This window comes from Parabacteroides sp. AM08-6 (assembly GCF_003473295.1).
Classification (GTDB): domain Bacteria; phylum Bacteroidota; class Bacteroidia; order Bacteroidales; family Tannerellaceae; genus Parabacteroides.
This window is the reverse complement of record NZ_QRMP01000024.1, coordinates 1-57,671: the sequence shown is the minus strand read 5'-3', so window position 1 is coordinate 57,671 and position 57,671 is coordinate 1. Positions and strand designations below refer to the sequence as shown.

Below are 57,671 nucleotides of genomic sequence, written 5' to 3'. Positions count from 1 at the left end.
AAGTACTGGAGATAAGGACGTTTCCGCATATTCAATTTAAAAAAACAAGGGAGATGATGATGCTAATCTTTTTTAAGGTATATTTGTAGGTGATTAATCCGCACGGATAAAGAATTGTTATAATCTGATTGATAAGTTGTGTTTATGAAAAAGTACATTCTTTCTATTTTAATCTTGTCGCTCTGCATTTCTACATGTTGGGCAGGTAAGCGACTGACCGAGTATGTAAATCCGCTTTTAGGTACTGCCACGCTATGGGAACCGGAAGATTTGGGGTATGTTCGTAAAATGAAAGCGCGTACCTGGGGAGCCGAAGTGTTTCCGGGTTCCTCTGTTCCGAATGCAATGGTTCAGCTAAGCCCGGTGACCCAATACCGGAGTGGGGCCGGCTATCAGTATGAAGATACTGTTATCTATGGGTTTTCTCATACCAACAAAGGACATTGGAACTTGCTTCATATCCCTTTGCTTCCTGTGACAGGACGGGTGAATCCCGGCGATTTCTGTTCCGGATACAGTCATGCAAACGAATCCGCCCATCCGGGATATTACCAAGTATTCCTCGAACGCTACGGTATCAATGCAGAATTGACCTCTACGCTCCATTGTGCGTATCATAAATATACATTCCGTGCCGGCGACGAGAAGAGGTTGCTGGCTGATATGGCCCGCTCCAATAACCGGGTAGACGAATGGGCGATACAAAAGGTGGGAGAACATGCTTTTGCCGGCTATCAGAATGGAGAAGGCAAAATGTTCTTTTATGCCGTTTCCAATTATGGGGTGAAAGAGGTCGGACAGGTGCAGGATGGCAGGAATGTAGTCTCCATAGTGGACTTTGCCGATAGCAAAGGGGCGAAACCGCTGGAGCTTAAAATCGGCTTCTCTTTTGTCAGTGTAGAGAATGCCAAAATGAATCTGGAACAGGAAATGCTTGCAAAGAACTTCGACGAGGTAAGGAATGAAGCAGACCAGACGTGGGAAAATCTGCTTTCTAAGATAACCGTGAAGGGAGGAACTGAACGCCAGAAGGGGATTTTCTATTCCTGCCTGTATCGTTCTTTTCTTTGGCCTGCTTTACGCAGTGATGTGAATGGGGAATATACGGATGCGAGAGGTGAAGTGGTAAATGGCGGTTTCCGTTATTATACCGACCCTTCTTTTTGGGATGATTATCGCAACAAACTGATATTATTGGGGATGATTTCGCCCGATGTTACTGTGGATGTCATCAAATCCATTACCGACAAAGGGGAAAAACGCGGCGGTTATATGCCTACCTTCTTTCATGGCGACCATGCTTCCGCTTTCGTGGCCGGAAGCTATCTGCGCGGTATTAAGGGTTTCGATTTGGAACGTGCTTATAAGTTATTGCTGAAGAATGCGACTGTTCCCGGACGTGGCGGGCGTCCTTATCTGGATGAATATATGGAAAGAGGCTGGATTGCCGAGAAAGATACGACGAATGTCCCGACTTGGGACGAATATAAGGCTGCCGTGACCAAAACGGTGGAGTATGCTTACGACGATTATGCAACGGCTTTGTTGGCAAAAGAACTGGGCGACAAGGAGCATTATAAGTTGCTGATGAAACGTACCGGCAATTATAAGAACTTGTTCGACCCCGGGACCGGTTTCTGGCGCGGACGTATTGAGGACGGTACATGGATTCAGGATTTCGACCCGTATTATCCTTACTATGCTTATATGTACCGCGAAGCCAATGCCTGGCAATCTCTATTCTTTGCTCCGCACGACCCGAAAGGTTTAATCGCCTTGTATCCGGGCAAAAAGGCTGTCGAGCAGAAGCTGGATTCTTTGTTTACAGTTCCATGGAAAGGATATGAAGCACATAATATGACCGGTTTTATTGGAAACTATTGCCATGGCAACCAACCTGACCATAGTGTTCCGTATATGTACTACTTTATCGATAAGCAGGAAAAAGCCCAGTGTGTGTTGGATAGTATCATGGACAGGTTTTATGATATGGGTGCGGATAAATTGGCTTATAGCGGCATGGATGATGCCGGTGAAATGTCTTCCTGGTATGTATTTAATGCCATTGGATTGTATACTTATTCCCCGGCAGATCCGGAATATATCATCACGGTTCCTTTATTCGATGAAGTAAAGTTTACGTTGGGTGACGGCACGAAGTTTACTATCAAAAAGAACGGAAACGGACAGAAGATAACCGGTATCACTTACGGAGGTAAGAAAGTGAAAGGATGGTTTATCTCTCACGATTGGCTTAAACAGGGGAAAGAGTTGGTTATCAATACAAAATAATATCGGTTTAAAGCCGGCATAAACTTTCCTTTACCGGACGACAACGATGACAAATTGGTTTTCTTTGACCGTTTTGTCATCCAGCAGCTCGATTAGTTTTTGCTGACGGGGTGAACCGTTCCGTTCCAGTGTGGTTCGCATTTCCGTAATGCTTCGTATCATGTAAAGATAATCGTCGGTTTGTCCGTCCGGCCAGAAAGGAAAGCCATCATCCAAGTCATTTTCAAGTCCTCCGCTGTTTCCGGGTATGAGATATGCTTCGTTTTCCTCCTTTAAATACAAGACTTGTTGTGTGAGAGGCGGTCTGAATTCTTCTATATTCCCAAGCCAGTTTACCAAAGGAGGATGTTTTTTCTGGTAAAGTCCGAGGAAGAGTCCTTTCGGGTTTTCGAAGAGCGTGTGAAGCCAGATTGTACCTGCGGGTACAGGTTGTCCGGCAGGGAGATTCGGTCCGATGCCCTGTTTCCCGAAATGGATGTGGAAAAGCGGGGCGACTATATGGGCGTCTGTCAGTTGATAGACCGTGTCGCAATAGGGTATCATAAAAGTCATCCGGTCTTGTGCCTCGTTCCAATAGGAGGTCTGGAAAGAGGGAATTTCGTTTGTGTTGAACGAGCTTGAAGGCTTATACAAGGGTATTTTGCATAAAGTATCCCCCTGTAGGTTGAAAGTGGTGATACTGCCTTGAACATTTCCTTCCCGCCAATAATCGCATAATGTGTAACCTGTGGAAGAGAAACCTAACAATTTGCTCCATTCTGATTTGATGGGATATTTCTTTTCCAGGTTTTCCGGATGTATGAAATTGGTGACGGTGAGCATGGTTTCCAATGGCGGCAATTCCCCGATGCAAGGAATACCAGGCTGGTCACTTTCCTTGTTTTCTATGTCTTTTCCGCTCAAGGCGACATACATCTGGGTTGTTTTCTTATCGTAAAACAGAGACCGCCCGTTCATTTCATTATTCCATTTGTATGCTAAAGCCTTGAAACCGTAACGTTTGCTCGGCTTTCCCTGCCTCCGGTAATAGATACGCGGATTGTTGAACGTGATGAAGGCATTACTATCCGGCAAGGCGATAGCTTGTGCAACGTGATAATTGGCATCTCCTACGATATAGTATTCAATCTCGGACGCAATCTGGCTGAGTTTCAGTTGTTTCTGATTTTGTAACGCTTTCTCGACATCCACTTCCACTGGTGTGACAGAGCGGTCGTACCGTGCTTCTAACTGAGGTGATTTAGTCTGGTGTTCCCTGCATCCGGCAGACAGAAGTAGACCGATTAACCCGCAAAGCAGGAAGAGGTTTCTTTTCATATTCGTATTCGTTTATTGTTTATTTTGCTAAAATAGACAATTCTTTTAGAATGGCAAGTGTTTGGCTACCTGTTTCGGGAGAGAGGTGTTATCTGTTTTCAGTTTACATCCTGCTGCTACAACCAGAATGGTGAGTAACAGCAGGATGGAGATTGTTTTTTTGTTTATAGGAACTTATTTCTTTAGTCGGGCAATGAATACGTAATTGTTGTCATTTTCATCGATAGTAGCCTGAAGGTCGGTTAGTTTTTTCCGCATGGATTCTGTGAGGTCTTTTTCCTGAAGCAATGTCTCGATATTACTTAACAGGTTACCCGGTTCTATGTTGTTTATATAGTATCCATTCGAGAAAGCCCCGCTGGGCCACCCGATTTCCTGATTGCCGAAGAAATCGTTGAATAGCTTGAAATAAGCTCCTTTACAGGTTTGCTTATCCACAATATAATGAATCGTTTCACCGCCAACCAACATTCCTGGTTCTATTTCTACAGGAGGTGCGGATGTATTCCCCGTAAAGAAATCCGGCCATTCGCTATAGTTGTGCCAGGGGATATTGTCGGCATCGGGGAATTTTAAAGTAAAAGTCGGCTGCAGACGTCCCTTTTCCGTATCATAGCGGTAGAGCGAGTCGACCCGGGTAGGAGCGATACATAGAATATTTACATCGAATACTCCTGGTATGTTTTTGCCGGAAGTTACTTCATTACTGAAATCCATGGGTGCTTCCAGATAGCCTGGTTCGATGTAGTTCAACCGGTTCCCTTTCAAATCCTGTGTCCAGGCCACGGCAGGAATGCCTTTGAAGGGGAGTAGTACAACCGCTACTGTCCCGGCTTGGGTATCTACCCGGAATTTGGCTTTCGGGCATCTGAGGCAGAGTGGAATGGGGTCTAAGGATTTTCCTTTCAGGTCGTAGACCAGTAGTTTCTGGCTTTGCCAAGGCATTAGATAAATACGATCGTTCGCTTCATCTAACTGGGCATCATACACGCTCTGGTATTCGCTCGGTCCTTGTCCGATGGAGCCGATTTCAGTCAGGAATTTACCTGTTTTATCGAATAGTTTGAATGGCTTTGGCGGATAACCTGAATGTGCCAGAAGATAGTTCTCGGAGGCAGTTATAGCTGTTTGCCCGACAAGTGCTTCATCCCGGTTGTCTAATTTGATAATCTGCATTTCCTCGGTGAAGAAACTGAGCGGTAAGCGTATTGTATCGGCGAAAAGCTTTTGGTCGCAGACCATCACTTTATCATCGCCAACCTGAACATATTGGGCTACTACCGGACAATTATTTAAAATATCGCCGCTTTGTGTATTCTTTTTATTCCCTGTCATACAGGAAAAAGAAACTATTGCTACTGTGATTAGCAATCCGCCTAAAATTCTTTTATTTGCCTCCATACATATTTGTATTAAATTGTTTAGATGCAAATAACGGGATTTAGTTTGTTAAAAGCAAACTTATTATTTGTTTTTCGTAAGGAAATGTGCGTTTCGTATGTTTTTGTATAATAGTTTGTTTAGGGAGAGGTAAGTGTTATTTGTTTTCATCCTGTAGTAGTCCTCTTTTTGAGGAAGTCAACTACTACAGGATGAAAAAGTCTTATGTGTAAATGTGTAAGATAGAAATCTATTTCTTCAGTTGGGCGATGAAGACATAATTATCGGATTGTTACCGTATGCAATATTACATTTTTTTTGTCAAATGGAAAAAGTATATTTGCAATCTGGTAGAATTAAGATAAAGAAGATGAGAGATAAAAACCTCGACATTTACAGGGGAGCTATTATGATATACATCACCTGTTTTATTCATTTGATGTATTGGGAAGGGCTAAGTGTTGGGATTTATACAAGTACTTGTATATCAGGCATTTTAATAGAAATGCCTGATATACAAGTACTTGTATATCAGGCATTTTAATAGAAATGCCTGTTGTTTTCTATATCGCGGGTGCTTCTTTTTCTTTGTCGTCAACCAAGAGGTATGCGGAATATGTATGGTCGAGAATAAAAAGGGTAGCTGTCCCTTACTGGGAATATGCCTTGTTTTGTTTTCCTATCGTGTTGGCCTTCTTTTTCAAAAAAGGATATTTGATACCGTGGGATGATTTTTTGTTGTATCTGTTTTTTACTCCGCCTCCCGTTCCCCGGATATTTTCTCATATTTGGTTTATATTGCCTTATTTACTTATCTGCTTTTGTTTTCCGTTTTTATTTAAATGCATCAAAAAGTATCATTTTCCTTTTATTCTTTTTTACGGGCTTTTTGTCTTATTGATGTTTTGTGCAACAGACGCTCCCGAATTAATAAAAATGGTGATTGTCTATATGTTGTTTGCCGTATGGGGCATGTATTATAAACAGGATATAAAACGGCAGAATCTGGTTTGTATGCTTGCGTCTGCCCTGTATATGGGATATGCCCTGTTTCTCGGAGGCTATTCGTTTAATATGCAGTTAAACAAATTTCCGCCGAATTTATTATTTGTTTCTTATTGCATGCTGGTATTGGGAATAGGGGGACATTTGATGCAGAAAGTGGTTGTCATATTGTATAAACGGTTCGCAGGAGTGCGCAAATATATAGATGCCTACGGGAAAGACGGCTATGCGATTTATCTGGTTCATCCCTTCTCGACGGCAATCATATATGGCATCAAATATTGTTTCAATCTAAACGGTTATATAGCGGATAGCTTGTTTCTCAAGATTATTTATGTCCCGATAGGCTTTTTCTTTCTGTTGTTTGTTAATTTGTATGTTCTGAAGGTCTATAATTTCCTCCTTTCGTTCTTTTATAAAATAGTCGGAAAGATACTGTTGCGGAAAGCTACAGGTTTATAAATCTTTGACCAGCCGGAAACCGTTGTTGAAATGTTTGCTGTTCGGGTAAATGAAATAACGGCAGGTCGGACGACAAATAGCCCGTTCATTGAACCAAGTTCCGCCGCGTACAACGGCATAATGTCTTCCTTCATTATCGAAATTGTCGGAACACCATTCCCAAACGTTGCCGCTCATGTCATAAAGACCCAGTTCATTCGGCTTTTTGGTCCCGATAGGATGAGGTTTTCCTCCGGAGTTTCCGGCATACCATCCCAAACTGTCCAGTTCCATCCCTCCGCTATACAAATTGCCCGGACGACCGTGTATACCGCCTCTGGCCGCAAATTCCCATTCTTCTTCGGTAGGCAATCGGCCACCGGCCCATTTGCAATATTCCTGAGCGCCATACCAGGTGATATAGATTGCCGGATATACTTCGTATCCGTCTACCGGTTTCCCTTTTTCTATTCCCCAGTTGCAGGCATAATAAAGCGGTTCTCCCGCATATTCTCCTTCTTGTACAGTCTGACTTCCGTAGGCTTCCAGAAAATGGGCAAATTGGTAATTCGTAATTTCATAACGACTGATGGCAAAGCTGCCGACAGTCACTTCATGAAGCGGATTGTTATCCTCTTTATAGGTGGACCCCATCGTGAACGTTCCTCCTTTTATGTTTACCATTTCGGGAATGGTGTGAGCAATCAGCCATTTCTTGAATTTGATTTTATCCATCAGTTTATTGGCTTCCGTCCGTTCTGCCTCCTGTATGTTACTGTCGATAAACAGTTGTAGATACTTCATCGATATATCGTATGCTTCCTCTCCCCTAATCGGAAAAAGGCGTTCGTACAAAGTTGCTAATGCCATATATCCGTCGGTTCTATCCGGGTCGAGACGGACTCCTTCTTCATACAGTTTTAGTGCTTCTTCGGTATATTTGAGTATTTCGGCCGGTTTTCCTTCCAGCCGGAGCAATTCGTCTGCTTGCCGGATGGAATTATCGGCATAAGGGTTAATCTGATTGCTGATTTGGCGGGTAAACTTAGTTTTCTTCATTTCGACCGGAATGAGACGATAGTATTGCTGTAGCGTGTCTATCGGTAATTTCTTCATGATACGGGTCAATAAAAACTGTCCGGCATATTTATCCATATTGTTTTTGATGAACAGGATACGAAGCGAATCGCGGATTGCCGTTAACTTATTTAATTCGATTTCTTCGTCCAGTTCATAGTTGCCGGATGAGATGTGTTTGTTGTATTCCTTGTTTCCTGTTGAAATGGTATGTAAATGTGCCAACACTTTATTCAGACTGTCTATTTTTTGAGAAATGCCATGTGTTTGTTCCAGATATCCGGCATATCCCATATGTGTGGCAGCTCCTTCGAAATGTAATCCGTTGGGAAAGTCATGGATACTTCCGTCTATCCGGAGGGTGTCTATGTCAATCAGCAGGTCGCAGTAGTAAAATTCATCGTTAATGGTTGTACATAGCCAGAGATGTTGAGGGGTGTCGGATAGGGTTCCGTGCATTAAGATTCGCCCGTTCTCTATCCGCTCGGCATTGATGACCCGTTGCGTGTCAAATTGTTTCAGGAAAAATAGAGTTCCGTTTTTGACATCCCGTATGTGCGCTTCTATCACATACTGGTTGTCTGCGGCCAGTAAAAAGCTGATTCCTGTGAACAATATGATAAGCAGCGGTTTAAGCATAAACTATCATTATTTATTCAGTTCACTTTTTCTTCTGCATATAACATTACGCCGCAAAAGAACATTGCCAGAAATAAGATTAGTTGCTTCATGGTGTTTCTTTTTGTGGCGGAAGGTATATATTATTTGTTAGACAGCTTCGATAGGGTTTTAACTATCTGAAGTTGTCTAACAATTTTTATATTTTATACCGGTTGTTTTATACGATTGTTTCGGTCACCACCTGTCCATCGAACAGATTAATGATGCGGGAAGCATAACCGGCATCATGCTGGCTGTGGGTTACCATTACGATTGTAGTTCCTTCTTTGTTCAGTTCGCTAAGCAAATTCATCACTTCCTGACCGTTTTTACTGTCCAGATTACCGGTCGGCTCATCGGCAAGGATTAGTTTCGGGTTGGCTACCACCGCGCGGGCAATCGCTACACGTTGCTGCTGACCTCCGGATAGTTGTTGCGGGAAGTGTTTTTCACGATGTACGATGGCCATTCGTTCCATTGCTTCCTGAACCTTTTTCTTGCGTTCGGATGCCGATACACCCATATAAAGTAATGGCAACTCGATATTTTCGTAAACATTCAGTTCGTCAATCAGGTTGAAACTCTGGAATACGAAACCGATGATACCTTTCCGTAGTTTGGTACGTTGTGCTTCCGTGTATTTGGATACTTCGGTTCCATTCAGGTAATATTCGCCCGATGTCGGATTATCCAGCAATCCCAATATATTCAACAGGGTAGATTTTCCGCAACCGGACGGCCCCATGATGGCAACAAACTCGCCTTCTTTTACTTCTATACTGACCTTGTTCAGGGCCAGCGTCTCGACTTCCTCCGTACGAAAGATTTTTTCTAATTCAACAGTTTTAATCATAAGTGTGAGATGTTTTTTTGAATAATGTAAATAAATAAACAAAAGCCGTGCCAATTATGTAAATAATTGATATACTTATATTTATTGTTTTTATACGTATCTTTCTTCGTGCAAATGCGCACATTGATGGTTCGGAAACGCACATACTTTCTTTTCTCCGGATTTAATAGTATGAAATATCAAAACGTACGGTAGTATTTTAGAAAAAGTACCGTACGGTTTGATAAAAATAGAGGTGCGGAAAAGATTTGTCGAAAGAGATATTTGTTTAAATTTGCGGTTGCTAAAGAATAATACGTATGAATACACTTAATAAAGTCTCTTGTTATTGGTTCGTTTTCCATAATGACCAGTTGCTGCTTCATTTTTTACGAAAGACAATTTGCCTGAGTTACCTCGTAAGCTCAGTTTAGCCCGTAAAATGATAGATTGGTGGATAGAGCAATAAGAAATAAAAAAACAATGTATTTTAATAGCTTTTTATTATGAAAATAGCAACCGTACTTATCCGTACTTTTTGCCTGTTGACTTTGTGGACGGCAGTAGTTGAACTTTCGGCACAAGTGACACGTGCCGATTATTTGCGTATCGATACGTTCCTGAACTGTTCCGAACGTGTTTATTCACAGGCTATCCGCCCTGAATGGGTGGACAGTTCCCACTATTTCTGGTATAGAAATCATGAAAAAGAGGGCGATTTCTTTTATCTCGTGAATGCTGAAAACGGGAAACAGCAACGTGCTGCGGATAAAAAGAAACTGGCTGCATTCTTTACAGGCAAAAACAAACATTTGGCGGAGTTTTTCCTGAAAGAAGATGAAAAGAAAAATGACCGTTGGTGGGGAGGCAGAACGCCGGAACCTGTTGTTTCGCCGGATAATCAATGGAAAGCTTATATAAAAGATAATAATCTTTATGTGGCATCGAATTCAGAAAAAAAAGAGGAAATAGCCCTGACGATGGACGGTACGACCAACTTGCGGTATGATGCCTATTCGATAATCTGGTCGCCCGATTCGAAAAAGTTGGCAACGGTAAAGGTCCGTGAGGTGACCGAACGTCGTATCCCCCTGATTGAGTCGAGTCCGGAAAGCCAGAAACAACCGATTCTCCAATGGAGGAATTATGCAAAACCGGGCGATGTTTTACCTGTCTCCCTGCCTGTTCTTTTTGATATGGAAACGCGTAAACAGATTACGCTTGATACGGATGCTTTCGAAAACCAATATGCTCTTTACTTGACGGGATGGCGAAAAGATAGCCGCGCTTTTACTTTTGAGTTTAATCAGCGTGGACATCAGCGTTATGTGGTGGCTGAAGTAAGTGCGCTGGATGGTGTTATCCGCCTTCTTGTCGATGAAAGAGCAAAAACTTTCATCCATTATAATCAGAATTTCCGTTATGATTTGAATGATGGAAAAGAACTACTCTGGGTATCTGAACGGGATGGTTGGCGCCACTTATATCTGATTGATGGTGGTTCCGGAAAGGTAAAGCAACAAGTGACCCGCGGAGAATGGGTGGTTCGTCAGGTTGATTTCGTGGATGAGGCGAACCGGACGGTTTACTTTACCGCTTCCGGGTTTAATGAAGGGGAAGACCCTTACAATCTGCACTATTGCCGCATCAACCTGGATGGTACGGGATTTCTGGATATGACACCGGAGAATGGTAATCACCATGTTTCTTTTTCGGTTGACCGCAAATATTTTACAGATGTTTATTCCCGTCCGGATTTTCCTGCAGTCAGTCAACTGAAACGAACTGCGGATGCTTCGTTGATTGCCGTTTTACAGAAGTGCGACATTTCCACTCTTGAAAAGGAAAGTTGGCAAATGCCTGAAGTTTTCTGTGCCAAAGGCCGTGACGGAAAGACTGATATTTGGGGGAACATTCACCGGCCGAGCCATTTCGATAGCTCCAAATCATACCCGGTGGTAGAGATGATTTATGCCGGTCCGCACGATTCGCATGTTGATAAAGATTTCAGGCCGGCTAACCATTTGATTTCAAAACTGGCAGAATTGGGCTTTATTGTTGTGTCGATTGATGGGATGGGAACATCCAACCGTTCGAAAGCTTTCCATGATGTTTGCTGGAAAAATCTGAAAGACGCCGGGTTTCCGGACCGTATTGCTTGGATAAAAGCTGCTGCTGCCAAATATCCGTATATGGATACGACACGTGTCGGCATTTACGGATGGTCGGCGGGCGGACAAAATGCAATGGCAGCATTGCTTTTTCATCCTGATTTTTATAAGGCGGCAGTGGCTCTTTGCGGTTGCCATGATAACCGGATGGATAAAGTCTGGTGGAACGAACAATGGATGGGGTATCCGGTAGATGAATCGTATAGTGCTTCCTCGAATGTGGACAATGCTTGGCGGTTGAAAGGAAAATTATTGCTTATCAACGGAGAACTGGATGACAATGTCGACCCCGCTTCAACTCTACAAGTGGTGAGTGCGCTGATGAAAGCAAACAAAAATTTTGAACAACTTTATCTGCCGGGTAAGACGCATAATCTGGGTGGTCCTTTCGAGATGCATCGTATGTATGATTTCTTCGTGAAGAATCTGTTAAACCAAGAGCCGCCCGAATGGGAATAATCAAGGTTTTTCGATTGTATCCAACCAGGTTTCAAGGCAAACCTGCGGATAAAACTCCATGCTCTCCTGTACGGTAGTCACAGTTGTAGATGATTTCATCCGTTCTGCAATCTTCTCAATCGTCTCAGGATAGGCTGTTTCAATTAAATCATTCAGGATGAAAGAGAAGAAGTGTGGCTCCCGTTTCAGGTATCTGTCCATTAGCAGATAGCAGGAAGCGGGAGATGAAGTTAGTATCTGCTCTTTCAGTTCCTTATATTCTTCTGTCTCCATGTATTGGTATGGCGTGTATTCCGGCCCCATTTCGTCGCATTTGTTGAGGAATGCGGTGAATTTCTCATTGAATGCGTTCTTTTCTGAACGCGAAACCATTCTCGTGCCGGTATTGATACGGGTACGTACGTCGGGAGTAACTTTAAATATATCGGGTTCTGTATAATCATCGCTACTGCAGGAGCCGAGTAAAGCCAAGACTACCAGTGCTAATAACGTTGCTAACAGTTGTAATTTTGTCATGATGTGTTTTTATTTAATCATTCTTGTATAAATATAAGACGTTGTTTAGTACCGAATTGTTGCAACAGAACACGACTTTTTTGCAAGAAAAATTAAAATATCTTTTTTGAGAGTCTGTTATTTATTCTGCTTTTATTGTTTTTGCGGGATTAGTCCGGGCTATCCGATAAAGTTTAGAACTGATGGTTATGGCAATCAAACCGGCTGTTACAGCTAACAGACAGAACCAGAAAAGCGGATTGTTGAAGTCGTATCTTTTCTGTACTTCTTCTTGAAAAGTAGTGGCAAGCAGCCATAAAATAGGCAAGCAGAATATTGCTCCCAAACAAAATATACGGATATAAAGTTTTCCGAATAACAGGATAATATTTTTAAATGTAGCACCATTTACTTTCCTGATAGCTACCTCTTTTTGTCGTTTTTCCGTGTCCAGCGTTATGGCTGCATAAATGCCGGAGGTGGTAATGAATATGCAAATGACGGCAAGTATCAGGAAAATGTTTTGTAATAAGATTAACTGATATAAAGCTTCATTCAAATTTTCATAAAATGTTTTGACAGGGACAGACAATGTGTCGGGTATCCATTTGTACATAACCTGATTGATATGCTTCATCAATTTTTCTTCGTCTCCTTTTTGGCAACGGAGGTAGCAGTATTTGGGATGTTGAACCGGCATGATAACGAACAGGCCATCTTCGGCAGCCATAAGCAGAGAGATGTCCTCGACAACGCCGCTGACTGTGTAATTTTGCTCTGTCAGTAGCAGGTTATTGCCCATTTCTTCTTTTTCCATGTAGCCGGATAATCGTTTGTTAACGAGTACCTGGTTGGGATTTTCCGGCATTTGGCCTCGTAATATGGGAAGATGTACGAAATCCGGATAATTGCCGGATACCTTCAGGATATAGACAAGATACTTTACTTTGTTGAATATGAAATCACCGGTAATTTCCGAATTTCCCAAATTGCTATTTTCAGTGAGTAGATATTCCGTAACTATCGGGCTTTCTGTCAGTGCTCGAATCACCTCTTGTTCGATTCCTTTTAATTGTCCGGCAGTCAGTGGTACGATGAAAGTACGCTCTTGTTCCTCCTTCGGGCAGGAAGAATAGATAGCGGTATTCATTTCTCGGTTTTGCAGAAACGACATGCTTGCCAGGCCGAAAAAGAATAAACTGATAAAAAATCCGACACCCAGCATGACATTGCGGACGCGGTGTTTGCTTCCCGTTTGATTGCCTCCGCGCATACCACGTATCCCTGGAATTTTATGAATTCGCCAGATTGTAATACCGACAATGAAGGCACTTATTGCCAGCAACTCTACCAGAATGATTGCTATCTCCCTAAAAAACAGACCCATGTCAAGATATAAGCCTGTCTCCGTAATTGAATCTAATAAGTGGATAACCCAGGGGAGTACTGTTTCACTGAGGCAGAGTGCAAAAAAAGTGGCTAACAGAATAGTTAGTATTTGTTCTGTAAATAGTTGTCCGAATAATTGCCGGTTGTTGGCCCCGATACTTTTTCGCATACTTAGTTCTCGTGTCCGGTTATAGAACGAACCGATACTCAAACTGAAAAAGTTGATTAATCCACTCAACAAAACCAGAAAGCCGAAACTTTGCAAAAGCATTTTCTCACTGAAATTATGTAATCCGACTTTTTCCGCATTTATTCCTTCCACTTTGAAATGATAGTCCTCATCACCCAGTTCGGATGGCAGGTCTGTATATTTGTAATTAAAAGTAATACCTAAACCTGCTATTTTTCGGTTCAAATCTTCAATATCCGTATGGGGAGCCAGAAGGAGCGATATGGTGGTTTCCATCTCCAATAGTTCTTCTTCCTGACAACAGAAGAATAATTCGGACTTCTTTATACCTGTTAGTTGATTGGGCAGAGGAAGGTCTTTTACAACTCCCTGAATCGTATAGTATTTTTCTTCGACTTCAACGATTTTGCCTAAGGCTTCTTCTGCTTTACCATATACTTTCCGAGCCATGGTTTCACTTATCAGTACTGATTGCGGTTGCAAAAATGCTTCTTTGATTGTTCCGGTTATGGGTTGCATGGAATAATATTCCGGTATGCCTTCATTTATGCGGAAGCAATTTGTTTCGAATACGGCTTCTTTTTCCAGTCCGGACTGGAAAGTACAGATTTGTTTTCCTATGGAAGTTCCATATACTATGTTGCGGATTTCCGGTAGCTGGGCTTCTTTCAATTTCAAAACTTCCCTATAAGGATAAGCATACCATTTTTCGCCTTTGTTATTGACGGGGACGAGTTTTGCCATCTGTTCATATTCGGGAAATTGATGGTTCACCTTTGTTGCTAACGTAGTCAGATAAGTACAGACGGAAAAGGCGAGAATCCCCATGGAAAGTCCGATTGCACAAATGAAGGTTTGCGTTTTACGTATTTTCAGGTTGCGGAATCCTATTTTGAAGTAATGTGTGAGCATGGTAATAAAAAACTTTTGTTTTTCTAATTTGATTCTTATTAAAAGTACAAAAGTTGTGCCATTGTTGTAAGTGGTTGTTAGTTAGTGTGATATGTGTTCTATGGGCATGGAGTTATTGTGTGAATACGCACAATGAGCGTTCGCTATTGCACTTCTTTATGGTTCCTTTAAAGGCATAATCACTTTCAAACTATCCGCTTTCCGGATAGTATCGGCCAGCATCAGCGAATCCTTCATTATTTTCTGTAAAGTATCTTTAAGGGCAAAAGCGACTTCTGGATTATTTTTCTCGAATTCTTTCTTTTTCTTGATAATATCCGGTGTCGGCAGGTTATTATAGTTTTTCCATGTCCCGTCGCGTTTGGCGTTTCGCTTATGTACATATTCTTTCCGGCTGGTCATTTTGGCGATATCGAAAGTAACGAGCCCTTTCGGAACAAATAAGGGGGCACGTTTTACTTCGTCCAGCATACTTTGATAAACAGAAGGTATTTGAGATGACGTCAGATTATAACGCCAGAATACTGAAGGAGGCAAATCCTTTAAGGCCACTTTTCTGCGTGAGGAATCAGGTTGTATATATTCGGAAAAATCTTTTATAATGGGTAATGGCGTTACCGGAATCATTTGCATCTCCAAATCCGGCTTCTCCAGATTAATCAGAGAGCCGGACTTGATAGCTTCCATTGCCTCAGGATTTAATTGCAGCTTTTCTTTGCCCGACAGGACATTTTGAAGCCACACAGAATCCTTTTTTGTCCATTGAGCGTGTGCGTATTCCACTCCGTTCAGACAAATCAGCACCCATATAAATATTCGTTTGCGCATATATTCTTTATTGCCCGCGAATATAGACAAGTTCTCATGACTTCTTAATATAATTAGTTTAATTTGTCTTAGAAATTTAAAATGTTAATTGTTTTTGGGACGTATTGACTTTATTCGCTTTTTATCACTTCCGCAGGATTGAGCCGCGATATTAAGAAAATACGGGAGGCAATAGTTCCTGTTACAACCAGAATGATAGTAAGGGCAATACTTATCCAGAACAGTGGTCCGTCATTAAAAAATACTGTGTAAAACCGTTTCCATACCCTGAAGGCAAGCGCAACAAGCGGTAAAGCCAATAGGGCTGAAAAAAACAGCAAACGGATATATAACCAAGCAAATAACAGGGTAATAGCCCGTATACCGGCTCCGTTGATTTTGCGGATGGCTACTTCTTTTTTGCGATACTCCGTGTCCAATGTAATGGCCGAATAAATACCGAGAAGAGTAATACAAATACAAACGATAGAGAAGAAAAGAACGATGCCTTTTAAAGTGCTTTCTAAGGCTTGTTCTTCTATTATATCATCTTGAAAGGTTTTTACGCGAGGAGTGACACTTGCTGGAAGTGTTTCTATTAAGATTTTATGTATCCATTGTTTGACTGCTTTTTCTTGTCCGGGGTAGCATTTTATATAACAATGTCCCACATATTCTGAAAAATCGGCGGGAAGAAAGACGAATCCTTCACTTTGGTTGTATACATCGCTGTTGAATGTAGAGGCAATCCCGCAAATGGTATATCCGGTTGTGCGATTGTACAACGTCGTCCCGGTTTGGCTATTCTCCGGATGGCGTTCGGCAAAAAGCTGGTCTACCAATATTTCTGTATTCGATTCGATAGAATGTCCGCTTAAGAGTGGGATATTCATGAATGTAAAGAAATTGGAAGGGATACACATTATATTGGCTCCGATAGAACTGTTTTTGTCATCTTTTTCGGTTTGTATTCCTATTCCGGATGCTTCACTGGCATAGGATACGTCTGAAAGCAGTATATCTTTTACGCCGGCATGCTGGCGAAACCTTTCGATAATGTTTAACTTTTCGTTGTTTTGCATAAAAGAGTAGTCCAAAGAAATACTGAATATGGATTCTTTTTCGGGTATACTGAGTGTGTCGAATAAAGTGGTACTGGTTTTATTGAATTGCAGGTATAGGGCTGCTGCAAACGAAACGAACAGCCAGCAGATAAATAGCTGTAATCCCAACATGAAATTTCGGAGATGGTGCTTGTTTAGCCGTCTTACTCCCCCTCGTATACCGGTTTGGACTGAAATATTCCGAATACGTAAAGTGATGATTGTGCAAATGAAGATACCAAAGAGGAGTGACAGAATAAAATATTCTAAAGTTTGCCATATCATCCTCTTTGTCTCGAAATCCAGATTGATTCGGAACATGGATATTTTTAATTCTGAGCCAAATTGTTCCAAAAAACAGAACACAAGTAGAAAACTGATAATGAGTAGCAGGCTCGATTGAGTAGATAATAACCCGAATAATTGCCAACTGTTTCCACCTGTCACTTTTCGTATGCTGTATTCATGTATGCGGTTCAAAAATGTACCTATCAGAAAGTGAAAGAAATTAAGCATACCGGTCAATAGAATGAGAATGCTGGAAACTCCGGTTATCCATGAAAAAATTCGGAGTACCTGTTGTTTATTGTTGGATGCACCGATTGGACTGGCGGAAATTTTCATATCTTCATTGTAAAAATTTATTTTGAGGTCTGTATTCCGGAACTGCTTTTCAAGGTCGACAGGTTTTTTCCCTTTTTGTAAAAGTGCATATGTATCGCACCCCGTCATGCCATTTTTGAAACTTGAATTCAACAAGCCTTCGCTGTCATTTAAAGCTAATATATCGACTGTTTGCATCAGATTCATACTTGCGTTGGTCGGGAAATCCCGGACAACAACTCCTATCGTATAGGAAATGCCTCCTGTTTTGGGGGTTGATTCCGGCGAACTGATAAGCCTTCTACTCAGAATCATCTGTTTCCCGATAGCATTGTTGGGCTGTCCGAATATTTTGCGGGCTGTAGATTCTGCCATAATGATTGAATTGGGCGTTTGTGCCGCTTGTTTCCAATTCCCGGCGATTACTTCCGGGGTGAATACCTGATGATAAGTGGTATCGACTTCCATAGCGGAAAGCGTATAAGGGAGTATTTTGTCCTCCTTTACAACTACATTATATGAACGCTCCCTTATATAAACAATACGTGTAAGCGCTTCGATATCAGAATAGTTTGTTTGCAATTTTTCGACAAGTGTTGCCGGTGTTCCTGAAAAAAGTTCTCCTTCCGAATACATCTGCAATTCCGCGATTCGCTTATGAAGAGGAAAACAAGTATCCACACTTTGCATGTATCGGCAGCAATACATGCAAAGACAGAAACATAACAGACTTACGGCCAACCCGATAATAGAAATAATGTTTTGCGTTTTGTACTTGTTGAACGCCCTGATTGCAGTTTTAATATAATGTAGAAACATATTATTCCTTTCTTTTTTCTTATTCGCTTTTTATCACTTCCGCAGGATTTTGATTGGCAGCTCTCCAGATACGCCAGCCTGTGCAAAGGACAAGCAGAAATGCTACGGCAAGCCAAATAACGGGATAAAGCCACCAACTGATAGTTGTTTGTAAAACATAATTCTCTATCCAGGATTTCATGACGGTGTATCCTATAGGGAAAATGATGCAGGAGGCAATGCATAAGGATAGCAAGTATTTGCGGAAAAACGAACGGGCGATGACCGGAATGGAAGCTCCGTTTATTTTGCGTATGGCTATCTCTTTTCTGTGTTGTTCGCAATCTAATGTGACTTGTGAGAAAACTCCGAACAGGGAAATCAAGATACAGATAACTGTGACAAAATCGAGCATTCGAAGTAAAATACTTTCCGATTCCCAGAGTTTTTCGTATTCTTTTTCCGTACTGAAGATGTATGAAAAATGAATATTCGGGTTCATTTTATTCATTAGTTGTTCGATTTGCTTTTTACATTTTTCCCATTCTCCCTGATATTTGAAATGGATACTGCCTCCAGCCCCTTCTTCGCTAAAATCCAGAAGTGCCGGTTTTACCGGAACAGTTGGACCCACGATATGGAAGTTCTTTACAATTCCGGCGATTACGAATGGCCGGTTTTTCCACTTCATCGTTTTGCCGACAGGGTTATCGACTCTCATCTCCTTGGCTGCTGTTTCGTTTATCAGGATATGGTCGGTCGATTTATCTTCAGGCAATTCCCCTTTAAGCAGTTGGAAACCGTAGAAATGGAAAAAGCTTTGATTGAACCGGAAAATTTCAAAAGAGATATTTTCTACGGATTCCGGTTTCTCGTCCCATTCATTGAGTGTGTACATCGATTTGCCATATTGCGGGTAAAGCATATTAAAGTAGCCGGGCAAGATTTCTGTGACAAAAGGAAGTTTGCTTAATTCGTCTTTAAACCCATCGATGGACGGGTAAGAAGTGAAGGTCGCATGATTAGCCCGTTCGAAACCAACATTTGTTGTTCTCAGGTAATGGATTTGTTTGATTAATACACTGGAACAGAATATGAAACCGATACTGATAATGAGTTGGACTGTCAGGCTTATTTTAAGGAAAATATTTTTACTATTCCGTGTCTGTCCTCCTTTTATAACAGCATTTACAGACTGCTTGCTGAAAGAATGAATGAGCAGGCAGGAAAAAGCAAACGATAAAAGGATTACAAGTAAGAAATAGATGAATGTTTCGATGTAAATGCCGAAAGTATTGGTGGTCACTCCTGAAATCTCTTTAAAATAGGGAAGGGACAACTCTATAAAAATCATTCCGCACAAAAAAGCGAGCAATAATGTAAGCAAATATTCGGCGGAAAAGAGAGACAACAAACCGGTATTGGAAGAGCCGCATACTTTACGTAAACCAATTTCTTTCCCTCTTATGCGGATGCGGTTGACAAATAGTGTCAGGTAATTGAATAAAGCACACAATATGACTAATCCTCCGGCAACAGCAAAAAGCAGGATATGCTCGAATTGCACGGTTGCTTTTATCATCGGGTTCTCATAATGCATGGTTGTAAGCGGCGTTAGGATAATAGGAGGTAATTCGTAGTCTCCCGATTTGATTTTAGAGTCATGCAGTTTCTTTTTGAGTTCTTTTATATCCGTACCTTTCTTTACTTTGATATAAGTTTGCCAACTGGAAAAATTCCATTCCGGGGCACTATTGTTTGCATCTAATATTTCGAACGGCATATTGGAGTGTTTGCTCCATCCTTGTACAATTGCGCAAATTTTCATTTTTGTACCATATATTTCAATCTCTTCCCCCAGTGGGTCTTTCGAGCCGAAAAGCTTTTGTGCCAGTTTATCGCTGATAGCGATATTGTCACTCTTTTCAATCATAAAACTCGGCTCTCCGGCTAATACCCGGATATCGAACATTTTCATTGAAGCAGAATCCACACTCATTTGAAAGCTCTGGAAATCCGCTCCTTTGTAGTTTAATCTGCTGGAGTGAGCTTGTGTATTGCAAGCATCCTCTATCTCCGGATATGTATTTTTCAAATATCCGGCTAAAGGATAGGGGGTGATGGAAGAGATACCGGAATCGTCCATCTTCGATTCGTGCCGGACTAAATAGATTTGTCCGGCATCTTTATGGAACGTATCGTATGTCAATTCGTATCGTATCCATAACGTGGAAAGAGCAAAGCACGCGAAGCCGATGGCCATTCCGATAATACTGATGACCGATTGTAGTCTGTATTTCTTTAAATTGCGAAACGCTATTTTCAAATAATGTCGTATCATGATAATTCCTTTTTTTATTCTGATTTAATCGCTTTTGCCGGATTGATATAGGCCGCTTTGCGTGTTTGCCAGATTAATGTCAGGAGCGAAATACTGCCTGTGACAAACAGCGCAATAGCAAATATCCACCAGGAAACAGTCGTTTTATGGGCAAATCCTTCCAGGTATTTATGAATACTCAGCCAGGAAATGGGAGCTGCGAGAATAAAAGCTATCGCTAATAACTTATAATATTTCTGAAGCAACATTTGCATAATGACGGATACGGAAGCTCCGTTTATCTTGCGGATGGCAATTTCACGGAACCGTTGTTGTATATCGAATAAAGATAAACTAAATAAACCTAATGATGAAATTAAGATGGCTATTATAGCGAATATGGAATAAACTGCCGTTATCTTTTTGTCTTCTTTATAAAGTTGCCTGATCTCATCTTCTATAAAGGTATAGGAAAACTCACCGCCAACTATTTCATCATGTACTTGTTTTAAATATTGGATACATTCCTTGCGTTTGCCGGGTGTACAACGTATAAGCACTTTTGAATTCATATCGCCATCTTTTGAATAAGTTAAAATGACAGGAGGAGTTGCTTGCGCCATGTGTCCGACTTGGAAATCCTTTATTACCCCTATTATCTCGTGAGGAGGGTTGTAATTTACGTCATTCATGATTCGTAAAGGCCTTTCCGTATATAATAAGTCCGTTTCTATATTGGTGATACCTAATAGCTTTTTGGCTGTTTCATTGATAATAACCTTGTGTTGCATGTCATCGTCGATAGAAGCGTCCCATTTGCGTCCTTCAACGAGTTGAAGTTGGAATAGGTCGAAATATTGTTCGTTGCTATACATGTAAAGGTAAGCCGGCTGTAACTCTCCTCCCTCTTTTTTGAAACGGATATCTGTTTCTCCGAATTGGTACGGACTGTTACCATATACCCACTGTAGGATTAATGGGGATTCATTTAATTTCTGGTTAATCGTTTCGGTTTGTTTGAATTTTTCTAATAATTTCTTTACATAAACACTTTCTTCATCATCGTGTGAAGTGTTATCCTGAATAAATTTTACTTGAAGGATATCTTTCGTTTGGTATCCGGGGTCTGTGTCGAGCATAAACTTGAGTTGTTTGACAAAGAATACCGATAAAATAATTAATGTTATCGAGATGATGTATTGTACTACTAAAAATGTATTGCGGGATAAAATGGAATAGCCTCCTGAATTTACGGAACGTAAAGAGGTAATCGGTTTATCGTAGCTGAATTTGATATATGGATACAGCGAAGTGGCTAACGGAAAAAGAAATAACAGGCAAGCTGAAAAAGTCACATCGAACACGATTCCCGCACGTTGGGATAAACCTAAAAAGGATTCGACCGCACCGCTCGTCAATTCCACAAATACCCAGCCGATAAAAACGGCAAGAGCACTCAAAAGGAAATTTTCTATATAGAGTTGGGAGAAAAGTTGCTTCCTGTTTGCTCCAAAAACCTTTTTCATTCCAAACTCACGTCCCCGCTTCAATGTCAGGACTGTATAGATATTGATGAAATTGAATAATCCGACCAGTAGGATTAGTAATGTTACAATGAAAAGAACCTGGATATTGTTGTAATTTCCGGGGGTATATAAGTCCCAATGTTTGATTTGCGTGTTGAAATATAAATCCTTAAGAGGGAAGAATTGGTAGCGGATTTCACCTTGCCAACTCCACATGTACATAAAATCCCCCACCCGTTTGTTCGTTTCCGAAAGGTCGGCTTCCTGGCGGAATAAAGCGATACTCTGTGGTGAATGGAGCCAATATTTTTGGGCTTGAACAGAAACTAACACATCAAAATTGAAGGAACTTTGGGTAGCGGGCCTTCCAATGATACCTTCTATAGTCACTTGCTTTCCAAAAGAGAGTGTGATTTTTTCCCCGATAGGATTTCTTTTCCCGAATAGTTTATAGGCATATTCCTGAGTAATGGCTGCACTTTCCGGATTATTGAACAAATTCTTTTTGTTTCCGACAAGCAAGGGATAGTCGAATAGCTTCAAGAACGAGGTATCGACAGCGAAAAATGTGGCTGTATACTTTTTATTATTGTAAGTGATTTCATCATTCGAATGAGGAATGAATGTGGTAGAAGCTTCTACTGCCCGGTCGAGCAACGGGTCTTTGAATGTCGCTTCGTTGTTGATATTATCGCTACCTTCAAAGGATATTTTCGAGTCACCTTTCCTTTGTAAGGTCGTGATATAGAGACGGTCCAGCTTCTGGATAAAATGGTCGGTCGTGATTTCCTGCCAGATATAACGGGATAAAATCACCACACATGCCAAGCTTAATGCTAATCCTAATATATTGATAATGGCATACAATCTGAAATGGCTCAGCGAACGGAGAGCGAGTAGTATTACTTTCATGTCTATTTTTATTTATTCTGTTTTAATCGCTTCTGCCGGATTAGTCCGGGCTATCCGCGTGATTTGCCAAATAACGGTGAAGGCGATAATTGCCGCCATCAAAAGGAATAATAGAAGGAAAGGAATTATCCCGATTGTAATCCGAAGCGGATAATTCTGTATCCAAGTATGGGTAATGATAATAAGCAACGGGAAAGCAATCGCAGCAGACAGAAGTAGCTGTATGATGTTTTTCCTGCTTAAGATATAGAGAATGGCGCCTTGTGTCGCTCCATTTATTTTCCGGATTGCGATTTCCTTCTTCCGTTGTTCCGTACTCAACCTGATAGAGGCATAGATGCCCAATAGGGAAATAAGGATGCAGATGACGGAGAATAAAGAGGTCATCTTGTATAAATACTGTTCGCGTTCGATATAAAAACTGCTGCTTTCTTTTAAGTTGTTCACGTAAACTTTCGTTGCCTGGTTCACATACTTGTGTAATTCGGCTTCCATCTCTTTCCGGAATGTTTTCCGGTATTCGGGACGTACTTTTACGACGCATTCCATATTCATATAGTTCTCCTCGTAAGGCAAGTAAATGCAAGGTATAACGGTTTGATACCCCCACCTGTTCGGGCTATTGATGATATCGGGCATAATGCCTACGACTTCGTAGTAGGTCATTGTTTCCGATTGCCCCCTTTGTTTGATACCAATTTGCATACCGATAGGGTCGTTCTTGAGCTGTTGTGCCAACTTCCGGTTGATAACCGCTTTATCCTTTTCGTCGGAAGTGAAAAAACGTCCTCGTTCCATTCCTCGTTTGAGTATGTTCAGGTAGTTCGCGTCTGTGTATAGAAATCCCATCAGCTGGCTTTCTTCACTTTCTGTTATCCCTTCCCAGGTGAAGTATCCTTTGCCGAGTTGCCAGGCCCCAAGCAGGCTCATTCCATTGAGGGAAATTGATTCTATTCGGGGATTTTCCTTCAGTTTGTGCAATATTTCGGGCCGGGCGGCTTCCAGTTTATCTCCGTTGAGGGAGACTGTATACAGACATGTTTTGTCATTTTCGTCCAATCCGGCGGTTAGCTCTGTTTCAATCAGTTTGCTTTGTTGCAGCAGAAACCAGGAACTGCCTAAAAACAGGAAACAGATGATGATTTGTATGCAGATAAGGACTTCCCGTACGATGCCTTTCTTCCGGATAACCGGAGCTTTATACAAGCTTTGTATGATGGATAACCGGTTCAGCCGATGAGTGACAATCCAGCATAGTAATGCAATGCCGACTATTCCACCTGCCAGATATTGCAACATCAGGACGAGCATATACTGCTTGTCGAAATGAAAGTTGTGCGCAAAATCATTGATAACGGGGGTGAATAATTCCAGAAAGATGATGCAGAAGAAGCCGGCAATTAAAAAGGTGATACAAGCTTCCGTGAAGAACAGGATAAAGAAAGAACTTTTCCCGCACCCGTTTACTTTCCGGATACCACATTCTTTGCTTCGGTTCAGCATCTGTCCGAAGATGAATATGACATAGTTGAATAAAGCCGTCAACAATACCAGCAATCCGATGATAAGGAACAGAAGCGGCATACTGAGGCTTTGCCCGTTGGTGGAAGAGGTGTTGGATTTTAGCAAAGACTTCAGTTGTATATACATTGTGGCATTCTGATTGCTTGACAGTGGGTTCGGAAGCGGGAAATCGGCCAGAGAGCGGTTCAGTTTGTCGAGGTCCGCTCCTTTCCTTAATTTGAAGTAGTTGTTGGAGATTTCCTTCCATAACTCTCTTATGAACGAATTGGAGGTGTTGAGTATGATACCGCTATATTGTTCGAGATGACTCTGCGTGGGGAAATCTTCCATCACGCCGCGTACGGTGAACACTTCACGGGTGTTATGGAAGTCGTTTACATCCGTGAATGTTCTGCCGACTGCATCTACAGTCCCGAACAGTTTTAAGGCAGCTTTCCGGCTAATCACCACCGCGTCGGGCAGGTTCGAAAGTTCATCCGGATTGCCCGACAGCAAGGATAGCCGGAAGAAGTCGAGAAAATGGTTATCGGTATATAGAAATACTTCTTTGAAATAATTCATTTTTCCTCCATCCGCCGGCACTTCACATAATTTTTCGTTGTAAGGACGGACATCAATCGTGGAAGTTCCGTCCTCTATATCCGTAAATTTGTCGGATAAAAGGGTATAGAGGCCGGGCAAGCGGCAGACGGTGAATCCCTGCCCCTCCTTCTCGTATGCACGGTAAATCCGGTCCACCTCCCGAATATTCTTATCGTAATCTAATTCGAAACGGAACAAATAAGAACAAAAAGCGAAGCAGGCAAAACCAATCGACAGACCGATTATGCTAATAGCTGATTGGAACTTATAGCGTAATAAGTTTCTGTAAGCAATTGTCAGATAATGCTTGAACATATAGTTTCCTCTTGTCTGTTATTTTAATATCAGTTCTTCCGCATCCCCAAAGGTAGTGTATCCTGTGACAATGACCTTGTCGCCGGGTTGCAATCCCCCTGTGATTTCATATTGCTGCGGATTTTGCCGTCCGATGTTGATAGGCACTTTATGGGCCTTGGTCCCGGACTCGTTCAGTTTGTAAATCCATTGTCCGCCGGTGGTCTGGAAGAAATCGCCACGCGGGATGACAAGTGCTTCTTCCGGTTGCCCCAGTTCGATTTGTACGCGGAAACTTTTTCCGATACGGATATTCTCCGGTTTTTCGTCCGAGAAGACGAGGTCGATGTCGAAACTGCGGTCTTTCACTTCGGGAACTACTTTGGTGATACGCAGCGGATACTTTTTGCTCTGCCATGTGATAGTGGCGGGCAATCCCGTCGTAATCCGGTCGATATAATATTCGCTTATCGAAGTGTGTATCTTGAACTGGTCGAGCACTTTGATTTCGCCAATCGTTTCCGTGTTCTGCACCTGCTGGCCGGGCGTTACTTTCACGAAGCTGAGTTGTCCGGAAATCGGAGCGCGTACAATCAGGTTTTCCATCCGTTCCTCTGCCCGTTCGAACTTCTTGCGTTCCCGTTCGAGGTCGTTTTTCATCAACTCCCGGCGGAGTATCGTGGCGGCACTGTCGTGGCGCAATCCTTCCAGTTGCAGGGCGGTGCTGCGTGTCTTGTATTCGAATTCGTCGCGTTGTACTTCCAGTTGGGCTTTGCTTTTTACCCCCATGTGATATTCTTCCTCATCGAGTGAGTAGCTTTTTTTCAGGCGGTTCAGTTCATAAGTCGTTTGCAAGGTCTGCTGTTGCAGGTCGATGCTCTTCTGTTCCATCTCGATTTCTTTTTCTTTATAAGTGATAAGCTGCTTTTCCCATTCGTCACGTTGGTCCTCGATGTCGCGCATCAGATTGGGGTTTAAAAGGGTCAGGACGGTGTCACCTTTACGGAGCATGGTTCCCTCTTCGGCAATAATCCGGTCTACGCTGCCGGCTTCGCTGGCATTGACTCGGATGGTCAGGATGGGCTGTACCACACCTTCCACATCCACATATTCCAGGAACTTGTCGCTGGAGGCTTCACCGATAATCAGATTTTCGGCATCCGTACGGAGCCTCCGTCCGCCCGAAGCTACAATTCCGACGTAGATTAGTAGGGCAACAAAAGCTACCGCGCTTATGATATGCCAGCGGTAACGGTAATAAACGGGCTTCTTTTTTATCGGTTTGTCCATTGTCTGTAATTTTTAATAGATATGATTTCCATTTGTTTCTCCTGTCCGGTGGAGTAGCGGCTCTGTACCTTTGCCGAGTGCCATCGTAGTGGCACTACGGTGTCATGCCGTTGGCACTCTTGTGCCATGCCTGTGGCACTGCTGTGCCACCGCAGTGGCATTGCCTCGTCACAACGGGCGAATTGGCAGAAAGCAGGGGAGACAGAACGACTGTCCGCCGGGCGGTTTATTTTAATAATAACGAATAATCTTCGATGATTGGAATCTTTTTTTCGAAATCGTAGCCGGTCAGGCTGCGGAGTCCGTAATAGAGATTCCAATAATTATATAAGGCCGTGATATACGAACGGCGCGAATTATCTTTTTCGGCAATAGCCGCATTCAAATCCAGTATCGTCGATTTCCCGAGAAGATAAAGCCTGCGGGCCACATCGTTGCGGCGTTGGGCCGTCTGGTCTGTCTTATAGGCGATGGCCACTTTGTCCGCTTGCAGGTTGAACTGCTTGACCAACTTGGCTACATTCAGTTCGAAGTCCGTCCGGCTCTGTTCCAGTTCGGTGTAGACTTTATCGCGGTTGCTTTTGGCTACTTTTACGTTTCCCTTGCCTACGCCCCAGTCCAGTATCGGAATACGGATGCCGAGCGAAACCAATTGCTGGTCCATCGGGTGACGATAAGCGTTTTTGAATGCCTCGTTGCTTTGGGTCAGTCCGAACTGCGCATATAGGTTTGCCCTGAAGCCCCGGTTGGCTTTCGCCTGCGCTACTTGTCTTTCGCTTTCGAGCCGCCTGTATTCGAAGCTGCTGATATCCGGGTTGTTCTGGAAAGCGAACTGGAGTGCTTCGTTTACGTCGACCGGGAAACGGGGCACATTATCTTCCGGAATAACGGTTAGCTCAATGTCCTCGGATATTCCGAGGTAGCTACGGAGGGACTGTATGCAGTCGTCCACCTCGATGCGGGCGTTGAGGCAGTTGGTCTGTTCCGTCAACATGTTGAGCTCCAGCTGAAGCATTTCGTTTTCCGTGATTGTACCTATATTATAACGCCCCTGCGCGTATCGGTAGAGCGTATCGGCATTGGCATAGTTGTAATTGGCGATTTCCAAAGAGGCTTGTGCGTTGGCCAGGTTGAAGAAACGCGAAGTGGTGTAGGCCGCCACCAGCTCAAGTGTTTCGATATAGCTTTTCCGGGCTTCGTCGTATCTGACCGGCGCCATCCGGCGTTCCCATTTGAAACTGTTGATGCCGAACAGGTCCTGTTGGTAGCCGATGACGATAGGAGTACTTTTATAGGAAGAAACATTATCGGTAAACATATCCATCCGGTTCAGTCCGGTGGTCAGCATCAGCTGGCCGCCTGTCAGGGCCACGTTCTGGCGGATTTCCAGGCCGGCATCGACCGACAGCTGGTTGCGGTGTACAAACTTATCGCTACCGTCCGACAAGGTGACGGATTGTATGGAACGGTTCAATACTGGGTCGGAAGTCAGCGTCAGGCTGGGAAGATAATTCGCCCGGAATGTCCGCCAGTTCCAGTAGGAAGCGCGGAATGAATGGCGGGCGGCGATGGCTTCGGGCGATTGTTGCCGCGCCATCTCGATTGCCTCACTCAGGGTAAGGGATAGTTTCTTTTGCCCCCAGAGTTGAAGCGGGAGCAGCAGAAGTATAAATATGGTAAGTCTGTGTTTCATGCTTTTATAGAAACAAATAACATGCCATAAATATAAAGACTTGATTTATAATGTTTAAACCTTTATCCCTTCGGGTGGACAGCGTGCAGATGCGCACAAAAAACGTTCGTTTGCGCACGCACATCCTATTGTATTAATCTTTATCTTTACCCCAAATTATCACCGGAAATGAAACAGGGAAAGATTTTAATTATAGACGACAACGAAGATGTTCTTTTCGCACTGAACCTGCTGTTGGAACCTTATGTGGAACAGATTAAGGTGACGACGCAGCCGGAACGTATCGTTTATTTCATGGAAACGTATGTGCCGGACGTAATCCTGCTGGATATGAACTTTAAGCGCGATGCTATCAGCGGGCAGGAAGGTTTCTTCTGGCTTGAAAAGATAAAGAAGGCCGACCCGAATGTGGTGGTCCTCTTTATTACCGCGTATGCCGATACGGAGAAGGCTGTCCGTGCGATTAAGGCGGGAGCGACGGACTTCATACCCAAACCTTGGGAGAAGGAAAAGCTGCTGGCCACCTTGTCAGCCGCCCTCGAACTGCGGTCGAGCCGAACCGAAGTACAAGCCTTGAAGCAACAAGTGGAGGCCTTGGGTGCTCCCGAAGATACCGGTTTCGAAATCATCGGCGAGAGTGATGCCATGCAGGAACTGTTCGATACGATAGAGAAACTTCGGAATACGGATGCCAATATTCTGATATTAGGGGAGAACGGGACGGGGAAAGACCTCGTGGCACGCGCCCTTTACCATCATTCGCCGCGTGCCGGGCAGGTGTTTGTCGGTATCGACTTGGGGAGTATACCGGAACAGCTTTTCGAAAGCGAATTGTTCGGATACGAAAAAGGTGCGTTTACCGATGCCCGCAAGGACAAGCCGGGACGTATGGAAGTGGCTTCCGGGGGAACTTTGTTCCTGGATGAGATAGGAAACCTGAGCCTTCCCATGCAGGCGAAGTTGTTGACGGCAATCGAGAAAAGGCAGATTGTACGCTTGGGAGCTACTCGCATCATTCCGATAGATGTCCGGCTGATTTCGGCTACCAATATGAATATTCACACGATGGTGCAGGAGGGGAGCTTCCGGCAGGATTTGCTTTACCGTATCAATACGATAGAGTTGCATATTCCGCCTTTGCGCGAGAGGGGAAATGATATTTTACTGTTGGCTGAATATTTCCTGAACCGTTATTCCCGGAAATATAAGAAGACGTCGGCAGGCCTTTCGCGCGATGCCCGGACGAAATTGCTGAATTATTCCTGGCCCGGAAACGTGCGGGAGTTGCAACATGCTATCGAACGTGCCGTCATCCTTTCGGACGGTTCGATGCTGAAACCGGAAAACTTTATGCTTCAGCCCGCGCCTGCCGGTAAGAAGGCCGAAGCGGAAGAATTGAACCTGAGTGTCTTGGAAAAAGAAGCTATCGAGCGTGCTCTACGCCGTGCCGACGGGAATATCACCCGTGCAGCCGAGCTGTTGGGCATAACCCGCTTTGCCCTGTATCGTAAACTGGAAAAGCTGGGCTTATGAAACGTTTTGCTATATTCTTGAAAATCATCTGTTTGTTGCTGCTTTCGCTGGCAATTGCTTTTCTACTGCTGAAGGAATTGTATTTTACCGCAATTCTGAGTTTCCTGTTGTTGCTGGGGGTCGCTTTCTCGCTTTATATGGATCAGAGAAAGATGATACGCCGGATGGAGTATTTGATATCCAACATTCATTATGGGGATATGAGCCTCTCTTTTCCTGTCCCTTCATCGAACGGCTCGGAGGCCAAGCTGACCCGTTCGATGAACGAGGCTTTGACAGCTTTCCGTTCCCGCCTTTATAACGCGGTTGTGGCTGAGGCGGAAACGGAAGCGTGGCAGAAATTGATACGGGTACTGACCCATGAAATCATGAATTCGATAGCTCCCATCATTTCTTTGTCGGAAACTGTTACGGAGCGTGCCGCTTCGAATGGGATGAATGAAAAGGATTATGCCGTGATGCTACAAGCTATGCAAACTATTCATCGTCGCAGTAAGGGATTATTGGGGTTTGTCGAGAATTACCGGAAGTTGACGCGTATTCCGGCTCCTTCCCAGAAACTTTTCCCTGTCTCCGTCTTGTTTGACGACCTCAGGCGTTTGTATCCTCCGGGAGATGTCGCATTTTCATATTCTATCCGTCCGTCCGAACTACGTCTGTATGCTGACCGGACTTTGATAGAACAAGTATTGATAAATTTATTGAAGAATGCCGCCGAAGCCTGTAGAGAACGTCCTTTCCCTCGCGTGATTACTTCTGCTTTCATTCGCGAAGGTATGCCGGTGATAACGGTTGCCGATAATGGTTGCGGTATTGTGGCGGAAGCGATGGATAAAGTCTTTGTGCCTTTTTTCACGACCAAGCAGGGCGGTTCGGGAATAGGATTGAGCGTTTGTCGCCAGATAATGAACCGGCATGGCGGAAGTATCACGGTGGTCTCGGACGAGGAAAAGGGTACTATCTTTACCCTGCAATTTCCCCAGGCGCGTATTTTATGAGAGAGTCCTTACTTTAAATGTTTGCGGATGATTTTCTTTAAATCGACCTGTTTGATTGGTTTGGCGGCATAACCGTTGAAACCACTTTGTTTTACCCGTTGTTCGTCTTCGGCAAAGGCAAAAGCTGTAACGGCAATAATCGGAATGAGTTTATCTTCTTCGCGGATAATCGTGGTTGCTTCATATCCGTTCATTTCGGGCATTTTGAGGTCCATCAAGATTAGGTCCGGATGGTGCTGGCGGTAAAGCTCCACAGCCTCTTTCCCGTTACGCGCATGTATCAAGTTGTAGTCTTTGAGAATGGCGTGTATCAGGATGTAATTGCTTTCATTGTCTTCGGCAATCAGTAAGGTCGCTTTTCTTTCGATGGAGGATATTTCCACAGTTTCCTTCTTTTCCGGTTGTAGTTTTATATCCTGGATAATCGAGTCCGGCAAGGTAAACCAGAAAGTCGAACCTTTCCCTAGTTCCGACTCAACACCGATTTCTCCGTTCAACTTCTTTACAATCATCTGACAGATGGAAAGTCCGAGACCGGTTCCTTGGGCAAAATTGTTTAATTTTACAAAGCGATTGAAAATCGTATCTATCTTGTCCGGTTCGATGCCACAACCCGTATCGCTGACATAAAAGTAAAGTAAGTCCCCTTCGTGCCGGTAGCCGAAGCGGATGCTCCCTTTTTCTGTGAACTTGATAGCATTGTTGATGAAATTCGTAATTACTTGCGATATACGGTTCTTGTCGGTCTGGATTACGCAGTACGGGAGCTTGTCGACGAATTCCACTTGTACGCCTGCTGCTGCTTTCAGCCTGGATGATTGTTCGATATCGGAGAGCAGTTGGTTTATGTCAATGTCCGAATCGATAAACTCTAACGTGCCGGCTTCTATTTTGGCTACATCCAGAATATCATTGATGAGCTGTAGGAGCAGTTCGTTGTTGCTGTTTATTATATTGATATATTCCTCCCGTTCTTCCGCGTTCTCGGCAGACGTCAGCAGACCGGAGAAGCCGACGATTGCGTTTAACGGAGTACGGATTTCGTGGCTCATATTGGCAAGGAAAGCAGACTTCAGACGGTCGGACTCTTCTGCTTTTTCTTTTGCTTTCCGAAGTTCTATTTCTCCTTCCTTCTGTTTGGTTACATCTTCTTTTTTGAAGATGACGCCTAATATCTCACCATCCGAGTCCAGGACAGGATTGGCCAGTACATGTATAAATTGTCCGACTCCGCATTCTTTTACCGCTTCAATCTTCTTTCTGCTTTCCATGGCTTCTATCAATATGCAACCTTCACAGAAAGGAGGTTCACCGTCTTTTTCCAGACAACAATGTTTCGGACCGTATTTGGGTGTACAAGGAATCTTGATGTCATTTTCCCATTTGATGGAGAAGTCCGGGTTAATGAATCGGATGGAAGCCTGAATATTGTTCATGATAAGTACATTATCCTTTTGCAAATCCAGCAATTTGTTTTTCAGTTTACTGGTGCGAACAAAGAAGACAAGTATCATAATCAGGAACAGCAGTAGTACGATTGCAATGATAAGTAATATCTCGAACTTATATTGTACGAAGATACCCAGTTCTTTATTGACTATAACGGAATGAAGCGGAAGAACATCGGTTGAGATGTTTTGCTCTTTAAGCTTTTTGGCATCGAATGTGTAGACATTGGGGATAACTGTTGCATGTAACCCTTTTTTATCTGGTTTTTGTGTACTCAGAATTTCAATTGCCTGTTGAGCCAAATCTTTACCGATAGGGCGATATTTGGGGATACATCCTCCGATGGCCCAGTGTCCCAGTCCGATAGAAGTCAGTGAGAAGGCCGGTATTGTAGGATTAGCCAGCATCATGGTATAAGTGGCATTCCCTACATAGTAACCGTCGTTTACATCCACACGCCAAGTTCCCAAAGCGATTACACTCTGAGGGGGAAGTTGTTTGATTTGTTCGATAATATTATAAATATCGTTCTTTCGGCCATCCAGCGTGATAAGGTCAATATCATCTATCTTTTCAATCTCTTTTTTTACAAAAGCTTGAAGGGAAATGCCGCCATAGCTGTTGTCTGTGATTAGAGCAATATGCCGGGTGTTAGGGTATAACTTCTTTATTAATTCAACGTTACTTTTTATATCGTACGAATAGATTAAGCCTCCCAAATAACGGTTCTCACTATTGAATTGGTTAATATCAACGCTTTCCGGATTCCAGTCGGAAGTAGAAAGACTGCTATCCGGCAATAATACGGCATTGCGGCTTACCATGCCACAAAGTACCGGAGTATCTCCGATTATTTCATCATCCTGAGAAAGGTAGGAAGACCATCCTTCCTGACCGAGGATGACAATCAGTTGCGGTTTGTTTTCTCCGGTATATTTTTTCAGGAGATTATACATGCGCATTTTCCAATATGGAGCCTCAGGAAGACTTTTACAGTTCATGTTTTCGATAACGACAGGGGCGTTTCCTCCCAACCGCTTGTATTCGTCCATGAACTCTGATATATTTTGTGTTGTATTACGGGTATCCGGATTATAAGAACTGATGATGAGGATAGGGTTGTTCTCATTCGCATAAATAGCAGGTGCAAGTAAGAAACTTGCAATTATAAAGATGAGTTTCAGAGAGTACCCTATATGATTCAAGGATGAATTATTCATTCAGTAAACTATTACTATTTAGTCCGGAAAGTTCCCTTTCTCAATTATTGTTTGCAAAAATAGGAAATATTTGATAAAATACTGTGATAAACAGCAACAAAAGAATAGCTTGAAAATTAAGTTCTTTTTTACGCCTTAGATTTCAACGGTGACCCCGATACTGGGGAGAAGAGTTCCTGTTTGGCGGCGGATGGCTTTCAGTTCGTAACGTTGTTGTCCGGCTGGGGATTCCGGATTTAGTATCTTACCTGTTTTGATATAGACGTCCTGCTGGTTGTATTTGGAGTTCAGTACGTTTTGAAGGTCGAGGTAGAAGCCTAGCATTATCTTTTTCAAGTAAAATGTTTTGTCCACGCGGATATCCAGTTGAGTGAATGGTTTCAAGCGTTTGCTGTTGAATTGGCTATAATCGTAATATAGGCTGCCACTGGCATCCCAAGCTTCGACAAGGCTGCTTTTCTCTATGTCATACGGCGTATAGGGAGCACCACCTACAATACGTAGTTTGGAACCGACATCCCAGTTTCTCGGAAGGGAATAAGTTCCGCTGAAAGTGAATAGATGACGATTATCCCAAGCGGAAGGGATATATTTACCACTATTTCTGCCGTCTTTGAATTCACTGCGAACAAAGGTGTAAGAGGCGATGAAAGTCAACCCTTTATAGTTGTACCAACGGCCCATCACTTCCATTCCATAGGCACGCCCTTTGGCGGTGGAATTGACTTCTTCGTTGCCTAGTACGCCGTAATCCGTCCCTTTCGAGGCCAGCGGGATGCTGTCTATGAGCGACATAGGATAATGATTGTACTGTTTATAGAAACCTTCTGCTGTGAATTTCAGATAGTTGGAAGGACGGTATTCCAGTCCCAGTCCGGCCTGGTTACTGCAGATATAGCTAAGTTCGTTGGTTTTATTCACAAAGTAGCCATTTTCATCCTTGAAACCGAGTGTCGTATAAGGCGGAAGTTCGTAAAAACGTCCGGCATTGGCATTCAGATAAACGGGGCCGAAAAGCCGGTAGGAAAGTGATAGGCGCGGTGATAGCTGCTTTATTAGGTTATTCATTTCTGAAGAATAGTTGTTGGCATCGGCCCGGAAGCCCAACGAAGCGGTAAACTGTTCATCATGACTTTCGTAAATAGCGGTTGCATATAATCCCCACTTCCAAAGTCCCAAGTCGGTTCGATAATTGATTTCGTTAGGAATTGTTGTAAACTCTTTCTGAAAAGTGCGGTTCTTATAGGTCGCGTATTCTGCGTTTGCACCTGCATTGAGTTGTACAAAAGGTAGGCGGAATGTGTTTTCGGTGCGGAACTTATTCTCTATTTCGTCTGAGCGGTAGTTCAGTGTCAGGTTGTCGGGGCTGCTTTCGTCGTTATCACGATATTTGATGTTTTTGTTGTTCAGTTGGCTGCGACTGACAATCAGCGAGTATATGTTCCTGCCCGCATAATGTTTGTAGACGGCTCCCAGTGTGTACGTCTTTTGTTTGACAACGGGAAGGTAAGAAAGGATATATTGGTTCTCTTCGCTCATATCCTCCATCCCTGTGTTCAGCTTCATGTTGTCGATAGCTCCTAATCCTAAGAAGGTTAACTCATTCTTTTGGTTGAAATGATGCTTTATTTTAAACTGGGCGTCCGTAAAAGTCGGTAGGAATGGCAACCCAATCATATCGAACAGGAATTGCAAGTACGAACGGCGGAGGGATACCTGCCAAGTCGTTTTCTTTCCTAGCGGACCGTTTGCCGAGAAACCAACATCGGATGCTCCGAGAATACCCCGGAATGAAGCTTTCTCCTTATTTCCGTCCTGAAGTTTAAAATCCAGTACCGAACTGAGCGCATTTCCCCTGGCAGCCGGGAAAGCAGCTGAATAGAAATTCACTTCGCGGATAAAGTCCGGATTAATAATCCCGACTGGTCCTCCTGATGCTCCTTGCGTAGAAAAATGGTTGATGTTCGGTATCTCCACCCCATCCAGGAAGAAACGGTTTTCGGATGGTCCTCCACCTCTGACCATCAGGTCGTTACGGAAAGCAGCTGTCGATGCTACCCCGGGAAAGGTTTGTACCACCCGGGAAATATCTCGGTTGCCTCCCGCACTCTTTTCTATTTCTTTAAAGCCGATTACGCGCAAGCCGAGCGGACTCTCTGCCGTCTTGCGGAAAGGTGAAGCTACAATGGTGACGGCTTGTAAACTTTCGCTACTTTCTTCCATTTCTATCGGGAAAAAGACGTCTTTGTTGGCTACGCGGAATTCAGCCGTCACTACCGGCTTATAGCCTAGATAGGAGGCTTGCAGGCGATAACTGCCGGGAGCTACGGATGGTATTTCGAAATATCCGGCCGAGTCGGTCACACTTCCTTTTGCCGTGTTCCAGATTGCCACATTGGCAATGTTGATGGGTTCACCGCTTGCCGCATCTTTTACTATTCCTTTAATCGAATAGCTCTGTTGCGTTTTTGCTGTCTGTACGGCAACGAACGAAAGGAGGAAAAGGAAAAGTACTTTGTACATATTCGGCCTGTATTAATAATCCGTTTACAAAGATATGAATTTATATGGCTCTTTTGTTGATTTGTAAGGCAAGATTGTCCGTTTCACAGTTGTTAGACAAATCTTCCCTATCTTTGTCGGCTGAAGGAAGAAAATAGAGGAAGATGAACGAAAATAGGATTAACCGGGAATTGCAACTGACGGCAGATGGCAGTCATACTTTGTTCCTGCCAGATATGGACGAACATTATCATTCGGTGAACGGTGCGGTACAGGAATCGCGTCATGTGTTTATAGAAGCGGGGTTACATCATTTGGAGCGGGAAAAGGTAAAGGTGCTGGAAATCGGTTTCGGTACGGGACTGAATGCATTCCTGACTCTGTTGGATGCTGAGGCGGCCGGACGGGAAATTTACTATTATACGGTGGAACGTTATCCATTGGATGCCGGATTGACGGAAGCTTTGAACTATGGAGAGCTGGTCTGTGCGGAGAAAAAGTCCTGTTTTCATGCGCTTCATCTGGCAGAATGGGGAAAGCCGGTCAGGGTTTCAACGCATTTCGTCTTGCATAAATTACAGGGCGACAGTAACAAGATGGAATTGCCCGCTGAGATTGATTTAGCCTATTTCGATGCTTTTGCACCGGACAAGCAGCCGGAAATGTGGAATCAGGAGATATTCGATAAGCTGTATGCCTGCATGACAACCGGAGGCATTCTGACTACCTATTGCGCTAAAGGGGCAGTCAGGCGTATGATGAAAGAGGCCGGATATGCTGTTGAAAGAATACCCGGCCCTCCTGGAAAACGCGAAATGTTACGCGCTGTCAAATTATAAAAGAGCTTCTATTTTAGAAACAAATGTCGGTTTGGGAGCAGCTCCTACCTGTTTGTCTACAACCTTGCCATCCTTGAAGAAAAGAACGGTTGGTATGTTGCGGATACCGAATTGGGCTACTACATCGTTGTTGTTGTCGACATCCATCTTTCCGATTGTCACACGGCCATCGTATTCTGTAGCCAGTTCGTCGATGATGGGAGATACCATGCGGCACGGACCGCACCATTCTGCCCAGAAATCAAGCACCATAGGTTTGCCGGAGTTTACCAACTCCTCAAAATTCTCATCAGTAATTTGTAAAGCCATAATTGTATATATTTTTAGTTAGTTATCAGTTGGCGCTGCCAAAAGTAATAATTCTTTCCGCACTGTACAATATCAACTGTTAATTTTAAAGTCGATATATTCATTTTCCTGCAGGAACTCAACCAAGTTACGGGTTACGTTCAGCCGGATGTTTTGCGAGAAAAAGTTTTGCGAGATATTATGTTCGCTATCCACTACCCTAAAATATAACAGGCTTTGTCCGGGATTGTTTTTTATCAGAACTGAAAGTTCGTTGATAGTCGGTTCGTCCAAGTCATGAATTGGAACGGTGATACTGATTTTCTCTATCAATCGGTCTTTCTCATCTTGCAGGAGACGGATGGAACCGATTTTGAAATCCAGCTCGTTCTCGTTCCAGCGGCGCGGTTCCACGCGGGCGTTAATAAGCAAATACATTCCGGTTTTACAGTATTTGCTATACTCGATATAATCGTTGCCGAAAAGAGCTATTTCGCCACTGCCTGTAAAATCTTCTATCTTGACGATGCCATACGGTTTACCGTTTTTGGTAGTTCCTTCCCGGAATGCAGTAACGATACCACCCAGCAACAACTCACGTCCTTTCAGGCTGTCGCGGTCGTTTATCTCAGCCATACCGGTATTGCATACATACGTCAATATAATGCGATAATCGTCCAACGGATGAGCGGAGAGGTAAATACCGACAAGATCTTTTTCCTTATTTAGCCTTTCCAGGTCGCCCCAACGTTCGCATTGCGGAATTTCAGGTTTGGCGATAGGGACGAAAGCGTCGCCTCCGAACAGGGAGTTGGTCGCCGTACTCTTGTCCGTTTGGAATTTATTCCCGTAACGAACGAGCGTTTCAAGGAAAATTTCGCCTTTCCCCGTTTCGGCAAAGAACTGTTCGCGTTGGATGCCGAAGTTATCGAAAGCACCGGCCAAAGCCAGCGATTCGATGTTTTTCTTATTGCAGGCAGTCAGGTTGACGCGTTCCACGAAATCGAAGATATTGCTGTACGGTCCGTTCTTTTTTCTTTCTTCGATAATGTTTTGTACGGCCGCTTCGCCTACTCCTTTGATAGCACCCAGACCGAAGCGGATGTTCTTGTTCTTATCGACACTGAACTTCAGGATGGATTCGTTTACATCCGGGCCGAGTACTTGGATACCCATTGTCCGGCATTCATCCATAAACTTGGTGATATCCACAATGTTGGACAAACTTCGGCTCAATACGGCCGCCATGTATTCGGACGGGTAATTGGCTTTCAGGTAAGCAGTCTGGTAAGCAACCCATGAGTAACAGGTGGCATGACTTTTATTGAACGCGTAGGAAGCGAACTTTTCCCAGTCGGACCATATCTTATTTAATGTATCTTCTTTGTAACCATTCGCCTGGCCACCTGCCATAAACTTGGATTTCAGATGGTTCATCTTTTCAATCAGTTTCTTACCCATTGCTTTACGAAGGGCATCACTCTCACCACGGGTAAAATTAGCCAACAGGCGGGACAGAAGCATGACCTGTTCCTGATAAACCGTAATACCGTATGTGTCTTTCAAGTAACGTTCCATTACAGGAATATCATATTTAATCTCTTCCCTGCCATGTTTACGGGCGATGAAGGAAGGGATATAATCCATTGGCCCCGGACGATACAGGGCATTCATGGCAATCAGGTCTTCAAACTTGGAAGGTTGTAGCTCCTTCAAATATTTCTGCATGCCGGCGGACTCGAACTGGAATGTTCCGGTTGTTTTACCTTCACAATATAATTTATATGTAGGAGGATCTTCCAGGCTGATATGGTCGATATCCAAATCCTGTCCGGTGGTCAGTTTGATGTTCTCAATTGCTTCTTTAATGATTGATAACGTCTTCAACCCCAGGAAGTCCATCTTGATAAGTCCCGTTTCCTCGATGACGGAACCTTCATATTGGGTGACCAGCATTTCTTCTCCGGTATCTTTGTCCTTGGCCGTGCTGACGGGAACAACGTCCGATATGTCATATCGTCCGATGATAACGCCACAAGCGTGTACGCCGGTATTACGAACATTCCCTTCCAGCATTTGGGCGTATTTCAGGGTATCGCGTGCCAGCGGGTCGTTGCCGGTAGCGGCTTCTTTCAGTTCGGGCACATAATTGATAGCATCGCCTAGCTTGAATTTCTTCATATCCGGAATCTTATCCGGCACTAACTTGGCAAGTCGGTTTGACTCGGATAACGGGAGTTTCTGTACACGGGCTACATCCTTGATGGCGGATTTGGTGGCCATTGTACCGTAGGTAATGATATGTGCCACGCGTTCCGCTCCATATTTCTCCGTAACCCAGCGAAGCACTTCGCCACGTCCGTCATCATCGAAGTCGGTATCGATATCGGGGAGGGAAATACGGTCCGGGTTGAGGAAACGTTCGAACAGGAGGTCGTACTTAATCGGGTCTATTTTTGTAATACCGAGGCAGTAAGCAACAGCCGAACCTGCTGCCGAACCACGTCCGGGACCAACCGAAACACCAAGCTCTTCGCGGGCAGCACGGATGAAATCCTGCACAATAAGGAAGTATCCCGGGAAACCCATTGTTTTCATGATGTGCAGTTCGAAATTCAACCGTTCCGTCACTTCGTCGTTTAGGTTTTCGCCGTAACATATCTTGGCTCCGTCATAGGTCAGTTTTTTCAGGTAGTCGGCTTCCAGCTTGATACGGTATAATTTATCGTATCCGCCGAGTTTCTTTATTTTAGAATGTGCTTCTTCTTCGCTGAGTACGATATTCCCGTTTTCATCGCGGGTAAATTCTTCAAACAAATCTTGTTCGGTATATTTCTGCCGGTACGACTCTTCGGTACCGAACTCTTCCGGAATGGCGAAAGTCGGCATGATGGGGCCGTGGTCGATAGAATAAAATTCTACTTTGCCGGCTATCTCCGTTGTGTTGCTGAGTGCTTCGGGAATGTCGGCGAAAATGGCATTCATTTCTGCCGTAGTCTTCATCCATTCCTGCTTGGTATAACGCATACGGGTCGGGTCGTCCAAATCTTTTCCTGTACTGAGGCAAATCAAACGGTCGTGGGCTTCGGCATCTTCCTCATTGACGAAGTGTACATCGTTGGAGGCAATCAGCTTGATATTATGTTTATGAGCCAGTTCAATCAGGACTTTGTTTACTTCCTGTTGCTTAGGATAAGTAGTGTTGTCGGCATTGGGGTCATGTGTTTCATGCCGTTGCATTTCCAGATAGTAGTCTTCGCCGAACAATTTTTTGAACCAAAGGATGCTTTCTTCCGCTTTGTCTATCCGTCCGTGCATGATGTGCTGTGGAATTTCCCCACCGAGGCAGGCAGAACAGACAATCAGGTCTTCGTGATATTTTTCCAGCAATTCCTTGTCGATACGGGGACGGCCGTAAAAACCTTCGGTCCATGAAATGGATACCATTTTAATCAGGTTTTTGTATCCGTTCAGGTTTTTAGCCAGTACAATAAGATGCCAGCCACTGCGGTCTTCCTTCGTGTTTTTGTTTGCCCGTCCGTTGCGTGCACAATAACATTCGCATCCGAAAATAGGTTTGAATAGCTGTTTTTTCTCTTCTTCTATTTTGCCGGGTAGTTCCTGAAGCTGCGTCTGCTCTTCGGGAGTTAGTTCCGTTTTACCTTGCAGCCCTTTCAACTCTTTCTCGTATGCTTTGATTGTATCCAGCGGTTTGCTGTTTTTCTTCGATACTTTATTGAAGAATTCTTTGATGCCGAACATATTTCCATGGTCAGTCACGGCAATGGCATTCATCCCGTCTTTCTGTGCTTTCCCTATCAGGGCATCGATAGAGGCCTGTCCGTCCAGCAGAGAATACTGGGTATGTACGTGTAAATGTATAAACGGTTCCATCTCGTATATGAATATCTATATTTTAATTTGGGTCTATAAAGATACGGCTTATTTTGCAAAATTATTCTATCGTATATGATTATGCAAGTGAAAAAGTGTATCTTTGCTCATAAAATCAGAAGGTAACAGATATGAGAAAAATAGGATTGATAATGCTTTTAGCTATGTTGATGATGCCTGTTATCGCCCAGGTAACTTTTGGTGTACGAGCTGGAGGAGCCTATTCATCGATGATACAAAATGTCGAAAACAGTTATCGTGCCGGTGCCCGTTTTGGTTTTAGTGTGGCCGGCCTTGCTGATATACATTTATATAAAGGACTGTCGTTGCGTCCGGAAGTGGCTTTTGTCAACCAGGGTGGTTCGTTTCTTTCGAACTACGAGGTGGAGGGAGCGCGCAATTCTTATAATAAATGTAACTATTATTCTATCCAAGTTCCGGTCAATCTGGCTTATACCTTTTTAATAGACGATGTTCGTCTGGGAGTCTTCGCCGGGCCGGCCCTTGATTTTTCCCTCTTCGGTAAGATGAGGACGAGAAATCAAGATGTAGACATCCATTTCGGCCAAACGGAAGAAACCGACCTGAAATCTTTCGACTTGGGTGTAAATGTCGGCCTGATGGTCGAATATAAAAACTGCTTTTTCTCCGTCGGTGCTTTGTGCGGGACACTCAATCGGCTTTCTGTAAAGCAGGAAGGCGAATCTTCTCTATATCAGAATAATGTAACGATGTCGTTAGGTTATCTCTTCCGGTAAACTTTTTTTATTTAAAGAACAGGCAATATAGGAAAAAAAGACTTACGTCTTTTGTCGGAAAACCGTAAGTCTTTCAAGAAAGATCGTTACATCTTATAATAAAAAGTTTATAATCTTTTCTTGTCGGTCTGTAAGATAAAAGATATAACCCTGAGCGTGATAAATAGGGGTAAGAAGCTGAAAAATAGGGGGAGATAACTATTTTGTATCATTTGCTAATTCGTTTTTCAAACCTCTTCAGCCCTTTATCTCCAGTCGTAATTTGTTGTATATGAAAGCGTAAGCTCCGAATGAGCTTGAAGGGTTCGAAAAGATGATGAAGAGTTTGCGTAAATCTATCGTTTCGGGGGGGTATCCCTATCAATTTGATTTATTGCCACATTTACCACTTAAAGATGAAAGCCATACCTATTATTCGGCAACTATATCTGTTTTATTTTTGCAATGTAAACTTAAAAACAACATTTGAAAGCCGTAGTCCTGATAGGACTTGCGTTATCAAGAGTTGAGTAACAGAAAGTTAGACCCTATTTTAGATAGGAATGTTTAAGAATACGAGGTAGGTAAGCGTTGAATTTTGAAATAAAAAAAACCATAGTCCTATCAGAACTATGGTTAAAATAAGGACTGAAATAGAAACATAAAAATAAATAATATGAGGCTAAAAAATATTGCGTTAAGTATAGGGCTTCTCATAGCCATGCTTTCTTGTTCAATGAGTGAAGAGATTGCGATGAATGCCGGAGAAGGAGGCAAAGATACATATAAAGATGTATATGCTGCAGTTTTAGTTGACATTTCTGCTAAAGAAAATTTGGGTACAAAAGCGGGTAGCACAACAGGACCGGAAGCCGATTCGGATTATAGTAAAATGAATTCCGAGGAAATGGCTGTAAATGAGTGCTTTGCCTTTGTAGCTAATGGGGATGAAATTATCGGAAGCCGACATTATTCCAAGTCTGATATCATATCTTTAGGAAATGGAAAATATGGGATAAATGAACAGAAACATATCTTGGTGAAGGTAAAAAAAGGACAAGAACCGGATTTGACGGTTTTTGTGGTTGGTATGAATTCTGATGAAGGTCAGTATTTTGAAACAAATATATTTTCGAAAGCAACCTCTCTGAAGGCATTGAAACAGCGTGTTATAGGAGGTGACGGTGTAGGTAATCCTATCACTGATTTCATTAAAGTAGGCGAAAATACAATAAAACCTTATTCTCAAGATACCGAGAATGGGTATCAAACTTCCGATAAAACAAAAGCATTCGAATGTAATGATGGAAACATTAAATGTGGAAAGGCTGAAATCGAGTTAGGGCTTCGGGCGGCAGCCATAGAGTTGATGTCTTTTAAGGTGGTAACGGCAACTGGTAAAGTTGTTGCCGACTTGATTACAACCCGTGATGAAAAGGATAATAACGGCAATTTGAAATCCATTACAACTAATAATGGGGGAGATATTTCTGCATCGGGTGTTAGAGCAATCGTAAAGGATATTATTATGGACTCCCGGGTAGAAAACTCGGTATTACATCCGACAGATGGACTGTTGGAATTGCCTGAAAATAACAAGGTTTACACGACTACTTCTTTTCTGGATGAGGCAGGAAGCAATAATGACCTGCATCCTTTGGATTATCGCTTTTATACCTATCAGAATTCGAATGTGGGCGAAAGCAAGAAGACGAAAGTAACAATCAGATATGAAGTGGAAGGTATACCTGGTGAATGTTCTTTTTATATCAAAACGGGCGATACGAACGAAGTACTGGCCGGACATCTTTACCAATTGCATGTGACGATTAAGAATGCGGTTGCGACAATTCAAATCACAACAAAAGATTGGCTGCATAACAAAATAGAACAAGGTATGCAGGAAGTAAAATACGAATAATATTGAAAGGGGTAAAAATAAATGATAAGTAATATGAAATTGAAAAGCTTTATATCGATATTGACGGCTGGCGTTTTTCTTCTGTCAGCATGTACGGATGAGGATGTAATAGATCGTTCTATTCCGAATTCGGGTGTGAGTATTTCTTTGACTACTAAAGGGGTAGTTACGAAAGCTGCTGCGGATGGTTATGACTATGCTACTTCCGAAGAAATTCAGATAAATACTTGTGCTATCGCCTTCTTTGATGAACTTACCGGAGATAGGATGGGGTTTAAATATCAGTCTTTTAATCAAGCTACTGGTAATTTGGGTGATGGTCGAACTTATTATGAGGTTTCTGATATCTTGGTTAAAGGTGGAAGCTACAATATGTTGGTTTTGGCTAATTCTTCTTTGCCGGAAACTACATTGGAGGCGGCTACGACTTATGCTTCTTTTAAGGCTTTGAAGGAACAACTTGCCGACCAAGGTGCTGCTACTTTCCAAGCGAATAATCTGGTAAAGTTCGGAGAAAAGCCAGTGACGATTAATAAGGGGCAATCAAATAATATTGAGATTGAATTGACTCAACTTGCGGCCCGGGTTGATTTATCTTTTAAGGTGAATGTCCCGGCAGAAGAGATTAGTCCGGCTGAAACAGAATTAAAATATACGCTGAATGACTTATTGGAGATAGCTAAAAATCCAGAAACATATGTACCGGGTAGTAATATTCCAGGTGAATGTAAAATGCATACTCATAGTGATGGTAAATGGTTGTATGTCCCTAATAATGTCAAGACAACGACCATTACTAAGAAATCATGGCTTTTCACAATCGAAACGGTTTTAGTCTCGAATGTCGCATTGAAATCTGATGCTTTTATGTCGACAAGCGAAAAGGCCTTAAATACAAATGATGTAAAAGGATATCGTGTAAACGACTATCAAATCGAATTATCAGGTTCAACGGCTACAGTACCTTTTTATACATATGAGAAAACATATAGTCCACAAGAAAATCCATTGACTATAAGAGTAAATGGTACTTTGAAATATGGGGTCTTTAAAGAGAAGACAATTGAAACGTTTTCTGAGGAGTATCGTTGGGCAAGTAAGCAAGGAGGAAATGGTTGGGGACAAGATGGATATTTTGATAAGACAACAATCATTTCTTCGGAGACTAAAACGGTCCAAGAAATGGATAAAACGCTTGAAGAAGTTAAGAAGTCATATAAATTGGTATTTAATCCGACTAAATCCGAAACTTGTCGTACGGACGGCATTGTTCATGGAAATTTGTATGATGTAGTCGGAACGATTGATGTCAATACTCGTGAAGCTACATTTAATTGGGAATTGAAACCTTGGCAGGTAATTGTTCGTGAAGTATCTGTCGATATTGTCGACCCAGCTTTCTTGGTGGTAGCCCGTACGGAAATGACAATGCCGAATATTACCTCTATATCTACGACTTTCCAGTCTTCTTCACCGATAAAGATTAGTGATATTAAGGTAACAAATGGAACTTCTTATAAGAACCTTAATATAGATATAACGAATAGTAAGGGGAATAATGGTTCTATCAATATTTCCAGTGAGCTTCCGATTAATTTTGTTCCGAAGGAAATATCCTTCAAAGTTACGAATGAGGAAGGATTGAGTGAGGATGTGACGATTCATCAGTATCCGCCGTTATATATATCTAATTATGTATCCAAAACAACAGCAGATGGAGGTTCCGGACAAACTAATAGTAAGATGTATATCTTTAAAACATTGATTGCCGATTATTCATCTCTTCAGGATGTTAGTTTGCAATTAGATGAAACATGGTCAGAATCTGGTTGGGGAGGAAATGGTCATAATCATAAAGGGACTTTATCCGAACGTCAAGCTGCCGGAGCTGCGGCAAAGGCTGATTTTAAAAATGCGGTTTTAGGTTATCCTCAGAAAAAATTAGAGCACTTTGGTAAAGTAAGTTCAAAACAAAATACAAGGACGGAAACTACCTATACTCTAGATAGTTATGTTGATTGTACAGTTGCAGGCGCAGCTAATAATAATCTAATCTCTCCTCATTTTGTTCTTGCATCTCAGGTGGGGGTTAATAGTGGTAAAAATGAAACGACGGCAAAAGAGTTTTGTGCTGGTTATATAGAGAATGATAATTCCGGAAATATTGTTGATAATAAATTTGGAAGTTGGAGAGTTCCTACAAAATCTGAATTATTATTAATCGATATTCTTCAAAATACAGTAGAATGTGATGTGAAAAAAATATTAGAAGGGGAGGGTTACTGGAGTGCTATTTATAGTAGAATAGATTTTATGGACCCGCGTGTATCGGCAACAAATGCAGTTCGCTGTGTGAGAGATATTTATGAATAAGGTCTAATTATTAAAATATAAACAACGATGAAACGAATCATATATATATTTTCAGCAATACTATTGACCTTCTTCTCTTGTACGGATGAGGTTCTGGATTCAGATTCCGGAAAGGTAATAGTAGGTAATAAAGTTCAACTGAATTTTCGAGTAAACGATTTGCCTGATTTTAAGCCGGTGACACGTGCCGGGAGCGAAACGCAGGTCGAAACCATTTCATTGATGACTTTCGATGCGAGTGGTAATTTTCTGGGACGAGTAGAAGCAAAGGTGAATCAAATAAATGAAAATCCGGATTCGGGTACGGCATCCGGAACAGGTTCTGCATTGGTGCCGATAGAGACTTCTACCATTCATTTTATTGCTAATTATGATTGGAAAGATGATGCGTATGTGATACCGGAAGGAGAGACGGAAATATCTCTAATGTCTATACTTACTTCTGATAAAACTAATTTTTATGTGGCATGGGGATGTGTTAGAAATGTGAACTTATCTCAAACAATAGCAGTCGAAATGCTTCGCAATTATGCCAAAGTTACGGTCGAAGCTGCTGAGGGATGCGATTTTGTAGTAGGTGGTTTTGCTCTTTCTCATTATGCTACCAAGGGTACGGTTGTTGCGGAGGAAGGTTCTTTAAATGTCCCGGCTGATTGTACTTTTGAGAATCATAAAAAAGAAAATTGTAATACGGAACCCAAGTATATGTATGAATATGAAAATACATATGACAGGCAGACTTCTGTAATTGTTGAACGGAAAGGAAAGAACCAATTTTATAAAATACAATTATTGGATAAGGAGGGTACTCCATACCCGATTGAGCGAAACTATGTCTATCGGGTTATTATCAATAAAATAGAAGAAGGTGCAGAAGGGAGTCCTTCTTTTGAAGCCGCGTTAGAGGCTTCTCCTACGAATAATATTTATGTGGAAGTTATCAAAGAGGCTTCGACTGTTTCTGATAAAACAGGAAATAAATTAATCGTTGACCCGGTTTTCCATTTGTTTGTGAATAATGGGACACTTAAGTTTAATGCAAATTATTATCCGGCAGGAAGTAATAGCACTGATAATGGTCAGATATCTGTTAAATTGGTTCATAATGGTCATCAACAGAATCCTATATTGCCGGGAATAACAGATGAAACTACATTGACGGTTGGGAATGACGGAATTATAACGGCAAATGTTGAACTTCCGGCTAATCGCACAAATTTATCACTGGACTCTGCCATGTTGCGTGTGAATGCGGGGGTACTGACTCGTATCGTAACTGTTTTCATCAGTAAGCAATATGATTTTGATCCCCAACCGGTAAGTTATAAAGAGGATATGCTTGGACAAGAGGTGCCATTAACTTTCACAATTCCTTCGGATTTCCCGACTTCGTTGCTTCCTATTAAATGTTATATCAAGGCAGACGGTTTGAATCCTGCAAAAGTTGCCGGTCAGAAGGACATGCTGGTAGAAAATCGGAATGGGTCTATTTATTATGTTTATGAGGCTGAGACAACCGGTACGAAAACGTTGATATTTAAAACGATTCAGGATGTGATAGATACTTATCCGACCATCACAAATGAGTATTTTGCAGATGGAACATTTGCCATGAATATGGAAGGCAAGAGTGCCTTTACTAACATGTCTGCAGGTCCTGCTTTTTATGAAAACGGTTCAACCTTTACATTGAAATTTACGATGGAAAGCGATGCTCCTGTAACCATCTCAGGAAACGGCATTGTTACCATACAGAATTTCCCGGGTAAAGCTGGTATAAATGAAGTAACGGTAACAACTAATAAGCATGGTGCAATTGGTACTATTCAGTTGGCTGCTACAGGCTATCTTTCTGGTCGTATAGATTATACCAATAATTATATCTTGCAAAAAGATTATCAGATTACAAATGCGAATTTGAAGAGAAGCCGAATAGGAGGAACGTCTAATATAGATCAAAATGTTGCGATTACGGTAACTCCGGCAGATTATATTACAGGATTTATGCGACCGAGTAATGGTAAATATAGTATGACAATACGGGCAGGAGTGTCTGTAAATGAAGAATTGAATTTTGCTTGTCATATTACGGGCACAGTCTTGGGATTGGGAGATGGTGATTACGCCGATAGTAAAAAGATTTCAGAACTCATAACCGATTCAAGTATGACATTAGGAAAACAATAAGCCTATATTTTTTCGTTTGACTTACAATATAACCGAATCCTTAACAGGATATAGGGAGCTAAGGGCGCGGAGTTTTCTGCGCCCTTTGTGATAGTTAGAAGTAAGGTGCGAAGGATTTGTTTTGCATCCGCCCTGAACCATCAGAGATAGAAAAAGATACGGAAAAGTTTTGTATTTCACGGAAAAGCCGTACCTTTGCAAGCCGAATATTATCAAAAATGTACTAAGAGTTTAATTCTTAGCACGTTGTTACGTCAATAGTGTCCGTAGTAACAATGCACGCGAGGATTGATTCTTGTTTTTTAGAGTTATTAATTAATTAATTTTTTAAGCAAGTGGATACTTTAAGTTTTAAGACCATTTCTGCAAACAAAGCAACTGTAAACAAAGAGTGGGTCATTGTTGACGCCGAAGGACAGACTTTGGGACGCCTTTGTGCAAAGGTAGCGAAGCTTTTGCGCGGCAAGTACAAACCCAATTTTACTCCGCACGTTGATTGTGGTGATAACGTAATTATCATCAATGCAGACAAAATCGTTCTGACAGGTAACAAGTGGAACGATCGTATTTATCTGAGATATACCGGATATCCCGGTGGACAAATCGCATATACTCCGGCAGATTTGCTGGCTAAAGGCGAAGACCGTCTGTTCCGTAAAGTAGTAAAGGGTATGCTACCTAAAAACCGTCTGGGCGCTAAGTTATTGAATAACTTATATGTGTATGCAGGAACTGAGCATAAACACGCAGCTCAACAACCCAAGTCAATCGATATAAACTCACTTAAATAATAACTATGGAAGTAGTAAATGCAATAGGAAGACGTAAAGCAGCAGTTGCTCGCGTATTCGTTAGCGAAGGAACGGGAAAGATAACTATCAACAAACGTGATCTTGCAAATTACTTTCCTTCTACAATCCTTCAGTTTATTGTTAAGCAACCGCTCGCTAAGCTGAACGTTGCAGAACAATATGACATTAAAATCAACCTCGATGGTGGTGGTTTCAAAGGTCAGTCTGAAGCAGCTCGTCTGGCAATCGCACGTGCATTGGTGAAAATCAATCCGGAAGATAAGTCGGCTCTGAGAGCAGAAGGTTTCGTAACTCGCGACCCGCGTGCCGTTGAACGTAAAAAACCGGGACGTCCCAAGGCTCGTAAGAGATTCCAGTTCAGCAAACGTTAATGTTATTTGTGAGTTTCTTACAACGACAAAGCGTTTAGTATCTAAATTGTCGGGATTCTTTTTACATGCGGACATGCGGGAAGACTACCTGATGATTGAGTTAAACAAAAGAATGTAAACGATTTAAAAAGAAAAAAATGTCAAGAGTTAATTTTGATCAGTTATTAGAAGCTGGTGTACACTTCGGACACTTAAAAAGAAAGTGGAACCCCGCTATGGCTCCGTATATCTTCATGGAGCGCAATGGTATTCATATCATTGATTTATATAAAACAGTTGCAAAAGTAGACGAAGCAGCAGAAGTAATGAAAAACCTGGCTAAACAGGGCAAAAAAGTGCTTTTTGTTGCGACTAAAAAACAAGCAAAACAAGTTGTCGCCGATAAGGCTTCCGCAGTAGGTATGCCTTACGTTATCGAACGCTGGCCGGGTGGTATGTTGACTAACTTCCCGACTATCCGTAAAGCCATCAAAAAGATGACTACTATCGATAAGATGACTAAAGATGGTACATTTGATAATCTTTCCAAAAGAGAAAAACTTCAGATTACTCGCCAACGTGCCAAATTGGAAAAGACTTTAGGTTCTATCGTGGACCTGACTCGTCTGCCGTCCGCTTTGTTCGTTGTTGACGTAATGAAAGAACATATCGCAGTTCGCGAAGCTAACCGTCTGGGTATACCGGTATTCGGTATGGTTGATACGAACTCGGACCCGAACAATATCGACTACGTTATTCCGGCTAATGATGATGCTACAAAATCCGTAGAAGTTATCTTGGGCGCTATCTGCGAAGCTATGAACGAAGGTTTGCAGGAACGCAAAGCTGAAAAGGTGGACACAGAGGCTGCCGGCGAAGGCGAAGCTCCTAAAAGAGAACGCAAAGCAAAAGCTGCTGTGAAGAAAGAACGTACGAAGAAAGAAGACGACGAAGCGTTGAACGCAAAAGTTATCGACAAGTTCGCTAAAGATATAGAAGAATAATTCATTCTTTAATATTGCGGTGTGTCTACTGTGTGGTTAACTTTAGGTTATGCTGCTGGTTGGCACACCGTTTTTTAAGTAGTTAGTAGTTAGTAGTGGGTAGTTAGTAGATGGCTACTGTTTAGGCTACGAGAAATGACTGAATTTTCTACTAACTACTAACTACCAACTACTAACTACAAATAAAAAAATAAAGATTATGGCAGTTACAATGGCTGATATTTCTCACTTGCGCAAAATGAGCGGTGCAGGAATGATGGATTGCAAAAAAGCTTTGGAAGAAGCTAATGGTGATTTCGACAAAGCAATGGAAATCATCCGTAAAAAAGGACAGGCTGTTGCCGCAAAACGTTCGGATCGTGAAGCTTCCGAAGGTTGTGTATTGGCAGCCGATAAGGGTGAATTTGCCGCAGTTGTCGCTTTGAAATGCGAAACTGACTTTGTTGCTAAAAATGGTGAATTTATTGCGCTGACTCAGGATATTCTGAATGTGGCTATGGATAAGAAACCGGCTACTAAAGAAGATTTACTGGCTGCTCCGTTGGCTGATGGACGTTCTATTCAGGAACATATCACTGACCGTATCGGGGTAACCGGTGAAAAAATGGAATTGGGTGCTTACGAGTTTGTGAATGGTGCTTCCACCATCTCTTATATCCACCCGGGTAACAAGTTGGCTACGGTTGTTGCTTTCAACCAGGCTGATATCGAACACCAGATGGCTCGCGACGTTGCTATGCAGGTTGCCGCTATGAACCCTGTTTCTGTGCGTCCGGAAGAAGTTCCGCAGAATATTATCGACCAGGAATTGAATATCGCGAAGGATAAAGCTCGTGAAGCCGGCAAACCTGAAAATTTGTTGGACCGTATCGCTCAGGGTGCTATCCAGAAATATTACAAAGAAAATACATTGTTGCAGCAGGAATTTGTAAAAGATGCAAAACTTACTATCGATCAGTATTTGCATACTGCAAACAAAGAACTGACTGTAGTTTCTTTCAAACGTATTACTTTGAATGTTGACTAATAATAAAGTCGAGTTTATATTTGCAAGGCTGTCGGAATTATCCGGCGGCCTTTTTTATTCTCTTGTTTTGAAGAGTGTCATTTATCCCTGAAATCCTTCGCATATTCCGTACCATCCTCCACAAAAAAATAAATAATCGATTCTCAGCGAAATAAAAAGAGAGGATATTCATTCGAATACCCTCTCTATCTGATACTTATGACTTGTTTTTATTTTAATTCAGCCAATGCCTTTTTGATACGTTTGATAGCTTCCTGCAGATTTTCATCGGAAGTAGCATAAGAAAAACGTAAACATTCGGGAGCACCGAAAGCTGCACCACCTACGGTTGCCACGTGACCAACCTCCAGCAGATACATGGCTAAATCGGCAGCATTCGTGATTTTACGGTCGCCTGCGCTTTTTCCATAATATGAACTTACTTCAGGAAATACGTAGAAAGCTCCTTGGGGAACATTCATTTTTATTCCGGGAATATCTTTGCATAGGTCGATAACCAAATCGCGACGACGGAGGAACGCTTTGCGCATTTTTTCTACGCAAGTCTGGTCCCCGGAAAAAGCTGCTACCGCCGCTTTTTGTGCAATAGAGCTTGCGCCTGATGTATATTGTCCTTGCAATTTGTTGCAAGCCTTGGCAATCCAAAGCGGAGCGGCAATAAAACCGATGCGCCAGCCCGTCATTGCATAGGCTTTTGATACACCGTTGATAACAACTACACGGTCTTTGATTTCCGGGAATTGCGCGATACTCTGATGGGCTCCGATATAATTGATATGTTCATATATTTCATCGGCCAGCACGATAATATTTTCATGTTTTGCCAATACTTCAGCCAGACCTTTCAACTCCTCACGGCTATAAACGCTTCCGGTCGGATTGGACGGCGAGCAAAGGATTAAAGCCTTTGTTTTCGGAGTGATGGCAGCTTCCAACTGTGCCGGTGTAATCTTGAAATCCTGGTCAATACCTGCGGAAATCACGACGTTCGTACCTTCAGCCAATTTTACCATTTCAACATAACTAACCCAGTAAGGAGCCGGAACGATTACCTCGTCACCCGGGCCGATTATACTAAGCAAAGCATTGCAAACAGATTGTTTTGCACCGTTCGAAACGATGATTTGATCTGTTGTATAGTCCAGGCCGTTTTCGTTTTTCAGCTTGGCTACAATAGCCTTGCGGAGGTCCATATAACCGGGTACCGGCGAATAGAACGAAAAGTTATCGTCAATCGCTTTTTTGGCAGCTTCCTTAATGTGGTCGGGGGTATAAAAGTCCGGTTCTCCCACACTTAGGTTGATAACGTCAATACCTTGAGCTTTAAGCTCATTGCTCTTTTGAGACATCGCCAGGGTTTCTGATGGCGACAGACTTGCTAAACGATCTGAAACTTGTGTCATGACACTGCTTTTTGTATAGGTTGTTTTATATAGTTGCAACAAAAGTAGTTATTAATCATCATTTTTGCAACAATTTGCTAATTATTTGATGTTGTGTAACACATGTCCCATCCGCTCCTTTTTCGTTTTCATATAAAACTCGTTATACTTGTTTGGAGTGATTTCTATGGGAACATTTTCTACTACTGTTAATCCGTATGCCTCCAGCCCTACGCGTTTGACCGGATTGTTACTCATCAGGCGCATTTTTGTTACGCCCAAATGACGGAGTATTTGTGCTCCTACGCCATAATCGCGTTCGTCAGCTTGGTGGCCGAGATGCAGGTTGGCATCGACGGTATCCAGTCCGTCTTCCTGGAGTTTATAGGCTTTCATTTTTTCCATCAGTCCGATTCCGCGTCCTTCCTGGTTCAGGTAAACAATTACCCCTTTTCCCTCTTCTTCAATCCGTTTCATGGCTGCGTGGAGCTGTTCGCCGCATTCGCACCGCATCGAACCGAAAATGTCGCCTGTGGCACAAGAGGAATGAACGCGGACCAAGATAGGCTCGTCTTTCTCGAATTTGCCTTTTATCAGCGCGATATGTTCCAATCCGTTACTTTTCTGGCGGAAAGGGATTAAGCGGAAATGACCATATTGGGTCGGCATGTCCACTTCCACACCGTTTTCAACGATTGATTCCGTTCTCAACCGATAGGCAATCAGGTCTTTAATGCAAATAATCTTGATATCGAATTTTTTTGCGACTTCCATTAACTCCGGCAGACGTGCCATTGTCCCGTCCTCATTGATGATTTCAATCAATGCTCCGGCAGGATAAAGTCCGGACAGGCGCGCCAAGTCTACAGCGGCTTCCGTATGTCCGGCACGTCGAAGTACACCACGCGAGCGGGCACGAAGCGGATTGATATGTCCGGGACGTCCCAAATCGGACGGCTTTGTTTTCGGGTCGGCAAGCGCCAGGATTGTTTCTGCGCGGTCGAACATGGAAACACCTGTTGTACAGCCGCCTCCCAGTTTATCGACCGTCACCGTGAACGGAGTTCCCAGCAAAGAAGTATTGTCCATTACCTGCATTTCCAGTTCCAGTTCCTGGCAACGTTCTTCGGTAATAGGCGCGCACAATACGCCACGGCCGTTTTTCAGCATGAAATTTACTTTTTCGGGGGTTATCTTTTCGGCTGCTATAATAAAATCACCTTCATTTTCGCGATCCTCGTCGTCTACGACAATTAGAAATTTTCCTTCGCGAAAATCTTCGATAGCTTCCTCGATGGTGTTTAATTTAACTTCGCTCATAATCTTCAATTTTCATTTCTCATTATTCAATTATCTCAATCAATTCTTCGCTCGTCTTTTCTATCGTTTTGATATCATGGCGTAAAAGTTTGCGTTGATAAGTGGCCAATAAATATATCGGTAACCCTACAGGCAGGAAAATACCGATTATTAGGCCCATTTTCCCGTTAATTTTAGTGTTCAGCTTATTGTAACCACTGATTATCGGATAGTCCATTAATTTGTTCAACACCAGATTTTGATCTGAATTGGACAAATTTTCAATAATATCGTTCATTTCACGAGCCAGCTTTTGGGCGGTATGGTCGTGTCCTCCCTCTTTCCAGAAAGAAATATAATTGAGCCATCGTTTATGGTCGGCCAGGTAGTTCTTGCAGTCTTTGGACAATTGTTCCAAACGGGGCACGATTGCTTGATAGTCAGGACTATAAATGATAACATCTTTTGCTTCCACTTTGCGTCCGGCGCGTTTGCCGATTAGGTTCTTCAATGCGTTCAGGTAAGTGTCGGCATTCAGGATAACCGAGTCGTTTACCGCTTTGTAAGTCAGAAAAATACCTAACGGAGTAAGAACCGCCGAACTCAACCACATTCCTTGCCAAGCTTCCCAAACGCCATCCCTTGCCATTTTAAATCCGATGTTATTGACGACATAATAGAAAATGAAGAGGATGACGGAAAGGACAACCGGTGTCCCCAACCCTCCCTTTCGGATAATAGCTCCGAGTGGTGCGCCGATAAAAAAGAACACCAGGCAGGCAAATGATACTGTAAACTTGGTATGCCATTCCGTTAAATGCCGGCGTGCCTTGTAAGCTTCGTCGCTAAATGTCGCCGCTCTAAAGAAATAGTCGCCCCTGGTATTTTCCATGCTCGATTTTGCCCGTGTCAGCAATGTCGCTTTATTGGCCGGATCTTTCGCTTGGTACAAGCTATCGAAATTCATCACGATAACCGGTTCCTCTTTTTCTTTTGTTTCCGGTTTTTGCTCTATTGCATCCGCAGTCATGGCCTTGCTTTTCTCCTCCTTTGCCACCTGCGGTTGTTGGGGTTTGGCAAGTGTTTTTTTGTACGACGTTTCGTATACGTTTTGGGCATTTACGCTTCGTATGCTGTCCAGACGTACCGTCATGGAGTCAAGGGAAGTCTGAAGGTCTTTTAGGTTTTTGCCGATATATTGATTTTGCAGAAGCGATTCGTCCGTGCGTGAAAAGTTTGAGTCGAATTCAATCATGATGTCCCGGGTTGTAAACGATTCCCGGCGATGGGGGGGAGCTGTATTCTTATTCCCGGAGTTGGATGACATACCCTTCTGATTGGCAAACGTTTCTCCGTTGTAAAGGGTAAGGAACAGTAATAATTTATCGGCCGACATTTTCAACCGTCCGGAATCTGCCACAATCACGCTGGCATTCTTGAAACCGTCGGAATTGTCGTAAATCATCAAATCTCTGAGTAGCCCCGTTTTGGTATCTTTATGCTTTACATATATATTATATCCTTCGATGTCCTTATAGAATACCCCTTCCGGAATATCCAACTCCGGTGATTTTTGACGCATGGAAATCAGGAGTGACTGGAGTTTCACTTGTACAATGGGCATTGCATCGTTTTGGAAAAAGAATGCTCCTACGCATATGATGCTTACCGTAATAATAAGAGGTCGCATGATATGTATCAACGAGACGCCCGCCGATTTCATCGCCAGCAATTCCAACCGTTCTCCCAGATTTCCAAAAGTCATTAATGAAGCCAGCAGGATTGCTAACGGGAGTGCCATCGGCAACAGATACAAGCCTGCATAGAAAAACATTTCACCCAGAACGGCCATCCCCAATCCCTTTCCAACCATGTCGTCTACGTACCTCCACAAGAATTGCATCAGCACGATAAACAGACAGATGCCGAAGGTCATAAAAAACAGCGGCAGAAAAGTCTGCAGCATAAATGTATATAATCGTTTTATTTTAAACATTACTATCGATTGACGGGGCAAAAGTAGTGTAAAAAAACGATAGAAACCGTATAGAAATCTCTAAAACTACCTAAATGCCGAGTGTACGTTTTAGTTCTTCTATTTGCGTATCCCATAAATCGATAGAATCCACCTTTTCTCCGGGTTCCGCGAAGTCTGTTATTTCGAGGCTTGTACCTCCGGTTAGTTCGATAGTATGGAGCATAAACTCAAAGTAGGTGTTACTGTCTTCTTCCTCGACCCAGCGGTAACGCACGCTGATTTCCGGTTTTATGGATACAACTTCAGCCTCTTGTTCGTCTTTGTCCCACTTAAATGTGTATGTGTTATCCTTGATGATAACATCATCTGCAAACCATGCAGATAGTCCGGGGGGTGTAGTGAGGTGATTCCATAAGCTTCGTCGTGAAACTTTATCGAAAACGTATTCGATATGAAATTTCTCTTTTTTCATCTTTCATTGTGTTTATTGCGCAGCAAGTTACGTAAAGAATCGATATTTGCCAAATTCTATCTGCAAAAAAAGTATTCTCCGGCTTAAGACTTTTGCCGCGCTCCCTGAAAAATAACGAACTTTTTTTACGAAAGTATTGCATAGTATGAAAATAAACTCTACTTTTGCACCGTCAATAAACAAAATGACAACATGATGGCGAGATAGCTCAGCTGGTTAGAGCGCATGATTCATAATCATGAGGTCCCCGGTTCAATCCCGGGTCTCGCTACAAAAAAAGACTTGCAGAATTCTGCAAGTCTTTTTTTGTATCTACACGCAATCTTCTTATTTGATTTTTCCAATTGAACACGTATCATTGTAGAAAACAATGCAAATAAGGAATTGTATATGGAACGAACTTATATTAATGAATTTCACAAGCAATGGATAGAAACAACCCTGCAATCAATCGAATCTTGGAAGAAGCAGCCAATCTCGTTGGAAGAGAAAAAGAGGCAGCAGGAAATGTTGAACCAACAGAGGGCTATAAGGGAAGGCAGATTTTATAGACAGGCTTGAGCCGTTGAATATAGAAGCACGTTATCCGTCTTACAAAGACCGATTAATGAAAAGTCTTACAAAAGATTATTGTGAAAAGTTATTAGATGACACCCGAAATTTGCAGTTATGGATAAAGAACAAGCTATAGTACTTGCGAAGAAATATAAAGAAATGGTTGCCTCATCGCTTCCGTTAAAGGCTTTGTATCTTTATGGTTCTTATAGCAAGGGGAATTATAGAGAAGATAGTGATATTGACATTGCGGTTGTGGTGGAACATCTTAATGAAAACTATTTTGAAGATACTCCTATATTATGGAAACTTAGACGTAAGGTAAGTAACTTGATAGAGCCTGTTTTACTTACGGAGGATACAAATAATCCCCTTTATCTTGATATAACCAAAACCGGAATTCTTATATAAGTATTACCATCCTTTCGTTCAACGTTCGATGAACGGAAAAAATGCGAACGTTGAACGGAAAAACAGCGAACGTATTTTTTTCGTTTCACGTTCGTTGAACGCAAGAGGGGTAGTACGCTTTTTACGGTGGTGATAAAACAATATGCCCATTATCTGCTTTCTATATTACAAATCGAACTTCTTATTTCTTGAATAGGAAATTGCTTTGTGTGGTTGTATTCGTATCATAATTGATGGGTGTTCGTGTCAAATGATTGTATTGCTATCATTAAAGTATGCGTATCTCTCAATTATTATTTTCTATCACTTTTGCTTTTTCTTCAATGATTTTTTAACAAATGTATTACTATCATAATAGGTGGTATTGC

General features: G+C 42.5%; 38 protein-coding genes, 1 tRNA gene and 1 pseudogene. 19 read left to right on the top strand and 21 right to left on the bottom strand.

Annotated elements, in window-relative coordinates; translation table 11 throughout:
* Positions 1–144: 144 nt before the first annotated feature.
* Positions 145–2,292 (top strand): GH92 family glycosyl hydrolase, encoded by a 2,148-nt coding sequence (locus DW103_RS13515; RefSeq protein ID WP_122277020.1) that lies wholly within the window; start codon positions 145–147, stop codon positions 2,290–2,292.
* 30 nt (positions 2,293–2,322) lie between these two features.
* On the opposite strand, the gene DW103_RS13510 is transcribed toward DW103_RS13515, so the two are convergent.
* Positions 2,323–3,609 (bottom strand): DUF4933 domain-containing protein, encoded by a 1,287-nt coding sequence (locus tag DW103_RS13510; RefSeq protein ID WP_122277018.1) that lies wholly within the window; start codon positions 3,607–3,609, stop codon positions 2,323–2,325.
* A gap of 174 nt (positions 3,610–3,783) precedes the next feature.
* Positions 3,784–5,010, bottom strand: a complete 1,227-nt coding sequence (locus tag DW103_RS13505; protein ID WP_122277016.1) for a 6-bladed beta-propeller — start codon at positions 5,008–5,010, stop codon at positions 3,784–3,786.
* A 528-nt stretch (positions 5,011–5,538) separates the two neighbouring features.
* Between DW103_RS13505 and DW103_RS13500 the strand changes: the two genes are divergently transcribed.
* A complete protein-coding gene (locus tag DW103_RS13500; protein WP_233545689.1) occupies positions 5,539–6,456 on the top strand; it encodes an acyltransferase family protein in 918 nt (305 codons plus the stop codon).
* Here DW103_RS13500 and DW103_RS13495 read toward each other — a convergent pair.
* Entirely contained in the window at positions 6,451–8,151 is a 1,701-nt protein-coding gene (locus tag DW103_RS13495; RefSeq protein ID WP_122277014.1) for a formylglycine-generating enzyme family protein, read from the bottom strand. The two genes, DW103_RS13500 and DW103_RS13495, sit on opposite strands and share 6 nt — an antisense overlap.
* Before the next feature lie 199 nt (positions 8,152–8,350).
* The gene (locus tag DW103_RS13490) at positions 8,351–9,025 is read right to left on the bottom strand and encodes an ABC transporter ATP-binding protein (RefSeq protein ID WP_122277012.1); all 675 of its coding nucleotides are present in this window, start codon (positions 9,023–9,025) and stop codon (positions 8,351–8,353) included.
* 364 nt (positions 9,026–9,389) lie between these two features.
* Between DW103_RS13490 and DW103_RS13485 the strand changes: the two are divergent.
* Both DW103_RS13485 and DW103_RS13480 read left to right on the top strand, forming a co-directional pair.
* A pseudogene (locus DW103_RS13485) lies at positions 9,390–9,473 on the top strand (NADH pyrophosphatase); the annotation flags it as partial.
* Between the two features lie 37 nt (positions 9,474–9,510).
* Positions 9,511–11,634 carry a DPP IV N-terminal domain-containing protein gene (locus tag DW103_RS13480; RefSeq protein ID WP_122277010.1) on the top strand — a complete coding sequence of 708 codons (2,124 nt, stop codon included), beginning with the start codon at positions 9,511–9,513 and terminating at the stop codon, positions 11,632–11,634.
* Here the strand turns inward: DW103_RS13480 and DW103_RS13475 are convergent, their stop codons facing one another.
* The 9 genes from DW103_RS13475 to DW103_RS13435 form a co-directional block, all read right to left on the bottom strand.
* Positions 11,635–12,150: a hypothetical protein gene (locus DW103_RS13475; protein WP_122277008.1), complete on the bottom strand. Its 516-nt coding sequence runs from the start codon at positions 12,148–12,150 to the stop codon at positions 11,635–11,637.
* Positions 12,151–12,271: 121 nt separating this feature from the next.
* Positions 12,272–14,620, bottom strand: a complete 2,349-nt coding sequence (locus DW103_RS13470; RefSeq protein ID WP_122277006.1) for an ABC transporter permease — start codon at positions 14,618–14,620, stop codon at positions 12,272–12,274.
* A 156-nt stretch (positions 14,621–14,776) separates the two neighbouring features.
* The gene (locus DW103_RS13465; RefSeq protein WP_122277004.1) at positions 14,777–15,448 is read right to left on the bottom strand and encodes a DUF4858 domain-containing protein; all 672 of its coding nucleotides are present in this window, start codon (positions 15,446–15,448) and stop codon (positions 14,777–14,779) included.
* 110 nt (positions 15,449–15,558) lie between these two features.
* Positions 15,559–17,952 carry an ABC transporter permease gene (locus DW103_RS13460; protein ID WP_122277002.1) on the bottom strand — a complete coding sequence of 798 codons (2,394 nt, stop codon included), beginning with the start codon at positions 17,950–17,952 and terminating at the stop codon, positions 15,559–15,561.
* Positions 17,953–17,971: 19 nt separating this feature from the next.
* Entirely contained in the window at positions 17,972–20,272 is a 2,301-nt protein-coding gene (locus tag DW103_RS13455; protein WP_122277000.1) for an ABC transporter permease, read from the bottom strand.
* A 14-nt stretch (positions 20,273–20,286) separates the two neighbouring features.
* Positions 20,287–22,689: an ABC transporter permease gene (locus tag DW103_RS13450; protein WP_122276998.1), complete on the bottom strand. Its 2,403-nt coding sequence runs from the start codon at positions 22,687–22,689 to the stop codon at positions 20,287–20,289.
* Between the two features lie 12 nt (positions 22,690–22,701).
* Positions 22,702–25,110, bottom strand: a complete 2,409-nt coding sequence (locus tag DW103_RS13445; RefSeq protein WP_122276996.1) for an ABC transporter permease — start codon at positions 25,108–25,110, stop codon at positions 22,702–22,704.
* An 18-nt stretch (positions 25,111–25,128) separates the two neighbouring features.
* The gene (locus DW103_RS13440; protein WP_122276994.1) at positions 25,129–26,379 is read right to left on the bottom strand and encodes an efflux RND transporter periplasmic adaptor subunit; all 1,251 of its coding nucleotides are present in this window, start codon (positions 26,377–26,379) and stop codon (positions 25,129–25,131) included.
* A 226-nt stretch (positions 26,380–26,605) separates the two neighbouring features.
* Positions 26,606–28,072: a TolC family protein gene (locus DW103_RS13435; RefSeq protein ID WP_122276992.1), complete on the bottom strand. Its 1,467-nt coding sequence runs from the start codon at positions 28,070–28,072 to the stop codon at positions 26,606–26,608.
* Between the two features lie 168 nt (positions 28,073–28,240).
* On the opposite strand from DW103_RS13435, the gene DW103_RS13430 reads away from it, so the two are divergent.
* Together DW103_RS13430 and DW103_RS13425 are read left to right on the top strand one after the other, a co-directional pair.
* Positions 28,241–29,605: a sigma-54 dependent transcriptional regulator gene (locus DW103_RS13430; protein WP_122276990.1), complete on the top strand. Its 1,365-nt coding sequence runs from the start codon at positions 28,241–28,243 to the stop codon at positions 29,603–29,605.
* The gene (locus DW103_RS13425) at positions 29,602–30,603 is read left to right on the top strand and encodes a PAS domain-containing sensor histidine kinase (protein WP_122276988.1); all 1,002 of its coding nucleotides are present in this window, start codon (positions 29,602–29,604) and stop codon (positions 30,601–30,603) included. Before DW103_RS13430 ends, DW103_RS13425 begins: the two co-directional genes overlap by 4 nt.
* An 8-nt stretch (positions 30,604–30,611) precedes the next feature.
* Here the strand turns inward: DW103_RS13425 and DW103_RS13420 are convergent, their stop codons facing one another.
* Positions 30,612–33,272 carry an ATP-binding protein gene (locus DW103_RS13420; RefSeq protein WP_122276986.1) on the bottom strand — a complete coding sequence of 887 codons (2,661 nt, stop codon included), beginning with the start codon at positions 33,270–33,272 and terminating at the stop codon, positions 30,612–30,614.
* Positions 33,273–33,407: 135 nt separating this feature from the next.
* Complete coding sequence (locus tag DW103_RS13415; RefSeq protein ID WP_122276984.1) at positions 33,408–35,795, bottom strand: TonB-dependent receptor; 2,388 nt, start codon at positions 35,793–35,795, stop codon at positions 33,408–33,410.
* Positions 35,796–35,938: 143 nt separating this feature from the next.
* Here DW103_RS13415 and mnmD point away from each other — a divergent pair, with 143 nt between their 5' ends.
* Positions 35,939–36,613, top strand: a complete 675-nt coding sequence (gene mnmD / locus DW103_RS13410) for a tRNA (5-methylaminomethyl-2-thiouridine)(34)-methyltransferase MnmD (RefSeq protein ID WP_122276982.1) — start codon at positions 35,939–35,941, stop codon at positions 36,611–36,613.
* Here mnmD and trxA read toward each other — a convergent pair.
* Together trxA and dnaE are read right to left on the bottom strand one after the other, a co-directional pair.
* Entirely contained in the window at positions 36,608–36,922 is a 315-nt protein-coding gene (trxA, locus tag DW103_RS13405; protein WP_122276980.1) for a thioredoxin, read from the bottom strand. The genes mnmD and trxA overlap by 6 nt on opposite strands.
* A gap of 72 nt (positions 36,923–36,994) precedes the next feature.
* Positions 36,995–40,795 carry a DNA polymerase III subunit alpha gene (dnaE, locus tag DW103_RS13400; RefSeq protein WP_122276978.1) on the bottom strand — a complete coding sequence of 1,267 codons (3,801 nt, stop codon included), beginning with the start codon at positions 40,793–40,795 and terminating at the stop codon, positions 36,995–36,997.
* 131 nt (positions 40,796–40,926) lie between these two features.
* Between dnaE and DW103_RS13395 the strand changes: the two genes are divergently transcribed.
* The 8 genes from DW103_RS13395 to tsf all read left to right on the top strand — a co-directional run bounded on the left by DW103_RS13395 (position 40,927) and on the right by tsf (position 51,206).
* The gene (locus DW103_RS13395; protein WP_122276976.1) at positions 40,927–41,553 is read left to right on the top strand and encodes a porin family protein; all 627 of its coding nucleotides are present in this window, start codon (positions 40,927–40,929) and stop codon (positions 41,551–41,553) included.
* 655 nt (positions 41,554–42,208) lie between these two features.
* Positions 42,209–43,453 carry a hypothetical protein gene (locus DW103_RS13390; protein ID WP_147381217.1) on the top strand — a complete coding sequence of 415 codons (1,245 nt, stop codon included), beginning with the start codon at positions 42,209–42,211 and terminating at the stop codon, positions 43,451–43,453.
* 33 nt (positions 43,454–43,486) lie between these two features.
* On the top strand, positions 43,487–45,826 hold the full coding sequence (locus tag DW103_RS13385; protein WP_147381216.1) for a fimbrial protein: 2,340 nt from the start codon (positions 43,487–43,489) through the stop codon (positions 45,824–45,826).
* Between the two features lie 27 nt (positions 45,827–45,853).
* The gene (locus DW103_RS13380) at positions 45,854–48,013 is read left to right on the top strand and encodes a hypothetical protein (RefSeq protein WP_122276969.1); all 2,160 of its coding nucleotides are present in this window, start codon (positions 45,854–45,856) and stop codon (positions 48,011–48,013) included.
* Positions 48,014–48,348: 335 nt separating this feature from the next.
* Positions 48,349–48,804, top strand: a complete 456-nt coding sequence (rplM, locus tag DW103_RS13375; RefSeq protein WP_122276967.1) for a 50S ribosomal protein L13 — start codon at positions 48,349–48,351, stop codon at positions 48,802–48,804.
* 5 nt (positions 48,805–48,809) lie between these two features.
* Entirely contained in the window at positions 48,810–49,196 is a 387-nt protein-coding gene (rpsI, locus tag DW103_RS13370) for a 30S ribosomal protein S9 (protein WP_005637642.1), read from the top strand.
* Between the two features lie 137 nt (positions 49,197–49,333).
* Positions 49,334–50,179, top strand: coding sequence for a 30S ribosomal protein S2 (gene rpsB, locus DW103_RS13365; protein ID WP_122276965.1), 846 nt, complete (start codon positions 49,334–49,336; stop codon positions 50,177–50,179).
* A gap of 199 nt (positions 50,180–50,378) precedes the next feature.
* On the top strand, positions 50,379–51,206 hold the full coding sequence (gene tsf / locus DW103_RS13360) for a translation elongation factor Ts (RefSeq protein ID WP_122276963.1): 828 nt from the start codon (positions 50,379–50,381) through the stop codon (positions 51,204–51,206).
* Between the two features lie 209 nt (positions 51,207–51,415).
* On the opposite strand, the gene DW103_RS13355 is transcribed toward tsf, so the two are convergent.
* From DW103_RS13355 to DW103_RS13340, 4 genes are all read right to left on the bottom strand, one after another.
* Entirely contained in the window at positions 51,416–52,609 is a 1,194-nt protein-coding gene (locus DW103_RS13355) for a pyridoxal phosphate-dependent aminotransferase (protein WP_122276961.1), read from the bottom strand.
* Positions 52,610–52,690: 81 nt separating this feature from the next.
* Positions 52,691–53,908, bottom strand: coding sequence for a bifunctional 3,4-dihydroxy-2-butanone-4-phosphate synthase/GTP cyclohydrolase II (locus DW103_RS13350; RefSeq protein WP_122276959.1), 1,218 nt, complete (start codon positions 53,906–53,908; stop codon positions 52,691–52,693).
* 22 nt (positions 53,909–53,930) lie between these two features.
* Entirely contained in the window at positions 53,931–55,853 is a 1,923-nt protein-coding gene (locus DW103_RS13345; protein ID WP_122277022.1) for an LptF/LptG family permease, read from the bottom strand.
* Positions 55,854–55,953: 100 nt separating this feature from the next.
* Positions 55,954–56,337 carry an START-like domain-containing protein gene (locus tag DW103_RS13340; RefSeq protein ID WP_122276957.1) on the bottom strand — a complete coding sequence of 128 codons (384 nt, stop codon included), beginning with the start codon at positions 56,335–56,337 and terminating at the stop codon, positions 55,954–55,956.
* Positions 56,338–56,534: 197 nt separating this feature from the next.
* Here DW103_RS13340 and DW103_RS13335 point away from each other — a divergent pair.
* The 4 genes from DW103_RS13335 (at position 56,535) to DW103_RS13325 (ending at position 57,303) form a co-directional block, all read left to right on the top strand.
* A tRNA-Met gene (locus DW103_RS13335) sits at positions 56,535–56,608 on the top strand.
* A 119-nt stretch (positions 56,609–56,727) separates the two neighbouring features.
* Entirely contained in the window at positions 56,728–56,898 is a 171-nt protein-coding gene (locus DW103_RS18275) for a hypothetical protein (RefSeq protein WP_199653025.1), read from the top strand.
* Between the two features lie 4 nt (positions 56,899–56,902).
* The gene (locus tag DW103_RS13330; protein ID WP_233545688.1) at positions 56,903–57,028 is read left to right on the top strand and encodes a hypothetical protein; all 126 of its coding nucleotides are present in this window, start codon (positions 56,903–56,905) and stop codon (positions 57,026–57,028) included.
* Positions 57,007–57,303, top strand: a complete 297-nt coding sequence (locus DW103_RS13325) for a nucleotidyltransferase domain-containing protein (protein ID WP_122276953.1) — start codon at positions 57,007–57,009, stop codon at positions 57,301–57,303. Before DW103_RS13330 ends, DW103_RS13325 begins: the two co-directional genes overlap by 22 nt.
* Positions 57,304–57,671: the final 368 nt, after the last annotated feature.

What these genes read in the sequence shown, in the direction of transcription:
- DW103_RS13465 (WP_122277004.1), bottom strand. Translation starts at nt 15,448, where the DNA reads ATGCGCAAACGAATATTTATATGGGTGCTGATTTGTCTGAACGGAGTG.
- DW103_RS13340 (WP_122276957.1), bottom strand. Translation starts at nt 56,337, where the DNA reads ATGAAAAAAGAGAAATTTCATATCGAATACGTTTTCGATAAAGTTTCA.
- DW103_RS18275 (WP_199653025.1), top strand. Translation starts at nt 56,728, where the DNA reads ATGGAACGAACTTATATTAATGAATTTCACAAGCAATGGATAGAAACA.
- DW103_RS13475 (WP_122277008.1), bottom strand. Translation starts at nt 12,150, where the DNA reads ATGACAAAATTACAACTGTTAGCAACGTTATTAGCACTGGTAGTCTTG.
- DW103_RS13435 (WP_122276992.1), bottom strand. Translation starts at nt 28,072, where the DNA reads ATGAAACACAGACTTACCATATTTATACTTCTGCTGCTCCCGCTTCAA.
- DW103_RS13395 (WP_122276976.1), top strand. Translation starts at nt 40,927, where the DNA reads ATGAGAAAAATAGGATTGATAATGCTTTTAGCTATGTTGATGATGCCT.
- DW103_RS13425 (WP_122276988.1), top strand. Translation starts at nt 29,602, where the DNA reads ATGAAACGTTTTGCTATATTCTTGAAAATCATCTGTTTGTTGCTGCTT.
- DW103_RS13505 (WP_122277016.1), bottom strand. Translation starts at nt 5,010, where the DNA reads ATGGAGGCAAATAAAAGAATTTTAGGCGGATTGCTAATCACAGTAGCA.
- DW103_RS13460 (WP_122277002.1), bottom strand. Translation starts at nt 17,952, where the DNA reads ATGTTTCTACATTATATTAAAACTGCAATCAGGGCGTTCAACAAGTAC.
- DW103_RS13355 (WP_122276961.1), bottom strand. Translation starts at nt 52,609, where the DNA reads ATGACACAAGTTTCAGATCGTTTAGCAAGTCTGTCGCCATCAGAAACC.
- DW103_RS13325 (WP_122276953.1), top strand. Translation starts at nt 57,007, where the DNA reads ATGGATAAAGAACAAGCTATAGTACTTGCGAAGAAATATAAAGAAATG.
- rpsB (WP_122276965.1), top strand. Translation starts at nt 49,334, where the DNA reads ATGTCAAGAGTTAATTTTGATCAGTTATTAGAAGCTGGTGTACACTTC.
- DW103_RS13380 (WP_122276969.1), top strand. Translation starts at nt 45,854, where the DNA reads ATGAAACGAATCATATATATATTTTCAGCAATACTATTGACCTTCTTC.
- DW103_RS13385 (WP_147381216.1), top strand. Translation starts at nt 43,487, where the DNA reads ATGAAATTGAAAAGCTTTATATCGATATTGACGGCTGGCGTTTTTCTT.
- DW103_RS13515 (WP_122277020.1), top strand. Translation starts at nt 145, where the DNA reads ATGAAAAAGTACATTCTTTCTATTTTAATCTTGTCGCTCTGCATTTCT.
- DW103_RS13440 (WP_122276994.1), bottom strand. Translation starts at nt 26,379, where the DNA reads ATGGACAAACCGATAAAAAAGAAGCCCGTTTATTACCGTTACCGCTGG.
- DW103_RS13390 (WP_147381217.1), top strand. Translation starts at nt 42,209, where the DNA reads ATGAGGCTAAAAAATATTGCGTTAAGTATAGGGCTTCTCATAGCCATG.
- dnaE (WP_122276978.1), bottom strand. Translation starts at nt 40,795, where the DNA reads ATGGAACCGTTTATACATTTACACGTACATACCCAGTATTCTCTGCTG.
- DW103_RS13455 (WP_122277000.1), bottom strand. Translation starts at nt 20,272, where the DNA reads ATGATACGACATTATTTGAAAATAGCGTTTCGCAATTTAAAGAAATAC.
- DW103_RS13415 (WP_122276984.1), bottom strand. Translation starts at nt 35,795, where the DNA reads ATGTACAAAGTACTTTTCCTTTTCCTCCTTTCGTTCGTTGCCGTACAG.
- DW103_RS13510 (WP_122277018.1), bottom strand. Translation starts at nt 3,609, where the DNA reads ATGAAAAGAAACCTCTTCCTGCTTTGCGGGTTAATCGGTCTACTTCTG.
- DW103_RS13345 (WP_122277022.1), bottom strand. Translation starts at nt 55,853, where the DNA reads ATGCTGCAGACTTTTCTGCCGCTGTTTTTTATGACCTTCGGCATCTGT.
- DW103_RS13470 (WP_122277006.1), bottom strand. Translation starts at nt 14,620, where the DNA reads ATGCTCACACATTACTTCAAAATAGGATTCCGCAACCTGAAAATACGT.
- DW103_RS13490 (WP_122277012.1), bottom strand. Translation starts at nt 9,025, where the DNA reads ATGATTAAAACTGTTGAATTAGAAAAAATCTTTCGTACGGAGGAAGTC.
- DW103_RS13420 (WP_122276986.1), bottom strand. Translation starts at nt 33,272, where the DNA reads ATGAATAATTCATCCTTGAATCATATAGGGTACTCTCTGAAACTCATC.
- rpsI (WP_005637642.1), top strand. Translation starts at nt 48,810, where the DNA reads ATGGAAGTAGTAAATGCAATAGGAAGACGTAAAGCAGCAGTTGCTCGC.
- DW103_RS13450 (WP_122276998.1), bottom strand. Translation starts at nt 22,689, where the DNA reads ATGAAAGTAATACTACTCGCTCTCCGTTCGCTGAGCCATTTCAGATTG.
- DW103_RS13430 (WP_122276990.1), top strand. Translation starts at nt 28,241, where the DNA reads ATGAAACAGGGAAAGATTTTAATTATAGACGACAACGAAGATGTTCTT.
- mnmD (WP_122276982.1), top strand. Translation starts at nt 35,939, where the DNA reads ATGAACGAAAATAGGATTAACCGGGAATTGCAACTGACGGCAGATGGC.
- trxA (WP_122276980.1), bottom strand. Translation starts at nt 36,922, where the DNA reads ATGGCTTTACAAATTACTGATGAGAATTTTGAGGAGTTGGTAAACTCC.
- DW103_RS13445 (WP_122276996.1), bottom strand. Translation starts at nt 25,110, where the DNA reads ATGTTCAAGCATTATCTGACAATTGCTTACAGAAACTTATTACGCTAT.
- DW103_RS13495 (WP_122277014.1), bottom strand. Translation starts at nt 8,151, where the DNA reads ATGCTTAAACCGCTGCTTATCATATTGTTCACAGGAATCAGCTTTTTA.
- DW103_RS13500 (WP_233545689.1), top strand. Translation starts at nt 5,539, where the DNA reads ATGCCTGTTGTTTTCTATATCGCGGGTGCTTCTTTTTCTTTGTCGTCA.
- DW103_RS13350 (WP_122276959.1), bottom strand. Translation starts at nt 53,908, where the DNA reads ATGAGCGAAGTTAAATTAAACACCATCGAGGAAGCTATCGAAGATTTT.
- DW103_RS13480 (WP_122277010.1), top strand. Translation starts at nt 9,511, where the DNA reads ATGAAAATAGCAACCGTACTTATCCGTACTTTTTGCCTGTTGACTTTG.
- tsf (WP_122276963.1), top strand. Translation starts at nt 50,379, where the DNA reads ATGGCAGTTACAATGGCTGATATTTCTCACTTGCGCAAAATGAGCGGT.